General features: G+C 75.2%; 53 protein-coding genes and 1 pseudogene (1 of these 54 running past the window's edge). 34 read left to right on the top strand and 20 right to left on the bottom strand.

Annotated elements, in window-relative coordinates; all coding sequences use genetic code 11:
• The first annotated feature begins 90 nt into the window (after positions 1-90).
• Positions 91-642 carry a hypothetical protein gene (locus tag Ani05nite_RS36150; RefSeq protein ID WP_203775949.1) on the top strand — a complete coding sequence of 184 codons (552 nt, stop codon included), beginning with the start codon at positions 91-93 and terminating at the stop codon, positions 640-642.
• Here the strand turns inward: Ani05nite_RS36150 and Ani05nite_RS36145 are convergent.
• A complete protein-coding gene (locus Ani05nite_RS36145) occupies positions 599-1,297 on the bottom strand; it encodes a GntR family transcriptional regulator (RefSeq protein WP_203775947.1) in 699 nt (232 codons plus the stop codon). The two genes, Ani05nite_RS36150 and Ani05nite_RS36145, sit on opposite strands and share 44 nt — an antisense overlap.
• Before the next feature lie 16 nt (positions 1,298-1,313).
• Here Ani05nite_RS36145 and Ani05nite_RS36140 point away from each other — a divergent pair, with 16 nt between their 5' ends.
• A complete protein-coding gene (locus tag Ani05nite_RS36140; RefSeq protein WP_239130987.1) occupies positions 1,314-4,088 on the top strand; it encodes an FAD-binding and (Fe-S)-binding domain-containing protein in 2,775 nt (924 codons plus the stop codon).
• 10 nt (positions 4,089-4,098) lie between these two features.
• Here the strand turns inward: Ani05nite_RS36140 and Ani05nite_RS36135 are convergent, their stop codons facing one another.
• Complete coding sequence (locus Ani05nite_RS36135; RefSeq protein WP_203775943.1) at positions 4,099-4,893, bottom strand: SAM-dependent methyltransferase; 795 nt, start codon at positions 4,891-4,893, stop codon at positions 4,099-4,101.
• A 369-nt stretch (positions 4,894-5,262) separates the two neighbouring features.
• Between Ani05nite_RS36135 and Ani05nite_RS36130 the strand changes: the two genes are divergently transcribed.
• Positions 5,263-5,760 carry a hypothetical protein gene (locus Ani05nite_RS36130; protein WP_203775941.1) on the top strand — a complete coding sequence of 166 codons (498 nt, stop codon included), beginning with the start codon at positions 5,263-5,265 and terminating at the stop codon, positions 5,758-5,760.
• Positions 5,761-5,803: 43 nt separating this feature from the next.
• On the opposite strand, the gene Ani05nite_RS36125 is transcribed toward Ani05nite_RS36130, so the two are convergent.
• From Ani05nite_RS36125 to Ani05nite_RS41620, 4 genes and pseudogenes are all read right to left on the bottom strand, one after another.
• A complete protein-coding gene (locus tag Ani05nite_RS36125; RefSeq protein WP_239130985.1) occupies positions 5,804-7,921 on the bottom strand; it encodes a glycoside hydrolase family 15 protein in 2,118 nt (705 codons plus the stop codon).
• A 76-nt stretch (positions 7,922-7,997) separates the two neighbouring features.
• Positions 7,998-8,366, bottom strand: coding sequence for an Mth938-like domain-containing protein (locus Ani05nite_RS36120; protein ID WP_203775939.1), 369 nt, complete (start codon positions 8,364-8,366; stop codon positions 7,998-8,000).
• A 328-nt stretch (positions 8,367-8,694) separates the two neighbouring features.
• Positions 8,695-9,003, bottom strand: a pseudogene (locus Ani05nite_RS42305) (HEAT repeat domain-containing protein); the annotation flags it as partial.
• Positions 9,004-9,137: 134 nt separating this feature from the next.
• Positions 9,138-9,611: a DoxX family protein gene (locus tag Ani05nite_RS41620; protein WP_239130984.1), complete on the bottom strand. Its 474-nt coding sequence runs from the start codon at positions 9,609-9,611 to the stop codon at positions 9,138-9,140.
• 67 nt (positions 9,612-9,678) lie between these two features.
• Between Ani05nite_RS41620 and Ani05nite_RS36110 the strand changes: the two genes are divergently transcribed.
• Positions 9,679-10,326: a TetR/AcrR family transcriptional regulator gene (locus Ani05nite_RS36110; protein WP_203775937.1), complete on the top strand. Its 648-nt coding sequence runs from the start codon at positions 9,679-9,681 to the stop codon at positions 10,324-10,326.
• Positions 10,327-10,368: 42 nt separating this feature from the next.
• Here Ani05nite_RS36110 and Ani05nite_RS36105 read toward each other — a convergent pair whose 3' ends face one another.
• Entirely contained in the window at positions 10,369-10,560 is a 192-nt protein-coding gene (locus Ani05nite_RS36105; RefSeq protein WP_203775935.1) for a four-helix bundle copper-binding protein, read from the bottom strand.
• 67 nt (positions 10,561-10,627) lie between these two features.
• Here Ani05nite_RS36105 and Ani05nite_RS36100 point away from each other — a divergent pair, with 67 nt between their 5' ends.
• From Ani05nite_RS36100 to Ani05nite_RS36060, 10 genes are all read left to right on the top strand, one after another.
• On the top strand, positions 10,628-11,185 hold the full coding sequence (locus tag Ani05nite_RS36100) for a MarR family winged helix-turn-helix transcriptional regulator (protein ID WP_203775933.1): 558 nt from the start codon (positions 10,628-10,630) through the stop codon (positions 11,183-11,185).
• Positions 11,182-11,676, top strand: a complete 495-nt coding sequence (locus Ani05nite_RS36095) for a hypothetical protein (protein WP_203775931.1) — start codon at positions 11,182-11,184, stop codon at positions 11,674-11,676. The genes Ani05nite_RS36100 and Ani05nite_RS36095 overlap by 4 nt, the downstream gene beginning before the upstream one ends.
• On the top strand, positions 11,673-12,917 hold the full coding sequence (locus tag Ani05nite_RS36090; RefSeq protein ID WP_203775929.1) for an NRAMP family divalent metal transporter: 1,245 nt from the start codon (positions 11,673-11,675) through the stop codon (positions 12,915-12,917). The genes Ani05nite_RS36095 and Ani05nite_RS36090 overlap by 4 nt, the downstream gene beginning before the upstream one ends.
• A complete protein-coding gene (locus Ani05nite_RS36085; protein ID WP_203775927.1) occupies positions 12,914-13,309 on the top strand; it encodes a hypothetical protein in 396 nt (131 codons plus the stop codon). Before Ani05nite_RS36090 ends, Ani05nite_RS36085 begins: the two co-directional genes overlap by 4 nt.
• On the top strand, positions 13,296-13,640 hold the full coding sequence (locus Ani05nite_RS36080) for a hypothetical protein (RefSeq protein WP_203775925.1): 345 nt from the start codon (positions 13,296-13,298) through the stop codon (positions 13,638-13,640). The genes Ani05nite_RS36085 and Ani05nite_RS36080 overlap by 14 nt, the downstream gene beginning before the upstream one ends.
• The gene (locus Ani05nite_RS42030; protein ID WP_275410702.1) at positions 13,637-13,762 is read left to right on the top strand and encodes a hypothetical protein; all 126 of its coding nucleotides are present in this window, start codon (positions 13,637-13,639) and stop codon (positions 13,760-13,762) included. The genes Ani05nite_RS36080 and Ani05nite_RS42030 overlap by 4 nt, the downstream gene beginning before the upstream one ends.
• Positions 13,763-13,928: 166 nt before the next feature.
• Positions 13,929-14,657 (top strand): potassium channel family protein, encoded by a 729-nt coding sequence (locus Ani05nite_RS36075; RefSeq protein WP_203775923.1) that lies wholly within the window; start codon positions 13,929-13,931, stop codon positions 14,655-14,657.
• 149 nt (positions 14,658-14,806) lie between these two features.
• On the top strand, positions 14,807-15,544 hold the full coding sequence (locus tag Ani05nite_RS36070; protein ID WP_203775978.1) for an ABC transporter ATP-binding protein: 738 nt from the start codon (positions 14,807-14,809) through the stop codon (positions 15,542-15,544).
• Between the two features lie 2 nt (positions 15,545-15,546).
• A complete protein-coding gene (locus Ani05nite_RS36065; protein ID WP_203775921.1) occupies positions 15,547-16,284 on the top strand; it encodes an ABC transporter permease in 738 nt (245 codons plus the stop codon).
• A gap of 49 nt (positions 16,285-16,333) precedes the next feature.
• Positions 16,334-16,627 (top strand): hypothetical protein, encoded by a 294-nt coding sequence (locus Ani05nite_RS36060; RefSeq protein WP_203775919.1) that lies wholly within the window; start codon positions 16,334-16,336, stop codon positions 16,625-16,627.
• A gap of 52 nt (positions 16,628-16,679) precedes the next feature.
• Here Ani05nite_RS36060 and Ani05nite_RS36055 read toward each other — a convergent pair whose 3' ends face one another.
• Positions 16,680-17,879 carry a Gmad2 immunoglobulin-like domain-containing protein gene (locus tag Ani05nite_RS36055; protein ID WP_203775917.1) on the bottom strand — a complete coding sequence of 400 codons (1,200 nt, stop codon included), beginning with the start codon at positions 17,877-17,879 and terminating at the stop codon, positions 16,680-16,682.
• Positions 17,880-18,172: 293 nt separating this feature from the next.
• On the opposite strand from Ani05nite_RS36055, the gene Ani05nite_RS36050 reads away from it, so the two are divergent.
• Both Ani05nite_RS36050 and Ani05nite_RS36045 read left to right on the top strand, forming a co-directional pair.
• On the top strand, positions 18,173-19,093 hold the full coding sequence (locus Ani05nite_RS36050; protein WP_203775915.1) for an ABC transporter ATP-binding protein: 921 nt from the start codon (positions 18,173-18,175) through the stop codon (positions 19,091-19,093).
• Positions 19,090-20,667: an ABC transporter permease gene (locus Ani05nite_RS36045; RefSeq protein WP_203775913.1), complete on the top strand. Its 1,578-nt coding sequence runs from the start codon at positions 19,090-19,092 to the stop codon at positions 20,665-20,667. Before Ani05nite_RS36050 ends, Ani05nite_RS36045 begins: the two co-directional genes overlap by 4 nt.
• 82 nt (positions 20,668-20,749) lie before the next feature.
• On the opposite strand, the gene Ani05nite_RS36040 is transcribed toward Ani05nite_RS36045, so the two are convergent.
• Positions 20,750-21,730, bottom strand: a complete 981-nt coding sequence (locus Ani05nite_RS36040) for an RICIN domain-containing protein (RefSeq protein ID WP_203775911.1) — start codon at positions 21,728-21,730, stop codon at positions 20,750-20,752.
• A gap of 185 nt (positions 21,731-21,915) precedes the next feature.
• Between Ani05nite_RS36040 and Ani05nite_RS36035 the strand changes: the two genes are divergently transcribed.
• Positions 21,916-23,664, top strand: coding sequence for a multicopper oxidase family protein (locus Ani05nite_RS36035; RefSeq protein WP_203775909.1), 1,749 nt, complete (start codon positions 21,916-21,918; stop codon positions 23,662-23,664).
• A 99-nt stretch (positions 23,665-23,763) separates the two neighbouring features.
• Complete coding sequence (locus Ani05nite_RS36030; RefSeq protein WP_203775908.1) at positions 23,764-25,716, top strand: hypothetical protein; 1,953 nt, start codon at positions 23,764-23,766, stop codon at positions 25,714-25,716.
• A gap of 49 nt (positions 25,717-25,765) precedes the next feature.
• Here Ani05nite_RS36030 and Ani05nite_RS36025 read toward each other — a convergent pair whose 3' ends face one another.
• Positions 25,766-28,402, bottom strand: coding sequence for a CHAT domain-containing protein (locus Ani05nite_RS36025; RefSeq protein WP_203775906.1), 2,637 nt, complete (start codon positions 28,400-28,402; stop codon positions 25,766-25,768).
• Positions 28,403-28,569: 167 nt separating this feature from the next.
• Between Ani05nite_RS36025 and Ani05nite_RS36020 the strand changes: the two genes are divergently transcribed.
• The 5 genes from Ani05nite_RS36020 to Ani05nite_RS36000 all read left to right on the top strand — a co-directional run bounded on the left by Ani05nite_RS36020 (position 28,570) and on the right by Ani05nite_RS36000 (position 32,764).
• Positions 28,570-29,817, top strand: a complete 1,248-nt coding sequence (locus Ani05nite_RS36020) for a S8 family peptidase (protein WP_203775904.1) — start codon at positions 28,570-28,572, stop codon at positions 29,815-29,817.
• Positions 29,818-29,901: 84 nt separating this feature from the next.
• Positions 29,902-30,588 (top strand): RNA polymerase sigma factor, encoded by a 687-nt coding sequence (locus tag Ani05nite_RS36015; RefSeq protein ID WP_203775902.1) that lies wholly within the window; start codon positions 29,902-29,904, stop codon positions 30,586-30,588.
• On the top strand, positions 30,585-31,079 hold the full coding sequence (locus Ani05nite_RS36010; protein WP_203775900.1) for a carboxypeptidase-like regulatory domain-containing protein: 495 nt from the start codon (positions 30,585-30,587) through the stop codon (positions 31,077-31,079). The genes Ani05nite_RS36015 and Ani05nite_RS36010 overlap by 4 nt, the downstream gene beginning before the upstream one ends.
• Positions 31,080-31,292: 213 nt before the next feature.
• Entirely contained in the window at positions 31,293-31,955 is a 663-nt protein-coding gene (locus Ani05nite_RS36005; RefSeq protein ID WP_203775898.1) for an alpha/beta hydrolase, read from the top strand.
• Positions 31,956-31,966: 11 nt separating this feature from the next.
• Entirely contained in the window at positions 31,967-32,764 is a 798-nt protein-coding gene (locus Ani05nite_RS36000; protein WP_203775896.1) for a class I SAM-dependent methyltransferase, read from the top strand.
• On the opposite strand, the gene Ani05nite_RS35995 is transcribed toward Ani05nite_RS36000, so the two are convergent.
• The gene (locus tag Ani05nite_RS35995) at positions 32,754-32,933 is read right to left on the bottom strand and encodes a hypothetical protein (protein WP_203775894.1); all 180 of its coding nucleotides are present in this window, start codon (positions 32,931-32,933) and stop codon (positions 32,754-32,756) included. The two genes, Ani05nite_RS36000 and Ani05nite_RS35995, sit on opposite strands and share 11 nt — an antisense overlap.
• A 63-nt stretch (positions 32,934-32,996) precedes the next feature.
• Complete coding sequence (locus Ani05nite_RS35990; protein WP_203775892.1) at positions 32,997-34,106, bottom strand: globin domain-containing protein; 1,110 nt, start codon at positions 34,104-34,106, stop codon at positions 32,997-32,999.
• A gap of 210 nt (positions 34,107-34,316) precedes the next feature.
• On the opposite strand from Ani05nite_RS35990, the gene Ani05nite_RS35985 reads away from it, so the two are divergent.
• Genes Ani05nite_RS35985 through Ani05nite_RS35975 form a run of 3 tightly spaced genes read left to right on the top strand, consistent with a single transcriptional unit; the run spans position 34,317 to position 36,960 of the window.
• A complete protein-coding gene (locus Ani05nite_RS35985) occupies positions 34,317-35,741 on the top strand; it encodes a ferredoxin reductase family protein (RefSeq protein ID WP_203775890.1) in 1,425 nt (474 codons plus the stop codon).
• Between the two features lie 11 nt (positions 35,742-35,752).
• Complete coding sequence (locus Ani05nite_RS35980) at positions 35,753-36,178, top strand: FMN-binding protein (RefSeq protein ID WP_203775888.1); 426 nt, start codon at positions 35,753-35,755, stop codon at positions 36,176-36,178.
• A complete protein-coding gene (locus tag Ani05nite_RS35975; protein ID WP_203775885.1) occupies positions 36,175-36,960 on the top strand; it encodes an FAD:protein FMN transferase in 786 nt (261 codons plus the stop codon). Before Ani05nite_RS35980 ends, Ani05nite_RS35975 begins: the two co-directional genes overlap by 4 nt.
• A gap of 19 nt (positions 36,961-36,979) precedes the next feature.
• Here Ani05nite_RS35975 and Ani05nite_RS35970 read toward each other — a convergent pair whose 3' ends face one another.
• Entirely contained in the window at positions 36,980-37,543 is a 564-nt protein-coding gene (locus tag Ani05nite_RS35970; protein WP_203775883.1) for a DUF2231 domain-containing protein, read from the bottom strand.
• 159 nt (positions 37,544-37,702) lie between these two features.
• Here Ani05nite_RS35970 and Ani05nite_RS42025 point away from each other — a divergent pair, with 159 nt between their 5' ends.
• Genes Ani05nite_RS42025 through Ani05nite_RS35955 form a run of 3 tightly spaced genes read left to right on the top strand, consistent with a single transcriptional unit; the run spans position 37,703 to position 40,084 of the window.
• The gene (locus tag Ani05nite_RS42025; protein WP_203775881.1) at positions 37,703-38,380 is read left to right on the top strand and encodes a response regulator transcription factor; all 678 of its coding nucleotides are present in this window, start codon (positions 37,703-37,705) and stop codon (positions 38,378-38,380) included.
• A gap of 14 nt (positions 38,381-38,394) precedes the next feature.
• On the top strand, positions 38,395-39,654 hold the full coding sequence (locus Ani05nite_RS35960) for a sensor histidine kinase (RefSeq protein ID WP_239130983.1): 1,260 nt from the start codon (positions 38,395-38,397) through the stop codon (positions 39,652-39,654).
• A 19-nt stretch (positions 39,655-39,673) separates the two neighbouring features.
• Positions 39,674-40,084 (top strand): PPOX class F420-dependent oxidoreductase, encoded by a 411-nt coding sequence (locus Ani05nite_RS35955; protein WP_203775879.1) that lies wholly within the window; start codon positions 39,674-39,676, stop codon positions 40,082-40,084.
• Between the two features lie 29 nt (positions 40,085-40,113).
• On the opposite strand, the gene Ani05nite_RS35950 is transcribed toward Ani05nite_RS35955, so the two are convergent.
• Positions 40,114-40,716 carry a TetR/AcrR family transcriptional regulator gene (locus Ani05nite_RS35950; protein WP_203775877.1) on the bottom strand — a complete coding sequence of 201 codons (603 nt, stop codon included), beginning with the start codon at positions 40,714-40,716 and terminating at the stop codon, positions 40,114-40,116.
• Positions 40,717-40,768: 52 nt separating this feature from the next.
• Between Ani05nite_RS35950 and Ani05nite_RS35945 the strand changes: the two genes are divergently transcribed.
• Entirely contained in the window at positions 40,769-41,653 is an 885-nt protein-coding gene (locus tag Ani05nite_RS35945) for a class I SAM-dependent methyltransferase (protein WP_203775875.1), read from the top strand.
• A 10-nt stretch (positions 41,654-41,663) separates the two neighbouring features.
• The gene (locus Ani05nite_RS35940; protein WP_203775873.1) at positions 41,664-42,281 is read left to right on the top strand and encodes a VOC family protein; all 618 of its coding nucleotides are present in this window, start codon (positions 41,664-41,666) and stop codon (positions 42,279-42,281) included.
• A gap of 45 nt (positions 42,282-42,326) precedes the next feature.
• On the opposite strand, the gene Ani05nite_RS35935 is transcribed toward Ani05nite_RS35940, so the two are convergent.
• Together Ani05nite_RS35935 and Ani05nite_RS35930 are read right to left on the bottom strand one after the other, a co-directional pair.
• A complete protein-coding gene (locus Ani05nite_RS35935; RefSeq protein WP_203775871.1) occupies positions 42,327-45,626 on the bottom strand; it encodes a S8 family serine peptidase in 3,300 nt (1,099 codons plus the stop codon).
• Positions 45,627-45,721: 95 nt separating this feature from the next.
• Positions 45,722-48,508: an AfsR/SARP family transcriptional regulator gene (locus tag Ani05nite_RS35930; RefSeq protein WP_203775869.1), complete on the bottom strand. Its 2,787-nt coding sequence runs from the start codon at positions 48,506-48,508 to the stop codon at positions 45,722-45,724.
• Positions 48,509-48,668: 160 nt separating this feature from the next.
• On the opposite strand from Ani05nite_RS35930, the gene Ani05nite_RS35925 reads away from it, so the two are divergent.
• Entirely contained in the window at positions 48,669-50,291 is a 1,623-nt protein-coding gene (locus Ani05nite_RS35925) for an FG-GAP-like repeat-containing protein (protein ID WP_203775867.1), read from the top strand.
• A gap of 467 nt (positions 50,292-50,758) precedes the next feature.
• Here the strand turns inward: Ani05nite_RS35925 and Ani05nite_RS35920 are convergent, their stop codons facing one another.
• Positions 50,759-51,184, bottom strand: a complete 426-nt coding sequence (locus Ani05nite_RS35920; RefSeq protein ID WP_203775974.1) for an Hsp20/alpha crystallin family protein — start codon at positions 51,182-51,184, stop codon at positions 50,759-50,761.
• A gap of 149 nt (positions 51,185-51,333) precedes the next feature.
• On the bottom strand, positions 51,334-52,107 hold the full coding sequence (locus Ani05nite_RS35915; protein WP_239130981.1) for an enoyl-CoA hydratase/isomerase family protein: 774 nt from the start codon (positions 52,105-52,107) through the stop codon (positions 51,334-51,336).
• A 191-nt stretch (positions 52,108-52,298) separates the two neighbouring features.
• Between Ani05nite_RS35915 and Ani05nite_RS35910 the strand changes: the two genes are divergently transcribed.
• Positions 52,299-53,549 carry a PP2C family protein-serine/threonine phosphatase gene (locus tag Ani05nite_RS35910; protein WP_203775865.1) on the top strand — a complete coding sequence of 417 codons (1,251 nt, stop codon included), beginning with the start codon at positions 52,299-52,301 and terminating at the stop codon, positions 53,547-53,549.
• On the top strand, positions 53,546-53,908 hold the full coding sequence (locus tag Ani05nite_RS35905; protein ID WP_203775863.1) for an STAS domain-containing protein: 363 nt from the start codon (positions 53,546-53,548) through the stop codon (positions 53,906-53,908). Before Ani05nite_RS35910 ends, Ani05nite_RS35905 begins: the two co-directional genes overlap by 4 nt.
• Positions 53,909-53,917: 9 nt before the next feature.
• Here the strand turns inward: Ani05nite_RS35905 and Ani05nite_RS35900 are convergent, their stop codons facing one another.
• Together Ani05nite_RS35900 and Ani05nite_RS35895 are read right to left on the bottom strand one after the other, a co-directional pair.
• Positions 53,918-54,781, bottom strand: a complete 864-nt coding sequence (locus tag Ani05nite_RS35900; protein WP_203775861.1) for a PPK2 family polyphosphate kinase — start codon at positions 54,779-54,781, stop codon at positions 53,918-53,920.
• Between the two features lie 7 nt (positions 54,782-54,788).
• Positions 54,789-55,162: the 3' portion of an MFS transporter gene (locus Ani05nite_RS35895; RefSeq protein WP_203775859.1), read on the bottom strand. Its footprint extends 28 nt past the window's final position; the window shows 374 of its 402 coding nt (coding positions 29-402); its start codon lies beyond the right edge, outside the window; it ends in the stop codon at positions 54,789-54,791.

Raw genomic sequence — 55,162 nt, 5'->3', positions numbered from 1 at the left:
ACACAACCCGGGCCGGTGCTTGCTCGTTGATCGCGATGGGCACCCGCGGGCGCGGGCGCCGGCCGCCGCGGATGAACTCAGGAGTCGACCATGGATGCGCGCTTTTCCCGGCTTGTCGTCGCCGGCGCCGTTCTCGCCGCGGGCCTCGGAGGGGGCGCTCCGGCCTCCGCGGCGGTGACGTACGACCCCGAGGCGCACACCGGCTTCGTCGGCGCGGCGGACGTGCGCCGGGCCTTCGGCTGGACGCCCGCGACGCTGACCGCGCGGGCCGGCCGCCTCGCCTTCGACCACGACTTCTGGACCGACGACACGTACTCGGCGGTCTGCGGGGGTCGCACGTACCCGCTGGTGCACCACCGCGAGTTCGGGCGCTACGAGCTGACCGAGGCCGTGGTCCGCCGCGACCGGCCGCGCTCGTCCACCGGCTACGGCGACGGCGTCACCGGGTTCCGGCTCACCGGCGCGAGCTCCGGCATCTCGGGCACCTCCGTGGGGCCGGCGGTCGGCCGGCCGTGTCCCGCGGATCTCGGCGCGGCGCCGGGCTCGACGATCGTCAAGCTGCGCCTGGTGTCGTCGGCGACCGGCTGGGCGCTCGCGGTCAGCTCCGGCCAGGTCCGCCGCGAGCTGGTGACGAGCCGCTGACGAGGGTGGCCATCAGCAGCCGGCCGGTGGCCTCGAGGTGGGCGCGCATGGCCGCCTCGGCGGCGGCGCCGTCGCGGGCCAGCACGGCGCCGACCACCGGCTCGTGCTCGGCGTGGATCTCGCGCAGGGTGCGCCCGCTGGCCGTGGTGGGCGGGCCGAGCAGCGCGGTGGTGGTGCGCAGCTGCGCGACGATGCCGGCGGTACGCGTCCGGCCGGAGGCGCGCAGCAGCAGGTCGTGCAGGGCCCGGTCGGCCGGCCAGAAGGACGCGTCGTCGCCCCGGGCGGCCGCGGCCGCCATGGCGTCCAGGGCCGACCGGACGGCGCCGAGTTGCTCGTCGCTCGCCTGCTCGGCGGCCCGGCGGGCGGCGGGCGGCTCCAGGGCGAGGCGGATGCCGACGATCTCCTCGATGTCGTGCGCCCGCGGCGGCAGCACCCGGAAGCCGCGGTTGCGGATGATCTCCACCAGGCCGGCCTCGGCGAGCCGCAGCAGCCCCTCGCGGACCGGGCTGCGGGAGACCCCGAGCAGGTCCGCCAGCTGGTAGACGGAGTAGGTCTGCTCGGGCACGAGCTCGCCGGCGGCGACGCCGTCGCGGACCGACTGGGCGACCGCTTCGGCGAGCGAGGGCGCCTCCGCGGGGAGGGTCAGGGCGGGCACGAGTAACATGTTACGCATGACTGACGTGGTGGCGGCGCTGGACCGGGCCGGGCTCGAGGTGCGCGCCGACGCCGGCACGCTCGGCATGTACGCCTCCGACGCCTCGCTGTACCGGATCCCCCCGCTGGCCGTGGTGCGCCCCCGGCACGTCGACGAGGTGGCCGCCGCGCTGGCCGTCGCCCGGGCGACCGGGGTGCCGCTCACCTCCCGGGGCGCCGGCACGTCGGTGGCCGGCAACGCCGTCGGGCGCGGCATCGTGCTCGACTTCTCCCGGCACCTCAACCGGGTGCTGGAGATCGACCCGCAGGCCCGCACGGCGGTGGTGGAGCCCGGGACGGTGCACGCCGTCCTGCAGAAGGCGGTCATGCCGCACGGCGTCCGCTTCGGGCCGGACCCGTCGACCCATCCGCGCTGCACGATCGGCGGGATGATCGGCAACAACGCCTGCGGCTCCCGGTCGCTGGCCTACGGCCGGACGTCGGACAACGTGGCCGGCCTGGAGCTGCTGACCGCCGCGGGGGAGGCGCTGAGCACCGGGCCGGCGGGCGTGCACGGCGCCGCGCCCGTCCTCGACGAGCTGCGTACGGTCGTCGGCCGGCACCTGGCCACCGCCCGCACCGAGTTCGACCGGTTCGGCCGGCAGGTCTCCGGTTACGCCGTGCAGCACCTGCTGCCCGAGCGCTTCGACCTGACCCGGGCGCTGGTCGGCTCGGAGGGGACCCTGGCGGTCATCACCCGGGCCACCGTCAAGCTGGTCGTGGACGCGCCGGTCCGGGTGGTGGTCGTGCTCGGGTTCGCCGACATCGTCGCGGCCGGCGAGGCGGCGCCGGCCGTGGTGGCGCACGGCCCGACCTCCTGCGAGGGACTCGACTCCCGGCTGCTCGACGTGCTGCGGGCCCGGCGCGGCCCGGGCGCCGTCCCGCCACTGCCGCGCGGTGGCGCCTGGCTGTTCGTCGAGCTGGCCGGCGACGAGGCCGGCGAGGTGGCGGCCCGGGCGCGGCGGCTCGCGGCCGGCGGCATCGCCGACGACGCCCTGGTGGTGACCGACCCCGCGATCCAGGCCCGGCTGTGGCGCATCCGCGAGGACGGCGCCGGGCTGGCCGGCCGGGCCCCGTCGGACAAACCGGCCTGGCCCGGCTGGGAGGACGCCGCCGTCCCGCCGGAGAAGCTGGGCGCCTACCTGGCCCGCTTCGACGAGCTGGTGGCCTCGTACGACCTGACGTCCGCCCCGTTCGGCCACTTCGGCGACGGGTGCATGCACGTCCGGCTCGACCTGCCGCTCGACCAGCCCGGCGGCACCAAGATCATGCGGGAGTTCCTCACCGACGCGGCGAAGCTGGTCGGCGAGTTCGGCGGTTCGCTCTCCGGCGAGCACGGCGACGGCCGGGCCCGCTCCGAGCTGCTGCCGCACATGTACTCCCCGGACGCGATCGCCCTGTTCGCCGGCGTCAAACGCGCCTTCGACCCGGACAACCTGCTCAACCCCGGCGTGCTGGTCGACCCCGACCCGGTCGACGCCGACGTCCGGCCCGCGGGCCGCTTCCCGCTGCGGAACCTGGCCCTGGCCTACCCGCACGACGACGGCGAACTGGGCCAGGCCGTGCACCGCTGCACCGGCGTCGGCAAGTGCCGCGCCGACAACTCCGCGGCCGGCGGCGTCATGTGCCCCTCCTACCTGGCCACCCGCGAGGAGAAGGACTCCACCCGCGGGCGGGCCCGGGTGCTGCAGGAGGTGGTACGCGGCGAGCTCGCGTGGTCGCACCCGTCGGTGCACGACGCGATGGACCTGTGCCTGTCCTGCAAGGGCTGCGCGTCCGACTGCCCGACCGGTATCGACATGGCCAGCTACAAGTCCGAGGTGCTGCACCAGACCTACCGGCGCCGGCTGCGGCCCCGCTCGCACTACACGCTGGGCAAGCTGCCGCTCTGGGCGCGGCTGGCCGGCTGGACGCCGGGGCCGGCGAACCTGGCCATCCGGCTGCCGGTGCTCGGCCGGTTCCTGCTCTGGCTGGCCGGGGTGGACAAGCGGCGCTCCGTGCCCGCCTTCGCGCGGCGCCCGTTCCGGCGGACCTTCGCGGCGAAGGCCGCCGAGGGCCGCAAACCGGTCGTGCTCTTCGCCGACTCGTTCTCCGACGCCTTCTCACCCGAGGTGGCCGAGGCCACGGTACGGGTGCTGCGCGCCGCCGGGTACGAGCCGCGGCTGCCGTCCGGCTCGGTGTGCTGCGGCCTGACCTGGATCACCACGGGTCAGCTCGACGCGGCGAAGAAGATCCTCACCCGTACCGTGGCGGCGCTGGCCGACGCCGCCCGCGACGGCGTCCCGATCGTCGGCATCGAGCCCTCCTGCACGGCTGTCCTGCGCTCCGACGTCCACGAGCTGCTGCCCGGAGACCGGGACGCGGCGGCGGTCGCGAAGTCGGTGCGGACGCTCGCCGAGCTGCTCGCCGAGACCCCCGGCTGGACCGCTCCCGACCTGTCCGGCGTCGAGGTCATCGCCCAGCCGCACTGCCACCACCACGCCGTGCTGGGCTGGCAGGCCGACGCGGACCTGCTCGCCGCCACCGGGGCCCGGGTGCGGCGGCTGGCCGGCTGTTGCGGCCTGGCCGGCAACTTCGGCGTGGAGATCGGCCACTACGAGGTGTCGGTGGCCGTGGCCGGGCAGAACCTGCTGCCCGCCCTCGACGCCGCGCCCGGGGTCGTCGTGCTGGCCGACGGGTTCTCCTGCCGCACCCAGGTCGCCGACCTGCGGGACCGGCCCGCGGTGCACCTGGCCCAGCTGCTCGATCGCTGAGCCGCCGCGCTCAGGGCTTGCGGGCCACCGCGCCGTACGCGTCCAGCCACGGGGGCTCGCCGTCCGGGCGCCAGGCGGTGATCTGCACCAGGCCCGGCTCGACCAGCTCCAGCCCGTCGAACAGGCTGCCGATCTGCTCCGGGCTGCGCAGGATGTACGGCACGCCACCGCTCTGCGCCAGCCGGGCCGCGCCCTCGACCACGGCCGGGGTGGTGTTCGTGCCGTCCCACAGCACCAGGTGGCTGCCCGGCGCGGTCGCGTCCAGCACCCGGTGCACGATCGACGACACCACCGTCAGGTCCGGCTCGTAGCCCATGACGCCCATGAACATCACCGCGACCGGCCGGGAGAAGTCGAGCACCTCGGCCGCCTCGGCGAGGATGAGCTCCGGCTGGTGGTAGTCGGCGGCCACGTGCGTGGTGCGGCCCTTGCCGGGCGCCTGGGCCATGAGGGCCCGTGCGTGCACCAGCACCAGCGGGTCGTTGTCCACATAGACGGTCTGCGCCTCGGGCGCGACGACCTGAGCGACCTCGTGGGTGTTCTGCATGGTCGGCAGCCCGGTGCCGATGTCGAGGAACTGCCGGATGCCGGCCTCGGCGGCCAGGTACCGCACCACCCGGATGAGGAACCGGCGCGAGTGCTGCGCCATCAGCACGATCTCGGGGTAGACCTGGGCGACCGCGTCCCCCGCGGCCCGGTCGGCGACGAAGTTGTCCTTGCCGCCCATCCAGTAGTTCCAGATCCGGGCCGCGTGCGGGACGTCCGGCCGCAGCTGGGCCGAGATCTCGTCATCCGTGGGCGTCATGGGCCCGTTCTACGACAACCGCGCAGGATGCGCAAGCATCGATGGCCGGCGGCGCTGCCGGCCCGCTGAGCCGGCCGCCCCGTCCCGGGCAGACATCGATGATCGATCATCGCTACCGTGGCCCGCGCAATCGATCGGCCGGATCATCCTCCGGTCGCACGGGGAATCGATGTAAAGGACGACCCAGCGTGCGCACTCTCTTCCGCGCGGGCGCGATCGCGCTCGCGGCAGCCTCCGGGGTGCTCGGCGGCGCCGTCGCGGCCGACGCCGCACCCGCCGACGCCGCCGTGACGGTCAAGGTGAACAGGCTGATCCTGGAGCCTGCCGCGCCCGGCCACGCCGCAGGTCGGCAGCGTCGGGGCCGGCGGGGTGACCGCCGAGTTCCCGGCGCTGTTCCGGTCCACCTCCGGCTCGGTGCGCAACCCGCAGCCGTACGTGCCGGCCACCACCGGCGCCCTCGCGGTGACCGCCGCCGACGTGACACTCACGCGCCAGGCGGACGGCACCTTCGCGGGCCGGGTCCCGGTGACCGTCCGCAACGACGGTGACGTCGCGCATCGTGAGCTGTGGACCGAGGTCGCGGTTCCGGCCGGCCTCGACGGATGGCCGGCCGTCGAGCCGAGCGACGTCTGCGTCGGGGCGGGGCGGCTGCCCGTCCCGCCGGGCGGCGGCGGCGTCGGCTGCACGCTCTCCGGTGGCCAGCTCGCCGAGGGCGAGGAGCGCAGCTTCGAGTGGATCCTCACGGCGCCCGCCGGGACGGCGGCCGGCCCGCTCGGCACCGGCACGACGATGGTGGGCTTCGTCCCGGACGTCCCGCAGAGCGACGACGCCAACGTCGACACGTTCACCATCACGGTCGCCGGCTGACGAGCAGCCGGGCACCGGCCGCTCGGCCGGTGCCCGGCGTGACTCAACCGGAACGGCGGCCCAGGTAACGTTCGGCGACCGCGGCGGGCTGCTCGACGACCCGGCGCGCCGCCAGGTCGCGGGCCAGCCGCAGGTACTGCGCGTGCGTCCAGGCCAGCGGGGTCGCGGAGAAGGTGGGCGTGCCCGGCGCGAACCGGCCGCTCTGCCCGGCCGGGGGCGTGTGGTCCCAGACCTGCTCGGGCAGCATGCCGCCCGGGCCGGCGGCGTGGGTCATCGCGGCCAGCCGGGCGCTCGCCGCACGCAGGTCGCCCGCGGCGATCTCGTACTCGCCGCGTTCGCCGCCGAGCAGCGGCCACGCCCGGCCCCGGGAGACCAGGGAGCCGCCGGGCTCGTCGTACTCCCACTGGCTGCCGTCGAGCTGCTCGCCGAAGCCGTCGAAGGAGGCCCGGTGCCAGAAGAAGCCGCGCGGGGTGGCCACGCCGAGCTGCGCGTCGACGACGGCCAGGGTGTTGACCACGTCGGCGTCGGCGGGCGGCAGGACGCCCAGGCGGACCAGGTCCAGGAAGCTGGGGTCGACCACGCGGCGCTGGTCCACCCCCACCGGCCCGCTGTCGCCGATGTCGTAGGTGGTGCCGGCGTCCGGGTTGCCGTCCTTGGTCAGCCGCAGGAAGTACGGCCGGGCCGAGTACGGGCCGGTGGTCGTCACCGTCCAGGACTTCACCCGCGCCCGCCACGCGTCGGCCGTGGCGAGGTAGCGCCGCGCCGAGGCCGGGTCGTCGTGCGCGCGGGCCAACGAGGCGGCGCACACCAGGCCGGCGATGGCCGTGGCGATCGTGTTGGGGGAGTAGCCGGACTGGTTCTCCCAGCGCTCCTGCGGCGTGAACGGCGCCCCCGGGTACGCGACCAGGAAGTCGGCCGCCCGCTTGACGCCGGGCCACCGGTCGCCGCGGCCCAGCTGGTAGGCCAGCACGATGGGCAGCGCCACCTCGTCCAGCTGCAGGCCGCCCCACACCGGTGTGCCGTCGACCCGGGAGTTCTGCGGGAACGAGCCGTCGGGCTTCTGCTGCACGCCGAACAGGAAGTCGAGCGCGCGTCCGGCCCCGGCGCGGTCACCGGCGGCGATCAGGCCGGTGGCGATCTGGTAGAGGTCCCGCGACCACACCAGGTGGTACGGGCCTGACGGGTCGTCCGTGCCGAACGCCCACGGCGCGGCCGGCGCCGCCACGTACGCCCCGGGGTGGGTCTTGTCCTCCGAGGCCGCGAGGACCATCGCGGAGGTGCGGTAGAGCTGCCGCTGCGCGGCGGTGCGCAGCACCCGGGGCGGGTCGTCCAGCCCGGACAGATAACGCTGCCAGCCGTACGCGTACGAGCGCGCGACGCCCGGGAAGCCGGCCCGCAGCGAGGCCCGGGCGGCGGTCAGCGCGTCGGCGGCCGTGCCGGCGAAGCTCAGCGCCACGGTGGTGTGCCGCCCGCGCAGCGCCGCCGTCTGCACCAGGTTGCCGGCCGTGGCCGAGGAGTACCGCCAGTCCATCCGCCCGTCGCGCAGGTCGGTGCGGCCGTCGCTGACCCCGGCGAACCCGCTCGACGTGGCGGCGAAGGAGCCGGCCAGCGCGCTCGACACCCCGCCGTCCGTGGCGAGCAGGGCCCCGCCGGCGGTACGCCCGGAGTCGCCCGCGCGGGAGTTGCCCAGCGCCGGGTCGTAGATCGCGTACAGGTCGTGGCCCCGCGGCGCCGCGAGCGCAAGGTCCACCAGCACGGTGGACCGGGCCGGGTCGGTGGCGTAGTCGGCGGTGAGCCGCCACCCGGCGCCGGTGAACGTCTGCCGGAAGCGCAGGCCGTCGAGCTGCTCGGTGCGGACCCGGGCCGGAACGACGCCGCCGTGGGCGGTCACGACGAAGCTGAGGGCCCGGGCGCTCGGCCCGCCGATCGTCGGATAGAAGATCTCCCCGAGGCCGCCCTCGCGCTGCACGGTGGCCCAGACCCGGCTCTGCCGGGTGCGCGAGGTGAGCAGCCCCGACTTGTCGGCCGGCAGATACTGCTGGTCGACGCCGGGCGCGCCGGGCGCGGACCCGGTCGCGGGGGCGGCGGTCGCGCCGGCGCCGGGCGCGACTGCCAGGGTGGCCACGAGCAGCAGGGGCAGGGCGGGCAGGATCGCAGTCACATCGGCCTCCTCGACGACAGACCTCCCCGGTCTACCGCGCCCCCGCCTTGATCGCACGCGCTGGCCGCGCGCCCGGTCAGCAGGTCGAGTGGAACAGCCCGCCGACCGCCTCGGCGCCGGCCAGCTCGTTGTAGCGGGCCACGGCCTCCGGGGTGGCCGCCACGTGCGTCGTGACACCGCGTTCGTCGAGCAGGCGCAGCGTCTCGGGGCGGACCCGCAGCCGTTCCAGCAGTCCCACCCCGAACACGATCACCCGCGCGCCGTGGTCCAGCAGCTCCTGGACGTCGGCGGGCTGGATGCCGGGGTAGTGCGCGGTGCCGGTCTCGGCCCAGTCCCAGGCGCGGGCGCCGCCGGGGTACACCTTGACGTCCTTGCTCCGGCCCAGTCCTTCGACGTGCATCTCGCCCCAGAGCACCCGCAGGATCTTCGGGGAATGGTCGGTCATGCCTGCCTCGGTGAGGTCCGGGCGCCCGTCCGGGCGACCCTGCGCCGGTCTGTCGTCCACGATGTCCCGTCCAGCGTAGCGTCGCCCGGCCGGGCCCGGCGGGGGGCCGGGCGCCCGGCGCGGGGGCGGCCGCCTGGTGTTCGGCCGCCATCGCCCGGACCTGCTCGTCGGGGTCGTCCAGGAGCCCGGCGGTCAGGCGGGTCACCGTGGCCGGGTCGATCCCCGCGACCTCCCGGGTCACCGCGTGCAGGGCGTACCAGCGGATGTCGGCGTCGTCGTCCTGGCAGAGCCGGAGCAGGGCGGCGGCGGCCTCCGCCGGCACGCCGGCGGGGTCGGCCAGGGCGGGCACGGCGGCCGCGACGTGGAACCGTACCCGCGCGTCCGAATGCCCGGCGAGGGCCAGCACCTCCGGCAGCGCCTCCCGGACCCCGTGGTAGCCGAGCGCGGAGACGACCCAGCGCAGGACGGCGGGGTCCGGTTCGGCGCGCAGCCGGGCCCGCAGGAGCGGGATCGTCGCGGCCCGGAACGGCCGGTGCCCGTCGGGTCGCTCCGCGCCGAGTTCCCGCAGGATGCGCAGCCCGAGCGCCCGCCGGGCCGGATCGCCGTCGCCGGCCAGCGCGGCCGCGGCGTCGAACACCGCCCGGACCGGCCGCCGGTGCAGGGCGACCAGGTACGGCGCCGGCGCGTCCTCGTCGTCCTCGGCCTCGCGCAGGGCCAGCCGCAGCAGCAGCCCGGTCGGCAGGTCGCCCGGTTCGGGCGGCGGTACGTCGGTCACCCGGCCGAGTCTGCCCGCCCCGGGCCGAGGCCCGGGGCGTTTCGGCCCGGCTCCCGCCCGCGACCGACGGCGGCGCCCGGCGGGTGCGCGTCGAGGCGGCGGGACGCGGGACGCCCGTGCCACGAGAGCAGAGCCAGCCCCGCGAACGCCGCCGGCGCGATGACGGCCGCCGGCGAGTCCCGGGTGGCCACGTGGCTGGCCACGGCGCCGATCAGGGTGATCAGGATGCCCGCGTAGGCCCACTCCTTGAGCCGGGGCAGCGCCGGCGCCAGGACGATCACGGCGGCGACGAGCTTGGCGGCGCCCATGATGGTGGCGAGGTAGGGCGGGTAGCCCAGCGCGATCATGGCCGGGTAGAAGGGCGGGGCGCGCAGGAGGTCGGCGAGGCCGCCGCCCAGGCTCTCGGCGGCCACCAGCGCCGTCGTCGTCCAGTAGAAGGTCGTCGTCCGGGTCAGGCCGGTGGTCCGCATCGGAACCTCCGATCGAAACGAATCCGTTTCTCTATCGGTACGGTACCGTGCCGATCGGAGGTGGGCAATGCCGGACGGGGAAGACGGGACGCGGCTCGGCGGCGGGGACCGGTCCGGCGGGCCGGAGCGGCGGCCGGATCCGGGGCGCGGGCCGATCAGCCGGGGCGCGGGGGCCCGGCGCCGGGTGCTCGAGGCCGCCCTGGCCGTGCTGGACGCCGACGGGCTGGGCGGCTTCACCATGGAGGCGGTGGCCCGCCGGGCCGGCGCGAGCAAGGCGACTCTCTACCGGCACTGGCCCAGCACCGGGGCGCTGCTGGTCGACGCGATGGACGCCACGTACCGGCCGTTCCCGGCGCCGGCCACCGGGCGGCTGGAGTCCGATGTGGCCGAGCTGCTCGGCGCGTTCGTGGCGCTGCTGCGCGACACGCCGTTCCCGCGGCTGCTCGGGTCCTTCATCGCCGCGGCCGAGCGGGAGCCGGCGTTGGCCGCTCGGCACGCCGACCTCACCCGCCGCCGTCGCGAGCCGCTCGTGGAGATCCTGCGCCGCGCCCGCGAGCGCGGCGAGCTCCCGGCCGCCCTCGACCTGGAGCTGACCACCGACCTGCTGACGGCCCCGTTCTTCTACCGCCGCCTGGTCGCCCACCACCCGATCCCGCCGACGCTGGTGGGCGAGGTCATCGAGCAGGTCCTCGGCCCCCACCGGCAGCGGCGATAGCCCGCACGACCCGGCCGGCGCCGCCGGGATGTCGGGCGGCGCTCAGGCGATGGTGCTCAGCAAGTCGCGACAGGCCTTCTCGCAGGCGCGGCAGGCGTCGGCGCAGATCCGGCAGTGCTCGTGCATGTCGGCGTGGCCGGAGCATTCGTCACCGCAGGACCGGCAGGCGGCGGCGCAGGCCTCGAGCAGGCTGCGGGTGATGGTGGCGTCGTAGCCGGTGTGCCGGGAAAGCACCCTGGCCTTTCTCCTTCTCCTCGTCCCCCGAGGGGATACCCGTGCATAGGACACCTATGCCCGGGGCATGAATCCTGCCGTGACGCCGTCCCGCGCCCAGTCCCACCAGGTCGACGCCCACCTGGTGGAGGCGTTCCTCAGCGCCAGCCGGGCGCTCGTGGCCGTGGCCGCGCGGTCCCTGGCCTCCGGCGACGCCGAGATCACCCTGCCGCAGCACCGTGCCCTGGTGGTGCTGGCCTCCCGGGGGCCGCAGCGGATGACCGACCTCGCCGACCTGCTGGCGGTGAACAGTTCCACCGCCACCCGCCACTGCGACCGGCTGCAACGCCGGGGTCTGGTGCAGCGTGTCCGGGCCACCGATGACCGGCGCGCGGTGCGGGTCTCCCTGACGGCCGCCGGCCGGCGGTTGGTGGAGCAGATCACCGAGGCGCGGCGTCGGGAGATCAGTCGCATCCTGCGGACCATGCCCGCCCGGTCCCGTGAGCCCCTGCTGACGGCGTTGCGCAGCTTCGCCGACGCCGCCGGAGAGGTTCCGGAGCAGAGCTGGTCCCTCGGCTGGAGCACGACTGCGCCGCTCGCCGACGAGGTGCCCGCCGGGGCCAGCACAGGGAGGATGGAGAGTTGACTACGACACATATGGGCGCCGGCACCGGCGTGCGATGGGTGGCGGTGTCGGCCGCCGTGTTCGCGGTGGTCATGGCGTCGCTGTGGTTCGGCCACGCCCCGCCCCGGTCCGCCGCGGCCTACGCCCGGCAGGGCGCCGAGACGGTCGGCTACCTGCGGTCCCAGACCCGGACCGCACGCCTGTGGGTCGATGCGGTGGCGAGCGGGTCCGCGACTCATCAGGCCGCCTCGGTCGCCTTGCGGGAGGCCGAGGACGACGCGAGCGCCACCGCGGCCAGGTTCGCCGGCTGGGATCCGCCGGCCGGATCGGATGCGGTGCGCGCCACCGTCACCGCCCTGGGCGACGAGGTCACCCGGCGGCTGGCGGAGCTGCGCATCGCCGCGAACCGCGGCCGGTGGGCCGACCTGCCGGGGGTGGCGCGCCCCCTGCCCGACCTGGCCGAGCGGCTGGGCGCCGTGGCGGACGAACTCACCGCGGCGAGCCGTTCATGAGGATCAAACCGTCCATGCTGCTCGGGTTCACCCTGGGCACGCTGTCGGCCATCGGCGGGTTCATCGACATCGGCGATCTGGTGGCCGACGCCCTGGTCGGCGCCCGGTTCGGACTGCGCCTGGCCTGGGTGACCGGGTTCGCCGTCATCGGCATCATGTGTTACGCGGAGATGTCCGCCCGGATCGCCCTGAAGACCCGACGGCCGGCGTTCGACCTGGCCCGTTCGCGGCTGGGCCCGGGCTACGCGCTCGGCGGCCTGATCGGCTCGTTCCTGGTCACCGCCCTGCTGGTGATGGCCGAGCTGTCCGGCATCGCCCTGGCGCTGCAACTGGCCAGCGGTGTCCACTATCTGCTGTGGGTCCCGATCGCCGCGGTCGTCGTGTTCATCGTCATCTGGCGGCTGCCGTTCGAGGCCACCGAACGCATCTACGGCCTGCTCGGCCTGGCGATGCTCGTGTTCGTCGTCGCGGTCTGGCATTTGCAGCCCGACTGGTCGCGCCTGTGGGCCTCGGCCACCACGGTGGCGCCCACGTCGGGGGAGAGCTGGCCGGCGTACCTGTTCTTCGCCGTCACCCTCGTCGGCGCCCAGATGACCCCGTACGAGATGTTCTTCTTCTCCTCGGGCGCGGTCGAGAGCCGGTGGCGGCCCAAGGACCTCGTCGAGATGCGGGTCAACGTCATCATCGGCTTCCCGCTCGGCGGGCTGCTCGCCGTCGCCATCCAGGCGGTGGCCTTCCTGGTGTTCTTCGACCCCGGCATCCGGGTGGAGCACATCTCGCAGACGGTCCTGCCCGTCGCGCTGGCGCTCGGCCGGGTCGGTCTGGCGATTGCCCTGGTCGGGGTGTTCGCGGCGACCTTCGGCGCCACCCTGGAGACGCTGTTCGCCACCGGGTACGACCTCGCCCAGTACTTCGGGTGGGCCTACGGCGAGGTCCAGCCGCCGGCCCGGGCCACCAGGTTCACCACCACCGTCGCGGCGCTGCTGCTGCTGTCGACGGCGCTGGCCCTCACCACCCTGAACCCGATCACGGTCACGATCTACGCCGTCGTGTTCAGCTCCGTGCTGCTGCCCTTCGCGTTCCTGCCCGTGCTGCTGGTCGGCAACGACAAGCGGGTCATGGGGGAGCTGGCCAACGGACGGCTGTCCAACACCGTCGGCACCATCACCCTGCTGATCAGCATCGTCGTGTCCGTCGCGGCCGTGCCGCTGCTGATCCTGACGAAAGCCGGTGCGTCGTGAACGATCACGAGAGCCTGCGGTTCACCCTGCTCGACCAGCAACTCGTCGATGCCGAGGACCGGCCGGTCGGCCGGGTCGACGACGTCCTGCTCGACCTGCCCGCGGACGGCGGGCCACCGGTGGTGGTCGCGGTGCTGACCGGCGCGCAGGCGCTGGGTGAACGGATGGGCGGGCCGGCCGGAAAGCTCATGGCCGCCGTCGCCTCCCGGCTGCGCTCCGGCGAGCACCGCGCCGAACCGGTGGCCATCCCGGCATCGGCGATCGGCGACCACGCCGACCTGGTGCAGCTGACCGTGCCGCTCGGCGACCTGCCGCACGTGGCGGGCCTGGAACGTTGGCTGGCCCACCACCTCGTCGAGGGACTCCCCGGAGCCGGCGATGCGCGCGACTGAGCTGCTCTCCCGCCCCGTCGTCGACGAGCACGGCCGGCCCCTGGGCCGGGTGCACGACCTGCGGATCGCCCGCCGGCCGGAGCAGCACGGGCCGGCCCGCGGCTGGGCCGTCGCCGGCCTCGCGGTCGGCGGCGGCCGCCTCGTGCACGCCTGGGGCTTCGCCGAGCGCCGGGCGGCGGGCCCCTGGCTGCTGCGGAAGATCACCGCGAGGGCCGGCCGCGTGGCCCGGTACGTGCCCGCCGAGCGCGTCCTGGCGTGGGGGCCGGAGGTCGTCCGCGTGCGGACCGGCGGCGCCGAGCTCCCGCCGCTGCTGGAGGTGGTGCGGCCGTGACCGCCACCGAGGCGCTGCTGGCCGGCTGGACGGTGTTCGGGTTCGTCATCGCCGCGGCCGCCGGCCTGGTGATCTCCCGCCCCGGCCGGCCGCGGCGGAGATCGGGTCCGCCGGAGGACTGAGGGCGGCGGTGTAGGGTCGGCGCTCGCCGCCGCACAACGAGGCGGTGGACCGCGGAGCGGCCGCCCGGTGGCCGACTACCGGAAAGGTGGGGCCGCGACAGTGCTGGAGGCCGGGTCCGAGCGGCGGCTGCGACGGTGGGAGCGGACGACCGCCTACCCGTTGACCATGCTGTCGGTTCTGTTCATAGCCGTGTACGCCGTGCCGATCCTGGACCCCGGCCTGGATCCGCGGTGGCGGCGCGGTTGCGAAGCGGCGAACCTCGTCATCTGGGCGTTGTTCGGGCTGGAGTACCTCGCGCGGCTGTCGCTGGCCCGCAACCGGCGGTGGTTCCTGCGCTCGCACTGGTTCGACCTGCTGGTCCTGCTGCTGCCCATCCTCCGCCCGCTGCGGGCGCTCCGGCTGATCACCGCCCTGAGCGTGCTCAACCGCCGCGCCGAGGCGTGGACCCGGGGCCGGCTGGCGATCTATGTCGGGGTCACCACCACGCTGCTCGTGCTGATCGCCGCGCTGGCCGTGCTGGAGGCCGAACGGGGGCACCCCGACAGCACCATCCAGACCTACCCGCAGGCGCTGTGGTGGGGACTGGTCACCATCACCACGGTCGGGTACGGCGACTTCTACCCGACCACGCTCGAGGGCCGCCTGGTGGCTCTGGCGATGATGCTGGCCGGGATCGGCCTGATCGGGTTCGTGACCGGGTCCCTGGCCAGCTGGATCGTCGAACGCATCGAGACCGCCGAGAAGTCCGCCGACGAGTCCGCCGACAGCGCCCTGCTGCTGCGCGAGATCCGGGAGCTCCGCCGAGAGGTGGCCGGGCTGCGCCTCGAGGTGGGGAGCCGGCCCGGCGCCGGGCCGCCGGCCGAGCCCGGCCCGCCGGAGTCCCGGCCGCGGTGACGGCCGGGCTCCCCGCCGCCGGGTAACCGCCGCGGGTCGGGACCTTCGACCCTGCGCAGGCGCGGTGCGGCGGGGCAGGGTCGGTGGTGGTGGCCGCCGCGACGGCGGCGGTCACCGTCAGCGGCGCCGCCGGCTCGACGGGAGGGGCGATGGACACCGCGATCGAGGTGCACGGGCTCGTGGTCGACCGCGGCGGCCGGCCGGTGCTGCACGGCCTGGACTTCGCCGTACGCCGGGGCAGCGTCACGGGTCTGCTCGGCCCCAACGGCAGCGGCAAGACGACGTTGATGCGCTGCGTCGTGGGGGTGCAGAAGGTACGCGCCGGCACGGTGACCGTGCTCGGCGAACCGGCCGGCGCGCCCGCGTTGCGGCAGCGGGTCGGCTACGTGACGCAGGCGCCCAGCGTCTACGCCGATCTGACCGTCCGCGAGAACGCGCGCTACTTCGCCGCCCTGTACCGCCTGCCCCGCTCGGCCGGGGACGAGGCGGTGCGCGACGTGGGGCTGTCGGACGTGGCGGGCCAGCTGGTCACCGCGTTGTCCGGCGGGGAACGGGCGCGGGCCTCGCTGGCCTGCGCGCTGCTGAGCCGCCCCGAGCTGCTGGTGCTGGACGAGCCCACGGTCGGGCAGGACCCGGTGGTGCGTCAGGACCTCTGGCGGCGCTTCCACGCGCTGGCCGAGAGCGGCACCACGCTGCTGGTGTCCAGTCACGTGCTCGACGAGGCGGGCCGGTGCGACCGGCTGTTGCTGATCCGGGACGGCCGGCTGGTCGCCGACGACACCCCGGATGCCGTACGCCGCGCGGCCGGCGCCAGCGACCTGGAGACGGCGTTCCTGCGCATCGTGCAGGGCGAGCCGCGCGGCCCGCAGACCCGAGAGGCGGTCTGACCGTGTCCGTCCAGGTCACCTTGGCCACCGCGGCCCGCATCCTGCGCCAGCTGCGGCACGACCGGCGCACCGTCGCGCTGATCCTGGTGGTGCCGACGCTGCTGCTGACCCTGCTGCGGTTCATGTTCGACGCGCAGCCCGCCACCTTCGACCGGATCGCCCTGGTGATGCTGGGCGTCTTCCCGTTCACCATGATGTTCCTGTTGACCAGCGTCGCGATGCTGCGGGAGCGGACCAGCGGGACCCTGGAGCGGCTGCTGACCACGCCGATCGGCAAGCTCGACATCCTGCTCGGCTACGGCCTGGCGTTCGCCGTGGCCGCCGCGCTGCAGGCGGCGGTGGCCTCGGCGCTGGCCTTCTGGCTGCTCGGCCTGGACACGACGGGCAACCCGTGGCTGGTCGGCGTCATCGTGGTCGGCAACGCGGTGCTGGGGATGGCCCTGGGGCTGTTCGTCAGCGCCTTCGCGCGCAGCGAGTTCCAGGCGGTGCAGTTCATGCCGGCGGTGGTGCTGCCGCAGGTGCTGTTGTGCGGGCTGTTCGTGCCGCGCGAGCAGATGGTGGGCTGGCTGCAGGCGATCAGCGACGTCCTGCCGATGTCGTACGCGGTCGAGGCCCTGACCGAGGTCGGCGCGAACGCCGCGGCCACCTCGCTGATGTGGCGCGATCTGGCGATCATCGTCGCCGCCGCGGTGATCGCGCTGATGCTGGGCGCGGCGACCCTGCGGCGGCGCTCGCCCTGATGGCCAGGCAGCCGGCGGATGTCCGCCGGGCACGAGGAAGGGGAGTGCGATGACGACCGATCAGTCCACTCAGTGGCAGGAGCTGGCGGACCGGGTGGAGGCCCTGGCGCTCAAGCTGAAGCTGCACGTCGAGCAGGCCGGCGACAACCGGGAGGTCCGGGACGCGATGGGCCGGCTGCGGGCCGATGTCGAGGAGGCGTTCCAGGCGGCCGGCAACGCGGTGCAGGACAACGCCGTCCGGGCGGACGTCCGCGAGGTCGGCCGGCTGCTCACCGACGCGCTCGACACCGCGTTCACCCGGGTCGGGGCCCAGGTGCGGGAGCTGTTCGAGCGGCGTTCCTGATCGCGACACCGATGTGCCGGGCGCCCGTCGGGCGCCCGGCACGTTCGTGCCGTCACGCGTGCAGATGGGTGAAGGCCACCCGGACGGCCGTCACCTTGACGACCGAGCCGTCGTACGCGGACAGCTCCGACGCCAGCACCCAGCCGGTGTCGGTGCTCGGCGCGGCGAAGGCGATCCGGCCGGTGAACGGCCGCAGCACGTCGCCCCCGCCGGTGACGTGTCCGCTGCCGAGCTGCCGCACGACGCCGTCGCGGACCTGCACCACGCGGACGTTGACCCCGCCCTCGAAGGCGAGCGCCCGGCCGCTGACGGTCAGCGGCGAGGTGACGACCGCGAGGCGGCTGGGCGTGATGGCGTCCGGCGGCCGGTCGACCACGATGGTGCCGGTGGTGACGCCGAGCACGCTGAACGACGTCGCCGACCGGCCCAGGACCACCCGGCTGAGCGGGCCGGCCACCGAGCCGTTCTCGCCGGTGCGGGACCGCACGTCCACCGTGGCGATGAAGTCGCTGCGCCACCGCGAGCCCTCGACGCTGACGGCCCGCATCCCGGCCACGTCGGCGAGCCACGCGCGCGCGACCCGCCGGGCCTCGGCCAGCGGCGGCATGGTGGTCTCCGGCGGCGACAACTGCAGCCACTCGTAGAACGCCGCGACGTCACCGTCGAGGGAGTACACCGTGCGGCGCACGGTGCCGAACTGCTTGAACGTGGCGTCCAGCTCGGCGAGGAATGCCGCCGTGCCGGCGCTGGAGCCGGCGGTCGGCAGGACCGGGCGCAGGTCGCGGAAGTCGGCGTAGCCGACCGCGTTGTCGATGCGGACGCCGCGCAGCCTGCCCGCGCTCGCCGGGGTGAAGACCGACCAGTAGCCCGCGTCGCGTTCCGCGCGGGTGGGCCCGGCCAGCAGCTGGGTCAGCGCCGCCGTGGCCACCTTCGGGCTGCGCGGCACCCGGCGGGGCACCGCGACCACCCGGGTGGGATCGTCGGCGGACCCGCGGTGGAAGTAGACCTTGACCGTCATCGTGGCCGGGGCCGTGCCGGGCGCCGTGCCCGGTGTCGTGCCCGGTGTCGTTCCCGGTACCCCGTCGGGGGACCCGCCCGGCGCCGGGTTCGCCGGTTCGCCGGCGGCCGGCGGCGCCGTGCCGTGGTCCCCGTCGTCGCGGACCACCAGCCAGATGCCGCCCAGCACCAGCACGACGGCGGCGAACACGCCGAGCACGGCTGCCGCCCACCGGGGTCTCATCGGAAGATTCATGGTGGCCTCCTGCGGCGCCCCCCACGATGCGACCCTACGACCTCGGCGGCCGCCTGATCAGGGCTCGGCGACCTGTTCTCCGGAGCCGATCGACCCGACTTCCGGCCACCGCCGCGACACGGGCCGCCACCGGTGGAAACGGTGTCGTACGATGCTGCGCGGAGTGCCGGGAAGCCTGGTCGGCGAGTCGCTGACCCGTGGAGGCGTCATGATCGCCCGCCCGCCCCGTCCCACCGTCTTCCCCGCCCTGCCGCGACGCGCACTCCCATCCGTTCCGCCGCAGAGGAGCTGACATGGCCACGTCGACCGAGGCGATCTCCGTCGCCGCCTTGAGCAAGTCGTTCGGCAGCGCGAAGGCGCTGGACGGGCTCGATCTGAGCGTCGCCACCGGCGAGGTGCACGGCTTCCTGGGGCCCAACGGCAGCGGGAAGACCACCACCATCCGGGTGCTGCTCGGCCTGCTGCGTCCCGACGCGGGACGGGTACGGATGCTGGACGGCGACCCCTGGCGGGACGCGGTCGCGCTGCACCGCCGCCTGGCCTACGTGCCCGGCGACGTCACGCTGTGGCCGGGCATCACCGGTGGCGAGGTCATCGACCTGCTCGGCCGGATGCGCGGCGGGCTGGACCAGCGCCGCCGCGACGAGCTGCTGGAACGCTTCGACCTGGATCCGCGCAAGAAGGCCCGGGCGTACTCCAAGGGCAACCGGCAGAAGGTCGCGCTGATCGCCGCGCTGGCCTCCGACGCCGAGCTGCTGCTGCTGGACGAGCCCACCTCCGGGCTCGACCCGCTGATGGAGTCGGTCTTCCAGGAGTGCATCCAGCAGGTTAAGCGGCAGGGCCGCACGGTGCTGCTGTCCAGCCACATCCTCGCCGAGGTCGAGGCGCTGTGCGACCGGGTGAGCATCATCCGGCTCGGCCGCACCGTGGAGTCCGGCACGCTGACCGAGCTGCGGCACCTGACGCGGACCTCGATCTCGGTGGAGACCGCCCGGCCGCTGGCCGGCATCGAGGCGCTGACCGGGGTGCACGACATGGTGCTGGCCGACCACCACGCCCGCTTCGACGTCGACAGCGCCGAGCTGGACACCGTGGTGCGCCGGCTCGCCCCGCTGGGGGTGCGCAGCCTGACCAGCACCCCGCCCACGTTGGAGGAGATGTTCCTGCGCCACTACGGCGACGACCGGGCGGCGGGGGAGAAGGTGGCGTCATGACCGGCACGGGCGGGCTGCTGCGGTTCCTGCTGCGCCGCGAGCGCGCCGGTCTGCCCTGGTGGCTGCTGGGCGCGACGCTGCTCGTGCTGGTCCAGTCCCTGCAGAGCCAGAAGCTGTACGGCAGCCCCGAGGCCCTCGAACGGCTGCGCCACACGATCGGCGGCAACACCGCGGTGATCGCGATGAGCGGGCCGACCCGGCTGCTCGGCGCGATCGGCGGGGAGGTCGTCTTCGAGATCTTCGCGTTCGCGGCGATCGTCGTCGCGCTGATGAACATGTTCCTCGTCGGCCGGCACACCCGGGCCGAGGAGGAGACCGGGCGGGCCGAGCTGATCCGCTCGGCCCGGGTGGGCCGGCCGGCCCCGCTCACGGCGGCGCTGACCCTGGCCGCGGTGGCCAACGTCGCGGTGGGCGCGCTGATCGTGGCGGTCGCGGTCGGCACCGGCCTGCCGGCGGCCGGCTCGGTGCTGTTCGGCGCCGCGATGACCGCCGTGGGCCTCGTGTTCGCCGCGCTCACCGCGGTCGCGGCCCAGGTCTTCGAGAACGTCCGGGCGGTGTACGGCGCCGTCGCGCTGATCCTGGGCGCCGCGTACGTCCTGCGGGCCGCCGGGGACGTCGGCGGGGGCGCCCTGTCCTGGCTCTCGCCCATCGGCTGGGGCCAGCGCACGTTCCCCTACACCGGCGACCGGTGGTGGCCGCTGCTGCTGCCGCTGGGCCTGTCCGTGCTGCTGGTGGCGGCGGCGTCGGCCCTGTTGCGGCGGCGCGACTTCGGCGCCGGCCTGGTGGCGGCCCGGCCCGGCCGGGCGCGGGCCGCCCGGTCGCTGCGCAACGCGTACGCATTGTCGTGGCGCCTGCAGCGGGCGAGCCTGCTGGGCTGGGCCGTGGGGCTGGGCCTGCTCGGCGTCGCGTACGGGTCCATCGCGGACAGCATCGAGCAGTACATCCGCGACAACCCGGAGGTGGCCCAGTTCCTGCCGGGCGGCGCCGCCGACGTCGTCGACGCGTACCTGGCGCTGACCGTGGGCCTGTCCGCGCTCATCGCGGCGGCGTACGGCGTGACCAGCGCCCTGCGGATCCGCGCCGAGGAGACCTCGGGCCGGGCCGAGCCGCTGCTGGCCACCGCGACCAGCCGGCTGACCTGGCTGGCCGGCCAGCTCAGCGTGGCCCTCACCGGCAGCGCCCTGGCCCTGCTCACCTTCGGCCTCGGCGAGGGCGCGGCCTACGGGCTGATCATCTCCGACGCCGGCCAGGTGCCCCGGATGGCCGCCGTCGCGCTGGCCTACCTGCCCGCGGTGTGGCTGGTCGTCGCCGTGGTGGTCCTGGTCCTGGGCTGGCTGCCCCGGCCGAGCGCCGCGCTGGCCTGGACGGGCGTGGGGTACTGCGCGGTCGTCGCCCTCTTCGCCGACTCGTTCGACCTGCCGGGCTGGTCCCAGCGGGCCTCGCCGTTCGCCCACACGCCCCGGGTGCCGCTGGCGGACCCGGCGCTCACCCCGCTGCTCGTGATCCTCGCGCTGACCGTCGCCTGCCTGGCCGGGGGGTACGCGGGACTGCGCCGCCGCGACATCGGCTACTGACCTACGACATGTCCGCTGTGGACGAGCGCCGGGTAACGGGCGGGGGCCCCGCCCGTCACCTGACAGGTGGGGCCCCCGCGTTTCACACCAGGGTGGTTCGCCACAGCCGGGACGGGTCGGCGTCGCAGTAGTAGAGGACGACGGCCGCGTTGACGCCCGTGCTGCCGCCCGCGGGGGACAGGCACAGCCCGCTCTTGACGTTCAGGATCTTGACGTAGCCGTCGCGGTCCGGGATCGGCCGCCACACGCGGGCCGGGTCGCCGTCGCAGTAGTACTGGACGACCACGGTGTTCGGCGTGGTGGCGCCGCCCGCCGGGGAGAGGCACAGGCCGCTGTTGACGTTCTGGAGGACCCGCTCGCTCCGGGGATAGTCGATGTACTTGAGGTCCCACAGCCGTGACGCGAGACGGTCGCAGTAGTACGTGACGGCGGTGGTGTTGCGGACCGTGCCGCCCCCGGCGACGGTCAGGCACCGGCCGCCGTCGTTGGCGCTCGAGATCTGGTACGCGCCGAACTCGGTCCACCGCCGGGCCGGGTCACCGTCGCAGGTGTACTGCACGATCGCGGTGTTCAGCCCGGAGTCGCCGCCCGCCGGCGACAGGCAGAGCCGGCTCTTGACGTTCCGGAGCCCGAAGCCGCGCTCGAGCTGGACGAACTCCCAGTAGCGCGACGAGTCCTCGTCGCAGGTGTACTGCACGACGATCACGTTCAGGCCCGTGCTGCCGCCGGCCGGGGACAGGCACAGCCTGTTGGACAGGTTCTTGAAGTAGTAGAGGCCCTGGCCGCCCGGGCTGTCGAGGATCTCCCAGGACCGCGGCGTGAAGCCGTCGCAGGAGAACTGGACGATCGTGACGTTGAGAGCGCCGCTGCCGCCCGCGGGGGACAGGCAGAGGCGACTGGCCTCGTTCTGGATGCGGAGCTTGGGCGCCGGGCCCGCCGCCTGCGCGGGCGCGGCCGGCAGGAAGGCGCCCAGCAGGGCGAGGGCGGCCAGCATGAGCACGGTGCGGCGCAGGCGGCGGAACGTGGACGGGACGGGGCGGAGGCGGGTGCGGACTTCGGTCACGGACGGTCCCCTTTCGTGGTCTCCGACGCTACGGACCGTGCCGGGCTGGGTGCTCCCGGTTTAGTGCCAGCCGCGTACGCGGGCCGCTGCCCGAACTGTCCGGATGTCGTCAGCCTGGCCATCTCCCGGAATCCGGGCATCGGCTGCGCCCACAATGTGGGGCAAAGCAGACGGAGGGCTGAGACATGACCATGACTGTCACCACCACCGAGACGACCGCCGCGCCCGGCGCCACCCTGACGCCGTTCGTCGACGAGTTACCCGTGCCACCGGTGCTGCGTCCGATGTACGACTCCCACGGCAGCGGCGTGCTGCGGGTGCGGGCGCGAAACACCACCGTGAGCCTGCATCGGGCACTGCCGAGGACCCCCGTGTGGGCGTACGAGGGTCACCTGCCCGGGCCCACGATCGAGGTCCGGCGCGACGCGCCCGTGCGCATCCACTGGATCAACAAGCTGACCGGCCCGCTGCCGTTCGCGTCCGTCGCCGGCCCGCCCGGCAGCCAGAACGAGCCCGGCCGCTCCGGCGCCGTCCCCCGCGACCTGGCCGGCGTGCCGGCCTGGACCGCCGTGCACGTCCACGGGGCGGCGGTGGCCGCCGCCAGCGACGGCTGGCCGGAGAACGGCGTCCTGACCGGCGACCGGTCCGTCTCCACCTATCCGAACCAGCAGCGGGCCACCGCGCTCTGGTACCACGACCATGCCATGAATCTGACCGCCTACCAGGTGTACGCGGGGCTGGCCGGCACGTACCTGATCCGCGACGACGAGGAGGAGGCGCTGGACCTGCCGTCCGGGCGGCGGGAGCTGCCGCTGGTGCTCAAGGACGTCAACCTCGACCTGGACGAGCAGGGGCGGTTCACCGGGCGGCTGCTGCACAAGACCGAGCAGGGCGCCAACGAGTTCTTCGGCCCGTACACCACGGTCAACGGGCGGATCTGGCCGTACGGGCGGTTCCGCCCGGCGCTGCACCGGCTGCGGATGCTCAATGCATCCAACGCCCGCACGTACCGGCTGGTGCTGCTGGACGCCGCCGGCGCACCGGTGACCGGCACGATGTGGCTGATCGGCACCGACGGCGGACTGCTGGGCGCGCCGGTCGCCGTACCCCCCGACGGCCTGGTCCTGGCGCCCGCCGAGCGGGCCGACGTGCTGGTGGACCTGCGCGGTCAGGCCGGGCAGACCCTCACGCTGGTGAACACGGCGGCGGCGCCCTTCCGGGGCGCGCCGGCCACGGCGGCGCCGGGGACCGGCGACCCGGCCAACCGGCTGCCCTTCCCGAACGTGATGCAACTGCGGGTCGAGGCGGGCCCGGCGGCGCCCGCGACGCCCGTGCCCGCCACGCTCTCGCCCACCTTCCGCCGGCTGACCCACGACGACCTGCCGGACGACCACGGGCACCGGCTGGTGATGCTGGTCAAGTCCAGCAAGCCGCTGCGCGAGATGGAACCGGCCCCGGACGGGCCGGGGACGGTACGGCTCAAGGCCGCCGACGGGACCACCGCGGGCTTCCGGATGGTGGCCGGCACGTGGGCCGACGCGGCCACCTTCCACGTCACCCAGGACGGGTGGGAGATCTGGCGGGTGCTCAACCTCAGCGGGCAGATGCACCCGATCCACCTGCACCTGGTGCAGTTCCAGATCCTGCGGCGCGAGGCCTACGACGCGAGCGGCTTCGACCCGGCCACCGGCGAGGCGGAGCCGCCGATCGCGCACGTGGCGACCCTGCCGGTGCCGCCCGAGGAGGCCGGCTGGAAGGACACGGTGCGGGTCAACCCGAACGAGATGGCCGTGGTGGCCGCCCGCTTCACCGGACACAGTGGACGGTACGTGTACCACTGTCACCTGTTGGAGCACGAGGACGCCGGGATGATGCGCCCGTTCGTCGTGCTCCCGGCGGGCATCCCCGGCATGCCCGGCGGGCACAGCCATTGACGGCGCCGCCGGCTGTATTTCCCGGCCGGTTCGCCGCTCGGTCCTGCGTCAGCGGCAACCAGCCGGCACCGCGCCGGCCACCCGACGGAGGACAGCACCATGGCACAGTCGTTCACCACCACCATCAACCGCGGCAGCGACGCCCCGCGCACCGTCGGCCGCACGGCGCTGGCCGGGGCGATCCGCGTCCCGGACGGCGCCGTCCGGTGGGTGGTCCTGGCCCACGCGCGGGACCTGCTGCGCCAGGCCCGCGCCCGCTGGATCCTCGAGACCGTATCGGTCGACGGCGACTACCGGCAGCTGCGCGGCACCGAACCGGCCGAGGCGCTGACGCTCGACGAGAGCTACGCGGAGCTGACCGCCGAGTGCGGGCGGCTGGCCGAGGACTTCCCCGACCGGTGCGGCCCGGCCGCCGGCGCGGTCCGGCGCCTCGCGGTGGTGCTGGCGCCGGCCGCGACCGTCGCGGAGGTGTGGGCGGCGCACACCGAGCTGCTCGGTGTCCTCGAGCCGGGCGGCGGCGACACCGGCGACTGCACGGTCACCCCGCTGGACGGCGCCCTGGAGATCCGCCTCGGCGGCGCCGGGCGGGGCCCCGCGGCCGAGCTCGACACGGCCGCGTTCCTGGCCCGGGTGCGGCGGCTGGCCGGCGCGGCCCGCCGGGAGGGCCGTCGGCCGTCGGCCGCCCAGCTGGTGGCCGAGCGCTTCGCGTTCGACGCGCTGAGCCGCGGCGCCGGGTCGGTCCGGCACTGGGGCACGTCGGGCTTCCGCGACCACCAGACCTACATGTCGGTCACCGATCCCGGCGAGGGCCACCTCGACGGCACGGTCCGGTCGCTGGCCAACCTCGACGGCGTCATCGTCCACATCGAACACCTGGAGCGCGGCGGCCACCAGGACCGCCGGCAGGTCGAGCCGTACCGCATCCCGGACCCGCAGACCGTACGCCAGGTGCGGCTGCTGGTCGGCGACGACGCGCCCGTCTCCTCGTACGTCGGGCGGCCGGTCTTCGAGGGGGCGGTGGAGCCGTCGATGCTCAAGACGGCCCGTACCGTCGCCGCGGCGTGCTCGGAGCTCTTCGCCCAGGGCCTCGCCGAGTGCAAGATCGCCATCGAGGGGATGACCGCCCGCGGCGCCGTGAAGTTCATGCGGGCGGTGCGGGCCGGGGTGGCCCGGGACCGCTTCACCCAGGTGCTGTCGGCCGCGTTCAACCTCAACACCCCGCTGCTGGACGACCGGGCCGGTCAGCTGCACGACGCCCGGCTGGTCACCGGGCGGCTGGACATCGGCCTGCTCGGCGTGGAGCTGGCCCGGGCCGGCGGCTTCGACAAGGTCACCTGGGACGGGACCGCGGACACGTACCCGAGCCGGTGCGTGCTGGAGCAGCTCTCGTACGCCGAGGCGGTGACCCTGGTGCACCGGGCGCACGAGCGTGGGCTGCTGACGTACTTCTCGGCCGGTTTCCGCCGGCACCACCTGGCCCAGGCGGTGCTGACCGGGGTGGACGGCATCGGGGTCGGCGGGGCGCAGATCCTGCGGTACATGGACGCCGACACCGGCTTCCACGGCCCGTTCCTGGACCGGCACATCCCGGCCATCCTGGCCGAGCGCGACCTGGCCGAGACCTCCGTGCTGGGGCAGGCGGCGCGGACGCTGAGCCGGCTGGACCGGATGGCCTACGAGGGCACGCTCACCGCGTGGGACGACGTGCACCGGCGGGACCTGTTCGCGGCGCTCACCGCGGGCCGGCCCGACCTCGGCGAGCTGCGCCGGCTGCTCGGCGCCGTGGCGCACGTGACCGCGCTGCCCGACGACACCGAGCACCCGCTGGTCGGCTGGGCGGGCCGGCTGCTCGCCGGCGGTCACCACACGCTGGCGGCCACCTCGACCCGGTTGCGCTCGGACTGGCAGGCCCACCTGGACCGGGTCGCCGAGGCCCGGGACCACGACGACCTGGACCGGCTGGAGCTGCTGCTGGCGGCCGGGGGCGGCTTCGCGGCGGCGAGCCCGCGGTCGCGGCGGGAACCCGCGGCCGGCCAGGCGCTCGCCGCCTGACCCGGTGCCCCGCACCGCGCCGGAGCGGACTCCGGCGCGGTGCGGACGGTCAGGGGCGCAGGCCTGCGCCGAGGCAGACGAAGCCGGCGGCGGCCACGCGCTCCGCCGGCCCGCCGTGGCGGACCAGGTCGCGGCGGGCGGTGGCGAGCGCCGCGGCCGGCGCCGCCCCGGCCGCCAGCTCGCGGTGCACCGTCGTCATCAGCTCCGCGGCGGGTACGTCCGGCACCGGCAGCAGGGCCGCGATCAGCGCGCGGGCGCCCATGGTCAGCAGGGCCGCGGAGAAGCCGAGCAGTTCGTCGCCCGGGCACACCAGGGACAGGCCGCTGTCGCAGGCGGCGAGGATCACCAGGTCCGGTACGCCGGGCAGGGTCTGCAGGTCGTGGACGGTGAGCGGGCCGTCGGCCAGCCGCAGGCAGGAGAAGAGCGGGTTGTCGCGCCGGAACGTGCCGTGCGCGGCCAGGTGGGCGATCCCGGCGTGCGGCAGGGCGGCCAGCACGGCGGCCGTGGTGGCCGCCGCCCCCGTCAGCACCCGGGCGGCGGGGTGCAGGCGGCGCAGCGCGGCGATCTCGGCGACCGCGCCGGGCAGATCCGGGCCGGCGACGGCCAGCGGGGCCCCGCCGCGGGGCGCGCGCCGGGCGGCCTGGTGCCAGAGGGTCAGCGAGGGCGAGACGGTCACCGGGCGCTCGGCGCAGGACGGCAGCAGGGCCCACGGCAGGGACTGCAGCGCCCCGGTCGGGACGATCACCAGCGGGCGGTCGCCGAGCTCGGCCCGTACCGGCCGGATCAGCAGGTCGTCGAGGCGGCGGCCGAGGCTGGTGAGCAGCCGGCCGGCCGCCTCGGCGGTGTGCGGGTCCCGGGCGGCGGCGCGGCGCATGGCGAACGGCAGGTGCTCCAGCGGGCCGGTGAACTCCGCGGCCCGGCCCAGCGGGCGCATGCGGACCCGGCCGCCGGCGACGAGCAGGACGTACAGCAGGCCGGCGCTCTCCACGTACTCGAGCACCGCCGCGCCGTCCAGCGCCTCGGTGAGCTGAGCGACCGAGGCCGGCGCGGCCGCCCCGGTGTAGTCGCCGTGGCGGCGCCGCAGGCGGTCGCGGACCCGGTTCTCCAGCACCGCCTGCCGCCGTTCCAGCGCGGCCACCGGCGCGCCGGACCGGCGCGCGTCGGTCAGCTCCGCGACGACCGCCCGGACCTGGGTCAGCTCCGCGGCGAGCACCGGGTCGCGCGGCGGCTGGGCCCGGGCCAGCAGCAGGTGGCTGGCCCGGCCGCGCTCGGCCCAGCACAGCACCCGGCGCGCCGACCGGGCCTCGACGGCCATCCGCAGCCCCAGCTCGACCAGCTCGGTGCGGTGCCCCGAGACGTGCGCGAGCAGGTCGGCGGCGCCGAGCGTGGCCCGGTACTGCTCGGCGATGCGCAGGCCGGCCGAGATGGCGGAGCTGGCCGCCCGCCGCCGCCCGTCGACCAGGTGGCCCAGGGCGGTCGCCTGCCAGGCGCGGATGCGCAGCTCGGCCGGCCCGGCCCGGCGGGCGGCGCCGGCCGCGGCCAGCAGCGCGCGGGCCTCGCCGCGGCGGCCGCGCTCGAGCGCGAGCCGGGCCGCGGTGATCCGGGCGTCGAGGGCGGGCAGCCGCCAGCCGGCCGCGTCCAGGGCCTCGGCGGCCCGCACGAGCTGCGGCACGGCGACGTGCAGGCCCTGCCCGAGCCGGCAGCGCAGCGCGATCAGCCGGGCCACCGCGCTCCAGTCGTCGCGGTGCTGGCGGGCGAACGCGGCGGCGGCCTGCCGGGCCGCGGGCAGGGCGGCGCCGCAGTCGCCCGCGAGCAGGGCGGCGGTGGCGACCATCAGATGACCCTCGGGGAGCTTGAAGCCGCCGCGGGAGCGGGTCAGCTCGGCCACCACCTGCTCGGCCGCCTCCCGCGCCTCCCGGGCGAGCCGCACGGACAGCAGCAGCTCGGAGCGGTCGAGCAGCAGCGAGCTGACCCCGACCCCGAGCGCGCGGTACTGCTGTTCGGCCTCGGCGAAGTGCCGCAGCGCCTCCGGCACGGCGCCCCGCCGGCTGTGCGCGAAGCCCAGGTTCTCCTGCACGTTGGCGGCGAGCAGGCCCAGCCCCTCGCGCCGGCTGAGCCGCTCGGCCGCACGCAGGTCGGCGAGCGCCTCGGCGAAGTGGTAGCGGAACACCTGGAGCACGCCGCGGTTGTTGAGCACCCGCCAGGTCCACACCCAGTCGCGCGCCGTGCGCAGCCGGGGCAGCACCTCCCGGTACGTCTCCAGCGCCTCCCCGAGCCGGCCGAGCTGCTGCAGGATGGCGCCGCGCTGGGCGGTGGCCCGGGACCGCTGGACCCCGGTCAGGTCGGCCCGGGCCCGGTCGATGACGCCGAGCGCGCGCCCGGGCTGGCCCCGGCAGCTCAGCACGTACGCCAGGCTCATCCGGGCCTCGGCGGCGAGGGTCGGGTTGCCGGCCCGCCGGGCCAGCCGGACCGCGCCGCGCTCGCAGCGCAGCGCGGTGTCGAGGTCCGCCAGGTGCAGGGCGGCCAGGCCCCGGGCCCGCTCGGCGACCGCCGCCGACGCCGGGTCGTGGGCCCGCCGGGCCAGCTCGAGGGCCTGGGCGGCGCGGCTCCAGGCGCGTCGCGGCTGCGCGTCGACCAGGCGCAGGGCCTCGTTCCCGAGGGCGCCGGCCGTGGTGTCCCGGACCATGGTGCCTCCCGAGCGATTTCTCGTGCCCCCGCCGCGCCGGCGACTTTCTCCAGGGACATTTGTATCAAACAGGGCACCCGCCGGTCCGCATCGGTGAACCCGGAACACCACATCGAGCAGGGGGAACGATGACTGACAAGGCCGCGACACGGGAAGCTTTCCACCGCGTGGACGAACTGGTGGTGGCGCTGCCGCACCTGAACGTGGTCCGGGCGGGGCTCAACGAGCTCGAGGTGGACCTGAGCGTTCGCGACGAGAACCGGGCCCTCGGCCTCGCCCTGGTGAGCCTGCACGGGCGCGAGCTCGCCGGCACCGCGCGGGACAAGCACTCCCGGCTCGACGATCTCCTCGAACAGCTGCGCACCCACTTCCGCGACACCTTCGACGGCTGGGTGCCGGAGTTCGGCAAGAACCGCGAGGTCGAGACCGTCGGCGGCGCCCACGTGATCAGCGGCGGCGGCAGCGACCTGCCCACCGTCGCGGAGGGCGAGGCCGAGGCGCTGGCCGGCGGCTGGGGGGACCGGTCACTGGCCGACGACGCCTACGTGCTGCCCGCGCCGGAAACGGACGACGACGCCGCCCGGGGCGGCCCGCGCAGCCTGGCCGGCGGGCTGCCCCGCGATCGCGGCATGTACGGCCAGGGCGCCACCGTCGCCGTCTGCGACACCCGGCTGTGGGACGGCGGCGCGCTCACCGGCGGCTACCTCGCCGCCCCGGACGCCCTGCTGCCGCGGGAGAAAGAGGTCACCCTGCCGTTCACCGCCGGGCACGCCACCTTCGTCACCGGCACCGTCCTGCGGAGCGCGCCGGGCGCGGCGGTCACCGTCCACCCCACGCTGGGCGACGACGCGAAGGGCACCTCGTGGCAGCTCGCCGTCGACCTGGCCGAGCTGGCCGGGCGCGGCATCGACGTCATCAACATCTCCGCCGGCTTCTTCACCGGCGACAACCAGCCGGCCCTGGCCCTCACCGCCGCGCTGCGGCTGCTCGGCCCGCAGACCGTCGTGGTGGCCGCGGCCGGCAACCACGGCATGGCCGCGGAGGGGTCCCGCCGTCCGCTGTGGCCGGCGGCGTACGACGAGGTGGTGGCGGTCGGCGCCCTGACGGCCAAGGGCACCCGGGCCGCGTTCAGCCCGGACGCGGACTGGGTGCAGCTGATGGCGCCCGGCGTGAACGTGGTGAGCAACTACTTCGGCGGCGAGGTGCGGGTGACCGGCTCGGAAGCGGGCCGGGAGAGGCACTACGGCGGGGTGGCGGCGTGGAGCGGCACGTCGTTCGCCGCGGCGTGGGTCTCCGGCCTGATCGCCGGGCGCGTCCGGCGCGGTGAGGTCGGCGGGCGCGACGCACTGCACCGGCTGACCCGCGCCGCCGCGGCCGGAGCCAGCGCGGCCCGCCTGCCGAAAGACTGCATTTAGCCGTTATCCGGGGCATAGGTGGCTATCGCGGCTATTGTCCGCGCTGGCGGGGACCAGCCCGTACCACTCGACGAGGAGTCAGCAATGATCGACGGCGATCCCGCCGGCCGCACGGCCGGCCGCGACCCGAACGCGGTCCCGGCCGGTATCCCGGGCGGCGTACCACCCGACGAGGACTTCGCCGCGAGCGACGGCGGGCTCACCGCCCTGCTCACCTCGGCGGCGGCCGGCGACGCGCGGGCGTGGAACGCCCTGGTGGAACGGTACGCTCCGCTGGTGTACGCGACCTGCCGGCGCTGGCGGCTGGACGCGGCGGACACCGCCGACGTGAGCCAGACCGTGTGGCTGCGGCTGGTGGAGAACCTCGGCCGGCTGCGCGAGCCGCAGGCCCTGCCGGGCTGGCTGCGGACCACCACGGTCCGCGAATGCACCCGGCTGTACCACGCGCAACGCCGGGAGCGACCCGACGATCTCGTCGCCCACCTGGCCCGGTCCCCGGACGACGGAGCCGGCCCGGTCGACGGGCGCCTGATCGCCGACGAGCGCGCCGCCGCGCTCCGGGCCGCGCTCGCGGAGCTGCCGGACCGCTGCCGGCGGCTGCTCGGCCTGCTGATGAGTGACCCACCCACCTCGTACGCCGACATCAGCGCGCGGCTCGGCATGCCGTGCGGCGCGATCGGCCCGAACCGGGCCCGCTGCCTGGACCGGCTGCGCGGCAGCCCCACCCTGCGGGCCCTGCTGACCGATGCCGACCCGCAGGACAGGCCGTGACCACGCCGGCGCCGAAGAAGGAGACGACCATGATGGGCAACGACTGGCAGGAGAACGACAACCTCCTGCGGGCGCTCGACGAGGCCGTGCGCACCCCCGACCCCACCCCGCCGGCGGTGCTGGAGGCGGCCCGCGCGGTCTACACCTGGCGCACCGTCGACGCCGAACTGGCCGAGCTCGTCCACGACTCCCGCGCCGAGACGGCGGCCCTGGCCGGCCTGCGGGCCGAGGAGGCCGAGCTGCGGACGCTGAGCTTCGCCGCCCCCGGTCTCACCGTGGAACTGGGCGTGTCACCCTCCGCGCTGCTCGGGCTGCTGGTGCCGCCCGGCCCGGCCGAGGTGACCCTCCGGCTCGACGGCGGGCAGACCAGCACCGTCCCGGTCGACGAGGACGGCTGCTTCCGCATCGCCCCGCCGCCGGTCGGCCTGTTCAGCGTGGCCTGCGAACTCCCCGGCGGGCGGCAGGTCGTGACCAGCACCTTCCGGCTGTAGGCGCCGCGCCCGGCTCACCGGGCCCGGGCGGACGCCCGGCCCGCGCCTTGGGGCGTTCGACGGTGGCCGCCCGGGCGTCGGTGAGGCCGCCGGCCACCACGGCGAGCACGTCGATGTCGCTGCGCCCCGCGCGGGAGCCGCCGGCGGGCCCCCGACGGCGCCGGAAAGTGTCGGTGCCGTGGCTTAGCCTCGCCGCAGCGGAAGGAGACGGCCATGGCGACCTTCGTCCTGATCCACGGCGCCGGTGACGTCGGCTGGTACTGGCACCTCGTGGCGGCCGAGCTGCGGGCCCGCGGCCATGAGGTCGTGGCCCCCGACCTGCCCTGCGACGACGACACGGCGGGCCTGCCCGAGTACGCCGACGCGGTGGCCGCCGCCGTCGGTGACCGGCGTGACCTCGTCGTCGTGGCGCAGTCGGCCGGCGGCTTCACCGCCCCGCTCGTCTGCGACCGGGTGCCGGTCGGTCTGCTCGTCCTGGTCGCCCCGCTGATTCCCGCCCCGGGCGAGGCGCCGGCCGACTACTGGGCCCACACGCGGTACGGGGAGGAGGCCGGCGACTCCTTCGACGACGAGATCGCCCTGTTCTATCAGGACGTTCCGCCGGCGCTGGCGGCCGAGGCGCTGAGCCGGGGCCGGCGCCAGTCCGAGGCCAGGATGGCCGAGCCGTCGCCGCTCACCGCCTGGCCCGACGTCCCCACGCGGGTCCTGCTCTGCCGCGACGACCGCCTCCTGCCGCTCGGCTACGTGCGCCGCGTCGCCCGGGAGAGGCTGGGCGTCGTCCCCGACGAGATCGACGGCGGGCACACCCCGGCCCTGAGCCGCCCGCGCGAGCTGGCCGGCCGGCTGGTGGCGTACGCCGCCGCGGCCGGGTTCTGAGCCGGGTCGCGATGGCCCCCGTCGACTACGACGCCGAACTGTGGCGCCACCACGAGGTGCTGGTCCGCGCGACCCGGGTCCGGCCCGCCGACCGTGTCCTCGACATCGGCTGCGGCACCGGGCAGACCACCCGCCAGGCGGCGCGGACGGCCACCGCCGGCGAGGCCCTCGGGGTCGACGTCTCGGCGGCCGCGATCGCGCGCGCCCGCGAGCTGGCCCGGGCCGAGGGGCTCGGCAACGTCACCTTCGAGCAGGGCGACGCGCAGGTCCACCGCCTCCCGCCGGCGCACTTCGACCTGGCCATGAGCAGGTTCGGCACGATGTTCTTCGCCGATCCCGTCGCCGCGTTCGCCACCGTCGGGCGGGCGCTGCGCCCCGGTGGCCGGCTGGTGATGATGGTGTGGCAGGCCCGGGAGCACAACGAGTGGGACGTGGTGATCCGCCGGTCCCTCGGGGCGGCCGCGCCCGCCGGGCCGGATCCGTTCTCGCTGGCCGACCCGGCGACGGTGACGGCGATCCTGCGCGCCGCCGGATTCGACGGCGTCGCCTTCACCGACGTCCGTGAGCCGGTCCACTACGGCCCGGACGTCGCGACGGCCCTCGCCTGGATCCGCGGTTTCACCTGCACCAGCGAGGTCCTGCGGCGCCTTGAGCCCGCCGCCGCGGCGCAGACGGTCGAGCGGCTGCGCCGGGCGCTCGCCGAGCACCGGCGCGACGACGGTGTCTGGTTCGATGCGCGGGCCTGGATCGTCACCGCCCGTCGCGGGCGGGAGGGGACGCCGGCGGCCGGTGCGACGGTCAGGTGGTGAGGGCCTGCTCGAGCGGTGATCTCTCCACCCCGTCGGCGCAGGTGCCGTCGCCCGCGTCGACGATCCACGGCAGGGCGGCGCGGCACTTGGCGCACACCGGCGTGCCGGACGCCGTCGGTGCTATCCGGTTGCGCCGCCCGCAGCCCGGGCAGGCCACGATGTCGGCCATCGCGCTCCTCGCCCCGCCCGCCGGCCGCGGGCCGGCGATGCCTCGACCGCCCAGGCTACCCAGTCACGCGTCGGTGAACGCGTCGTACTTGATGCGGGTCGACGGGATGCACATCTCGGTCAGCCGGCGCAGGGTGGCGTTGACCATGGCCGCGGATCCGGCGACGTAGAAGTCGTGGTCGCGCCACGGCCCGTGCCGGGAGACGACGTCCGGGATGGCGCCCCGCTCCCCGGGGTAGCCCTGTTCGTCGCTGACCGCGCGGACGATGGTGAGCCACGGGAAGCTCTCGGCGATCCGGTCGAGGTGCTCGTGGTCGTAGAAGTCGTCGCGCTGCCGTTCGCCCCGGAACAGGTGGATCCACCGGGTGCGGTTGTAGCGGGTCAGCTCGTCCAGCAGCGCCTTGACCGGGGCCAGGCCGGTGCCGCCGGTGATGAAGACGATGTCGCGGCGCGACTGCGGGTCGAGGGTCATCGACCCCATCGGCGCGGCCAGGCGCAGCATGTCCCCGGCCCGGAGCCGGCGGACCAGGGCGCCGGAGACCCAGCCCCCGCCGGCCGCCCGGACGTGGAAGTCCAGGGTGCCGTCCGCGCGTGGGGCGTTCGCGATGGAGTAGGTGCGCCACAGCCGCGGCTGGTAGCCGCATTCGATGCTGACGTACTGGCCGGCGCGGAACGCCAGCGGCTGCAGGGGCCGGCAGGTGAAGACCGCGACGTCGGCGCCGCGGCGTTCGTGGTGGACGACCTCGGCGTGCCAGTACGGCGGGTTGGTGTCCCCGGCCGCACCGGCGGTCATCGTGGCGGCGATGTGGTCGTAGACGTCGTTCCAGGCCTGCTCGTACACGGAGGTCCACTGCTCGCCGGCGTGGCTGCGGATCGCGTCGATCAGCGCGACCTTGACCTGGGCGTAGTGCTCCGGCGTGACGTGGAACTTGCGGTGGTCCCGGCCCAGGGAGCGCAGGTAGCCGTCGATCCCCTCGGGGTTGTCGAAGTTCTGCACGGCGGAGACGATGGCGCCGAGCAGCCGCGCCCGTTGGGTGTCCATCTGGACCGGGAACAGCTCCCGCAGCTGCGGGTGGGACAGGAACAGCCGGGCGTAGAAGTGCGCCGCGACCCGGTCCTTGCGGTCCTCGACCAGGCCCCAGCTCTCCTTGAGGATGGTCGACAGGCTGGTCATCGATGCCCCTCCGAGGTGGCGGTCCGGCCGGGGCCGGCGGCCGGCGGCGCCGGCCCGTGCGATCAGGGTCGCCGAGCCCGGCGGCGGGCGTCGCACCCGTGGTGCGACGACGGCGCGCGGGGAGCACCCGTCCGTCGTTCATAGCGACCTCATAGCTGACGCATAGCTGCCGGCTCGGTCTTTCTCAGGTGCGCGACCGATGGTGCAGTCATGACCGCGACAACGCATCGGAGCACCGCCTCGCCGCGCCCGGCCCCGCCGGGCCCGGTCCGCCCGCGGCCCCTCGTGACCCCGCGCTGGTGGGGCGACCTGGGCGGCGTCGGCGCCGGGGTCAGCCTGCTGATCGTCACGGCGCTGTGGGTGGCCCACGGCGGCGTGCGCGAACTCGCCGGCGGGGGCGCCGGCGCGGTGTCGGCGCTCGGCCGCCTCACCGGCCTCTGGGCCTCGGACCTGCTGCTGGTGCAGGTGCTGCTGATGGCCCGGATCCCGCTGGTGGAACGGGCCTTCGGGCAGGACCGGCTGGCCCGCTGGCACCGGTGGACCGGCTTCGCCTCGTTCTGGCTGATGATCGGCCACATCGTGCTGATCACCCTCGGCTATGCCGGCGCCGCCCACGCCGACGCGTTCGCCGAGCTGTGGGACATGATCCGCACCTATCCCGGCATGCTGCTGGCCACCGCCGGCACCCTGGCCCTGGTCCTGGTGGTGGTGACCTCGATCCGGGCGGCGCGCCGCCGGCTGCGCTACGAGTCCTGGCACCTGCTGCACCTGTACGCCTACCTCGGCGTCGGGCTCGCGCTGCCGCACCAGCTGTGGACCGGCACGGACTTCATCGGCTCGCCGGCGTCGACGGCGTACTGGTGGAGCCTGTACGCCGTGTCCGCCGGCGCGGTCCTCACCTACCGGCTGGGCCTGCCCGCGTGGCGGTCCTGGCGGCACCGCCTGGTCGTCTCGCACGTGACGCCGGAGGGTCCCGGGCTGACCTCGGTCTACCTGACCGGCCGGCGGCTCGGTGAGCTGCCGGTGCGGGCGGGACAGTTCTTCCAGTGGCGGTTCCTGGACGGTCCGAGCTGGTCGCGGTCGCACCCGTACTCGCTGTCGGCCACCCCGAACGGGCAGCTGCTGCGTATCACCGTCAAGGATCTCGGTGACGGCAGCGCCCGCGTCGCGTCGCTGCGGCCCGGGACGCGGGCGCTGATCGAGGGCCCGTACGGCAAGCTGACCGGCGAGACCTACCCCGGCGGGCCGGTGGTGCTGCTGGCCTGCGGGATCGGGGTCACGCCGCTGCTGTCGCTGCTCGGGGAGCTGCCGTACGGCCCGGGCGAGGCGACCCTGGTCTACCGGGCGCGCAGCGCGGCCGAGGTGGCGTTCCGCGGCGAGCTGGACTGGTTCGCCACCCAGCGGGGGGTGCGCGTGGTCCGCCTGCTCGGCCCCCGGGCGGCCCGGCCGTCGTGGCTGCCGGGGCAGTTCGCCGGCCACGGCGACGCCGAGGCCCTGCGCGGGATCGTTCCCGACATCGCCCGGTCCCACGTCTTCGTGTGCGGACCGGACTCGTGGACCGAGGCGGCCCGGGCCGCCGCGCGGGGCGCCGGGGTTCCGGCCGGGCGCCTGCACACCGAACTGTTCTCCTGGTAAGAGAGGCGACGATGAGACGGATCACCCTGTGGCTGTTCTCCACCGTGGCAGCCCTGGTGCTGCTGTTCAGCTACCGCACCAGCACCGGCAGCCCCGCACCGGCCGGCGCCGCACAGACGACCACCGCCACCGGGCCGGCGGCCACGGCGGCCGGCGGCGGCAAGACCTACACCGGCTCGGTGGCCGCCACCCGGTGGGGCGACGTGCAGGTCGCCATCACCGTCACCGACGGCAGGATCACCGACGTGGCGGTACCGGTGTACCCGTCCGGGAACGGCAAGGACCAGGAGATCAACGCGTACGCCCTGCCGGTGCTGCGGCAGGAGACCCTGGCGGCGCAGAACGCGGACATCGACACCGTCTCCGGCGCCACGGTCACCAGCGACGGCTACCGCGAGTCGCTGCAGGCCGCCCTCGACGCCGCCCACCTCGGATGAGCACCACCGCCGTACCGCAGCGGGCGTGGGTCGAGCAGGTCATGGGCCTGCCGGTCAGCATCCACCTGCGCGGCGACCGGCTCACCGGGGCCGAGGCCGGTGACCGGGTGGCCGCCGTGTACGCCGAGTTGCGGCAGGTCGACGCCGTGCTCAGCCCGTACCGGGACGACAGTGATCTGTCCGCGTGGGAGCGCGGCGCGCTCCGCCCGGCCGACGCCGATCCGATGCTCGCGCTGGTCCTCGCGCTCGGCGACGAGGCCCGGCGGCGCACCGAGGGCTGGTTCGACCCGCGCGCGCTGCCCGGCCCGCGCCCCGGCGGGCCCCGCTACGACCCGTCCGGCCTGGTGAAGGGGTGGGCGGTCGAACGCGCCGCCCGGCATCTGGCCGGCCTGGACGGCTACGGCTGGTGCCTCAACGCCGGGGGCGACGTCCTGGTGCACGCGCCGGACGGTCAGCCGGCCTGGCGCGTCGGCCTGGAGCACCCGCGGGACCCGGCCCGGATCATGCGGGTGCTCGCCTGCCGCTCCGGGGCGGTCGCCACCTCCGGCAGCGCCCATCGCGGCGCGCACATCATCGACCCGCACACCCGGCGGCCCGCCACCGCGACCCGGGCCGTGACGGTCACCGGCCCCACCCTGCTGTGGGCCGACGTCCACGCCACCGCGGCCGCGGCCCGCGGCCCGGCCGCGCTGCCCTGGCTCGAGGGCCTCGACGGGTACGAGGCCCTGCTGGTGACGCGGTCGGGCCTGGTGCGGTCCACCACCGGCTGGCCGGCGCCCTGACGGCGGCCGGCCGGTGCGCTCAGTCGCCGTCAGGCCCCTCGCCGGTGGGCGTGGGGCTGAAGTTGCCGGTCCAGGCCGCCTTGGCGCCGGAGTCGCCGATCCGGTAGGTGTCGTAGCCGGCCGACCCGGCGACGACGACGGCGAGCACGATGATGACCCGGGTGACCGTGCGGGAGAGCGGCGCGAGATAGGCGCGCTGCCGGACCGCTGTCGTCCCGGCCGACCCGCCGGCCGACCCGTCGGCCGACCCGCCGGCCGCGCCGGCCTCCCGGTGCCGCCACCAGATCACCAGCGCCAGCAGCGCCACCGGAATCGCGACCCAGATCGCGGTGTCGCCCAGCTCCGCGTGCTCCTCCAGCAGCGGCGTGCCGGGGAGCCGGTGCTCCAGCCACTCGCCGGCGCTCGTCGTGACCGGCACGAGGGCGAGGACGACCAGCGACAGCAAGGCGTTGGGCCCGGCGAAGCGCCGGCGGGCCGCGGGCCAGACCGCGCACAGTACGAGCAGCAGGGCGGCGAGCGGCAGCAGAACCACGATGGCGTGCACCAGCAGGATGTGCGCCGGCAGCCCGTTGACAGAGCCCATGGATGTCCTTCCGGAACGGCGATGGAGGCGATCCGGGCCGCCGATGTCGCCTTCGGCCCGAAATCTCAGCAAAGGCTAGGACGGCGAATCTTGGAGTTCTCCCATTTCCACCGGGAAGGCTGCCGGGGTGACGGCGTGTCCGCCTGGGAGAGTGACGCCATGACAGACGCTGCCCGACCCGCGGCGAAGGTGCTGGTGGTGGAGGACGACCGCGAGCTCGGCCCGCTGCTGCTGCGCCTGTTCCGCGGGGCCGGGTACGCTGGCGACCTGGCCCCGGACGGCCAGGCCGGGCTGCACCTGGCGCTGACCCGCGCCTACGACCTGATGATCCTCGACCGGGGCCTGCCGGCCATCGAGGGCCTCGATCTGCTCGGCCGGCTGCGCCGGTCCGGCGTCACCGTGCCGGCGCTCGTGCTCACCGCGCTCGGCACGGTGGCCGACCGGGTGGCCGGCCTGGACGGCGGCGCCGAGGACTACCTGGTCAAGCCGTTCGAGGTCGAGGAGCTCCTGGCCCGGGCCCGGGTGCTGCTGCGCCGGCGCGACGCCTCGGCGCAGCGGCTGGCGGTCGGCGGCGCGGCGTTCGACCTGATCTCCCGGACGGTGGCGTACCCGGACGGATCACTCGTGGCGTTGTCGGGTCGCGAGAGCGACCTGTTGCGGCTGCTCGCCCAGCACCCGGCGCGGGCGTTCACCCGCGAGGAGATCCTGGCCCGGGTCTTTCCCGACGCCTCCGGGGTCGCCCTGGTCGACACCTACGTGCACTACCTGCGGCGCAAGCTCGGGGCCGAGGCGGTCGCCACCGTACGCGGGGTGGGCTACCGCCTCGGGCCCGGATGAGGCGCGCGCGGCTGGTGAGCGCCGACCCGGACCAGATCCTGCTGACCCGGGCCCGGCGTGTCATCGCCGTGCAGACCGCCGCCGCGATCACCGTGAGCCTGCTGGTCCTGGGCGCGCTGGCCCTGTTCGTGGTGAGCCGCAGCCAGAACGCCGCCGCCACGGCGCTGCTGCGCCAGACGGCGGCGAGCGCGGACGATGTGGCCGATCCGCCGCCCGACGTGTGGATCTTCATCGCGGACGCCGGTGGCCCGGTCGCGGCCACCGAGGGCGCACCCCCGGGGTTCCCCGACCGCGCCGCCCTCGCCCGGGTCCGCGCCGGGGGCGCGAGCGAGACGGCCCGGGCCGGCGGCCGCGAGGGTGGCTACCTGGTGCTGACCCGGCCACGGGGAACCGGCGTGGTGCAGGTCGTGCTGAGCCGGCACGAGCAGCACGACGAACGCGAACGGCTGCTCGGCGCGCTGGCCGTCGGCGAGGTGGTCGGCCTGCTCATAGCGGCGCTGTCGGCCGCGCTGCTCGCCCGGCGCGCGACGGCCCCGCTGGCCGACGCCCTGGCCCGGCAACGGCGGTTCGTCGCGGACGCGAGCCACGAGCTGCGCACCCCGCTGACGCAGCTGCACACCCGGGCCCAGCTGCTGCAGCTGGACCTGCGGGCCGGCGCCGGCGTGGCGGACGTCGGCGCCGACGTCGACCAGCTCGTGCTCGGCACCCGGCACCTCGGCGAGGTGGTCGACGACCTGCTGCTGTCCACCCAGCTCAGTCGGCGCGAGGCCGACCGCGCCCCGGTCGATCTCGGCGCGGTCGCCGCGGAGGTCGTCGCCGAACAGGCCAACCGGGCCCGCGACCAGGACGTGCGGCTGACCCTGACCGCGGCCGCCGGCGGGCCGGCGGTGGTGCCCGGGCACCGGGCCGCCCTGCGGCGGGTGCTCACCGCGCTGGTCGACAACGCGCTGAGCCACACCCCGGCCGGCGGGCACGTGAGCGTCACCCTCGGCCGGCGGGACGACCAGGTCACCGTCGTCGTCCGCGACGACGGCTCCGGCTTCGACCCGGCGGACGCCGAGCGGCTGTTCGCCCGCTTCGCCCGCGGCGGCCACGGCGATCACCGCCGGTTCGGGCTCGGCCTGGCCCTGGCCCGGGAGGTCATCACCGGGCACGGGGGCACCATCGAGGCGTGGGGACAGCCGGGGCGGGGCGCCGCGTTCACCATCCACCTGCCCGGTGCCGGGCGGGGCGGCGACCACGGCGCCACGGACGCCGCGGGCGTCCCCGGATGAGCACCACTAGGCTCTCCGCATGCCTACTCCGCCCCTGCCGCAGCCCGTCCTCGACCTCCTGAAGCAGCCGAACCCCGCGGTCATGGCCACCGTCGCCGCCGACGGTCGTCCGGTGACCGTGGCCACCTGGTACCTGCTCGAGGACGACGGGCGGGTGCTGCTGGGGCTCGACGCCGAACGGGCCCGGCTCAAGCACCTGGCGGCCGACCCGCGGGTCTCGCTGACCGTGCTGGACGGCGACAACTGGTACACCCACGTGAGCCTGCAGGGCCGGGTCGTGTCGATCGCCGACGACGAGGGCCTGCGGGACATCGACCGGCTGGCGCGGCACTACACCGGCAACGCGTACCCGAATCGGGAGCGGGCCCGGGTGAGCGCGCAGGTGGAGATCGAGCGCTGGCACGTGTGGGGCAAGCTGCGGGAGCAGTGAGGCGAGCGGCCCGGTCGGGCCGCGGAGCCTCAGGACTGCCGGCGGGGCACCACGTCGGCCAGCACCGTTGTCACGAACCGGCGCACGGCGGCCGGGTCCGGCGGGCCGCCGTCGCGGTCCGCGAACAGCAGGTGCCCGCCGCCGACCAGCGACAGGGTGAGCGAGTCGAGGTCGGCGCCGGCGGCGATGCGGCCCCGGGCCTGCTCGTCGGCCAGGTACGCCGAGACCGCGGCGGTGACCTGGCCCAGGATCGCGATGCCGCCGCCGGGCCGGGCCCTGCGCAGCCGCGCGCGCAGCTCGTCGCGGAAGGTGATGAGCGGGATGATCGCCAGCGGCACCGGCCCGAACAGGGTGGTCAGCGCCGCGGTGAGGTTGCCGGCCGGCGTGCCCGCTCCGGCGGCGTCGCGCAGCGCGCCGGCCTGCGTCTCGAGCTGCGCGGCCCGGTCGAGCACGAGCCCGGCGAGGAAGTCGTCGAAGTCGGCGAAGTGCCGGTGCAGGACGCCCTTGGCGCAGCCCGCCTCGTCGGTGACGGCCCGGCTGGTCAGCCCGGAGGGGCCGGCGCGCAGCAGCACGCGTTCGGCGGCGTCGAAGAGCTGCTGGCGCGCGTCGCGCAGATGGACCCCGGTCGGCACGCGGCATCCCCTCGGCGTTGCATAGTGGGCAGGCGCCCATTAGCGTGGGCACATGCCCACTCTACCGCCCGAGCCGCACCGGGCGCGGCAGCTGGCCGAGTCGTTCGGCACGGACGCGCCCCGCTACGACCGGGCCCGCCCCGGCTACCCCGAGGCCCTGGTGGCGCGCGTCGTGGCGGGCAGCCCCGGCCCCGACGTGCTCGACGTGGGCTGCGGCACCGGCATCGCCGCGCGGCAGTTCCAGGCCGCCGGCTGCACGGTGCTCGGCGTCGAGCCCGACGCCCGGATGGCCGCCTTCGCCCGGAATCGCGGCCTGCCGGTCGAGGTGGCGGCCTTCGAGGACTGGGAGCCGGCCGGCCGGACGTTCGACACGGTGATCGCCGCCCAGTCGTGGCACTGGATCGACCCGGCCGCCGGCGCGGCCCAGGCGGCCCGGGTGCTGCGGCCGTCCGGGCGGCTGGCCGTCTTCGGGCACGTGTTCGAGCCGCCGCCCGAGGTGGCCGAGCCGTTCGCCGCGGCGTACCGGCGGGTGGCGCCGGACTCGCCGTTCGCCGCCGCACCCACCCGGCGGCCGCTGGAGACCTACCAGGACGGCTACGCGCAGGTCGCCGCCCGGCTCCGCGAGACCGGCCGGTTCGCCGAGCCCGAGCAGTGGCGCTTCGACACCGACCGGACCTACCGGCGCGACGACTGGCTGGCCCTGCTGCCCACCACCGGCGGCCTGACCCGGCTGCCGGCGGACCGCACGGCCGAGATCCTCCGCGCGGTCGGCGCCGCCATCGACGCGGTGGGCGGCCGCTTCACGATGCGGCTCACGACCCTGGCGGTCACCGCCGTACGGACCGGCCGGGGACGTTGTCACGATGCGCCCATTCCCCCGGCCCGAGGCACTGGCCGGGGGATGCGGGGCGGTGACACGGTGGTCCCCGAGACCTGAGGAGGCCGCGATGGCTACATCGGACAACCGTGACGGCGCCGACCGGAAGCTGGAGGTGGTCACCCTGCCGGTCGCGGACCTGGACCGGGCGAAGGCCTTCTACGCCGGCCTCGGGTGGCGGCTCGACGCCGACTTCGTCCTGGGCGGCAGCCGGGCCATCCAGTTCACCCCGCCGGGCTCGCCCTGCTCCATCCACTTCGCCCCGGGCACGGCGGCGGCCCCACCGGGTTCCGCGCAGGGGCTGTTCCTGATCGTCGCCGACATCGCGGCCGCCCGGGACGACCTGGTCCGGCGCGGCGTCCGGGCCGGCGAGATCTTCCACCGCACGCCGGAGGGCCGCGGCGACGGGCCCGCGCCCGACCGGGCCAGCTACAACTCGCTCGTCGCGTTCAGCGACCCGGACGGCAACGGCTGGTTGCTCCAGGAGGTCACCAGCCGGCTGCCCGGGCGCGTCGACCCCGGGGTGACGACCTACGCGTCGGCGCAGGACCTCGCCGGCGCGCTGCGGCGCGCCGCGGCCGCGCACGGCGAGCACGAACAGCGCACCGGCGAGGCGGACGCGAACTGGCCCGACTGGTACGCGGAGTATCTGGTCAGCGAGCAGACGGGCACCGAGCCACCCAAGTGAGTCCGGGGCGGCCGGCCTGGGCCCGCCGCCCCGTCGCCCACGGGGCTACCCGACGGCGTACGCCCGCAGCACCGTCACCACGGCGGTGTTGCCCGCGGCGTCCCGGGCGTGCGCCCGCAGCGACACGTAGCCGCCCCCGGCCGGGCCGGGCACCCGTACCGTCCGGTGATCGCCCGCGCCCCGCACCCGGACCGGCCGCCAGGTCCGGCCGTCATCGGTGGAGAACTCGACCGTCAGTCCGCGGTCGGGCCTGGCCGCCGACCTGGTCGGCCGCTCCACGGTGACCCCGATGGTGACCGTGGCGCCGGCCGGCGCCCCGTTGCCGGCGTCGACCGGCGGGCTGAAACGCACGGTGGACAGCGGCAGGCGGACCGGCGTGGCGCCGGCCGTCGCCGAGCGGAACGTCCACGCCGCGCTGACCGAGGTGGACAGCCGGAACGGCGCGCCGCGGGTGACCGATTGTTCCAGCCGGTACGGCCGCGCGCCCGGCGGCACCTCGAACTCGGCGTAGCCGGACGGGACCTCCCCGATCAGCGTGCCCCCGGAGTACAGCGCGATGCGCGCGGTGTCGGTGCGTGCGTCGCCCCAGTGCCCGCTGCCGTCGCCGAACATCGGCACGCCGGCCACGATCAGGTCCTTCACCCGCATCGCCGCGTCGATGTCGCCGGCCACCGAGGGTGCGAACACCGCCCGGTTCCAGTCCTCGCGGTAGGTCCGTCCCGCCCGGTACCGCTGGGTGGGCGAGGCCGCGATGGTCAGCAGCTCGGGGAAGCTGTCCGGGTCGCCCGGCGCCTCCTGATCGAACTCGCCGGACCAGGTGGTCGCGCCCTCGGTGCTGAGCCACTCGGTGCGCCGCGACGGCAGCCCGAACGGCAGGCCCACGGCCCAGCCGCCGATGTTCACGCCGTGGTCGGCCCAGTCGAGCTTGACGCCGGTGACGCCGTCGGCCTCGCGGGCGAAGCGGGACTTCACCGTGGCCAGCTCGCCGGCCCGCACGTGCTTGGTGAACCCGGTGTAGAACGCCCCCTTCCGCAGGTACGCGAGGTTGTACGTGAACGGCGTGTCCCGGAACGTCTCCGCCGCCGGGTCGAACTTGGCGAAGGTCGCGCTGACCGAGCCGTAGAAGCCGGCCTGCCGGGCACGCGGGCCGGCCTGGCCGACGAACAGGTCGTCCCCGCCCGCGGACAGGGCGGAGGCGCCCACCCCGGAGTCCTCGGTGACCCAGTCGGCGTTGACCGCGATCAGGGCCGGCGTCGCGTCCCGGCGCGGCACGGTGATCGTCACCGGCCGGCCGGTGCGGGCGTCCAGCATGACCGTCCGGGGGCCGTCCACCACGAGCTTCGGCTGGGCCAGCATGGTCACGTCGTCCGCGCCGTAGATCCAGGTGAACAGGCCGTACTCGCCCTTGGGCAGCCGGAGCGTGTCGGTCGCCGCGCTGCCGGACAGCTCGTGGATCGAGAAGTCGCCCAGCCGGTTCAGCGACGTGAAGTGCTCGGCCGCCTGCCCGTCCCGGCCGACGTGGCGGAACGTGACGTCGTAGCTCTCCACCTCGCGGTTGACCGCCACCGGCGTCTGCACCCGGACGTCGCCGGGGCCGGTCGCGACCAGGCGGCCGGTCTTGAAGCCGTCGGCGCCCGGTCCGCGCGTGTCCGCCGTGACCGTGGTCGTGGCGGTGCCGCCGGCCGGCACGGTGAGGTGGGAAGCGGCCAGCGAGAACGTGTCCGAGTCGGCGGTCAGCGTCAGCGCCAGGGTGATCGGCGCGGCGCCGCCGTTGCGGTACGTGACGGTCCGGGTGACCGGGACGTCGTCGCCGTGCGGCCACAACTGCCGGCCGAAGCTGACGCTGCCCTCGTCCACCGACACCGCCTGGCGCACCACCCGGGCCACGTCGACGCGGCCCGCGCCCTGGCCGAAGACGTCCGCGCCCGCGGCCGGCTGGGCGGCGCCCATCAGCAGGGTCTTGCGCTGCCGCGGAGACCAGCCGGGATGCTGCTGGGTGAGGATCGCCGCCGCGCCGGCCACGTGCGGGGTGGCCATCGAGGTGCCGGACAGGCTCACGTAGCCCGCTGCCGCGGGCGTGCCGATCTGGCCGTGGGCGGCGCCGGCCGCGACGATGTCCACGCCGGGCGCGGTGATGTCCGGCTTGATGGCGTCGTCGCCGACCCGGGGGCCGCGGCTGGAGAAGTCGGCCAGCTGGTCCTGGTCGTCCACCGCGCCGACGGTGAGGGCCGCGTCGGCGCTGCCGGGGGAGCCGACCGTCGCGGTGCCGCCGGCGTTGCCGGCCGCGACCACGAACAGGGCCCCGTGCGCGGCGGTGAGCTCGTCGACGGCCTGCTCCAGCGGGTCGAGCCCCGGCGCGTCGTCCCCGCCCAGGCTGATGTTGACGACCGGGGCGGTCCGGGCCGCCCACTGCATGCCGGCCAGGATCGCCGACTCCTCGCAGAACTCGGTCTCGCACACCTTGCCGATCGCCAGCTTCGCGCCCGGCGCCACACCCCGGTACTTTCCGCCGGACTTCGCGCCGCTGCCGGCGATGATCGAGGCGACGTGCGTGCCGTGGCCCACCACGTCGTCGGCGTTCGGGTCGGTGGTGAAGTTCTCACTCGCGACGATCTTCCCGGCGAAGTCCGGGTGGGTGGCGTCGATGCCGGAGTCCAGGACCGCCACGGTCACGCCGGTGCCGTCCAGCCCCGCCCGCCACGCCTGCGGCGCGCCGATCTGCGGCACGCTGACGTCCAGGTCGAGCTTGCGCTTGCCGTCGAGGTAGATCCGCTCGATGCCCGAGCTCAGGGCCCGGGCCGTGGCCGGGCCGGTGGTCAGCGAGGTCCACAGCTCGGCGCGCGCCGGGCGCGAGGCCCGCACCGCGAGCGCGCCCACTTCGGACAGATCGCGGGCCACGCGGGCCGTTCCGCCGGTCGCCGAACGCGCGCCGGCCGGTCCCTTGCGGTTGCCGGTCCGGGGGTACGCGAGCAGCAACGGCAGCTCGGCCTCGCCGGTGTACCCGAAGTCGCGCAGCGCGCTGACGTCGAACAGCCGCTGATCCACCCGCCCGCTGCGGACCAGCGGCAGCGCGTCCACCGGGATGACGTACTGGTGCCGCCCGGCCCGGTGGCTGACGAACCGCATGCCGGAGCGGCCGGGCCCGCGGTCGATGCCGGTGCGGCCGCCCGGCGCGACGGTCACCCGGTCACCGGTGATCAGCGTGATGCTGGTCGATGTGCCGGCCGCCGTCCCGGGTGTCCCCGCCGGAACGGGTGCCGCGGACGCCGCGGCGGGCGCGGCCGCGCCGAGCGCGGCAGCCGTCCCCACGGCGAGCAGAGCAGCGGGCCATTTTCGCAGACGCATGCCGGGCCTCCCGTCAGCCGGGCCCTCATGGCCCGGCGCCCATAGATGGCCGTGACTGTTCCACAGCAGCGCAACCTGCCGGCCGCCGTCGCCGCTCAGAAGCGCGCCCGAAGGCCGTCGGGCCGCCGGTCGGCCACTATGGAGAGTCGGCGCCGGATCAGGCCGGCGTCGGCGTGGCCGAGCTCGTCGAGCAGGGCGAGCGCCGTGCGGTACGCGTCGCGGGCATCCGCCGCCCGGCCCGCGGCCTGCAGGGTCTCGGCGAGATGAACCAGGCCGACCGACTCGTAGTAGCGGTCGTCGAGCTCGCGGTACAGCGCGATCGCCCGCCGGTAGCCGGCGGCGGCCGCATCGTGGTCGCCCAGATGGTGGCGGGCGTACCCGAGGGTGTCCCACGAGTTGGCCTGCCCGGCCCGGTCCCCGAGCTCGCGGGTCACCGCGATCGCCTCCCGGCAGTGGGCGATCGCCTCGTGGTGGCCGCCCAGGCGGATCTGGTGCCAGCCGACCGCGTTCAGCGCGTGTCCCAGCCCGAAGCGCAGGCCGCCGGCCCGGCAGATCGCGACCGCCTGCTCGCCGTGGTCGACGGCCTCCCGGTACCGGCCCTGTTGTTCCCGGAGGGCGCCGAGGTAGTGGTGGGCCCGCGCCTGGCCGTCCGCCTCGCCGAGCCGCACGAACAGCTCCAGGGCCGCGCGCAGGTGGGTCTCGGCCTCGTCGTCGCGGCGCAGCCGCAGGTACGACCGGGCCAGGTGGATGTGGGCGCCACCCTCCGCGGCGCCGGCCGCGCAGCGCTGCGCGGCACGCAGCGCCAGGCCCTGGACCGTCAGCTGGTCGTGTCCCATGCCGCGCCGGTACAGGAAGGCGGCCAGGGCCTCGGCCAGCTGCCAGACGTACGGGCCGGGGGCGGCCCGCGCCACCTGCTCGAGGAGGGCGAGCAGCACGTGCTGCTCGGCGATGAACCAGCGCATGGCCTGCTCGTGGCCGGCGGGCGCGTCGACCGTGACGCCGGCGCGGGGAGCATCGACGGGCGCCGGCACCCGGGCCGGTTCGAGCAGCCGGTCGGCGGCGCGGGCCGAGTGCAGATAGTGCTCCCGCATCCGGGCGGTCGCTTCGGCGCTGCCGGCGTCGGGCGCCAGCCGGCTGCTGTACTCGTGCAGCAGGTCGTGCATCGCGTACCGGCCCGGGGTGGGCTCGGCGGCCAGCTGGGCCCGGACCAGCTCGGCGAGCAGCGGGCGCACCTGCGGCACGGGTACGCCCGCGAGGCTCGCCGCGGCACTCTCGGAGAAGGCGGGCGCCGGGTGCAGTCCCAGCCGGCCGAACAGCCGTGCCGCCGGCGGGCTGAGGGCCTCGTACGACCAGCGGAAGACCGACCGCACGTCCGCCCCGACGTCCCCGGTCGAGAGGGCGTCGAGCCGCTCCCCGTCGCGGAGTTCGCCGGCGAGCGCCGCCAGCGGCAGGTCGGGTCGCGCCGCGGCGCGGGCCGCGGCGATGGCCAGGGCGAGGGGGAGCCGGGCACACCGCCCGATGATGGTGTCGACGGCGCCGGCCTGGGCGGCCGTGCGCTCGGCCCCCAGGCGCGCGGTCAGCAGATCGCGGGCCTCGCCGGTGTCGAGCATTCCCAGCGGCACGGCGTGCGCGGCCTCGGCGGCGAGCAGGCCGGTCAGCCCGTGCCGGCTGGTGATCAGGACGAGGCAGCCGGGCCCGGCCGGCAGCAGCGGGCGGATCTGGTCGGCGGCCCGGGCGTTGTCCAGCACCACCAGCATGCGTTTGTCGGCCAGCAGCGTGCGGTACAGGCCGCTCCGCGCGGCCGGCTCCGCGGGCTGCCGCTCCGGTGGCGAACCGAGCGCCTCCAGGAAGCCGCGGATCGCCTCGGCCGGCGTCATCGGCACGCCGCCGGGATCGAAGCCCCGCAGGTCGACGTACAGCTGGCCGTCGGGGAAGCGGTGCGCGACCCGGTGGGCCCAGTGCACGGCCAGCGCGGTCTTGCCGACGCCGGCGGTGCCCGACACGGTGACGATGACGGCCGTCCCGCCGTCCGTGCCGCCGGCGGTGACGCCGTCGGCGAGCCGGTCGAGCCGGGCGAGGGCGCCGGCCCGGCCCACGAACCCCCTGACGTCAACCGGCAACTGCCGGGGCGGGGGCGCCGGGGCCGGCGGCAGTCCCGGCGCCGGGTCGTCGGCCGGCCGCAGACGCAGGATGTCCCGGTTGAGCGCGCACAGCTCGGCGCCGGGGTCCGCGCCGAGCTCTGCCGCCAGCCGGGCCCGCACCACCGAGAAGTGCTGCAGCGCCTCGGCACTGCGCCCGGTCTGGTGCAGGGCCCGCATGTACTCCGCGGCGAGCGGCTCGACCAGGGGATACTCCGCCACGAGGCTGCTGAGCGGGCCGACCAGCGACCGCGCCTCGGCCGGCTCGCGGTGCGCTCTTGACCAGGCCACTGCCGCCTCGACGCGTTTGCGGTGCCACAGCACCCGTACGGAGTCGGCCCAGTCCCCGCCCACTCCGGTCAGCGGCTGGCCGCGCCACAGCGCGAGCGCCTGGCCGAGCGACTCCCGGCGCCGCTGCGCCTGGCAGCCGCCGGCACGGGTCAGCGCGTCGAACTGGTGGAGGTCGACGGCTTCCGGCTCGATGACCAGACGGTATCCGCCGGCCTCACGGCGGATCTCCACCGGCAGCGACCGCCGCAACTGGGACAGGTAGACGTGCAGCGCGTGCCGGACCCGGGCGGGCTGGGCCTCGCCCCAGACGCGTCCGATGAGGACGGTGGGCGGCACCGGCCGTCCGCCGTCGACCAGGAGCGCGGCCAGCAGCGCCCGTTGCCGGGCCGGACCCAGCTCGACCTCCTCCGCGCCGACGGCCGCGACCACCGGCCCGAGCAACCGGAACTCCACCGAATCAGCCCCCCGGACCGTCCACTGAGCTGGCCATTGACTTTCCGCTGAGTCTGGCATGAGCGCCCCGGCCGACGCTGTCCCGCGACAGCTTCGGGCCGCCCGGGGCGGCCGAGGGGCGAAGGGCCCCGGCGCTCCGGGCACCCACCACGGAGGGATGATGTCCATGCGCGCAAGGTCCATGCCCGACCGGCCACCACCGGCCACGACCGGTCGCCGAAGTCCGCTGACCAGGAACGCGGCGCGCCTCGTCGCGCTCGTCCTCGCGATGCTCGGCGGCGTCGCGGTGACCCCGCTGGCCTCGCCGGCCCCGGCCCACGCCGCCGCCGGTGTCGGCCAGCCGATCACCCGCTCGGAGGTCATCGAGCGGGCCCGGCGCTGGATCGGCAACAGGGCGATCGGGTACAGCCAGGATCAGAGCCGGGCCTATCCCGACGGTGACGGCCACAACTACCGGCCCGACTGCTCGGGATTCGTCTCGATGGCGCTGCACCTGCCCAAACTGGCCAGCGGTTGGGACTACAACACCGCCACGCTGCCCCAGGTCGGCGTCCTGATCGGCCGCAACGACCTCCGGCCGGGCGACATGCTGGTGCTCGGCGAGGGCTCCTCCAGCGACCACGCGATCCTGTTCGTCGGCTGGGTCGACGCGAGCCACACCAAGTTCACCGTCTTCGAGCAGGGGTCGATGTCCATCCGGGAGAGCGGGCCGAACGAGTCCTACCCGCATGCCTCGGTCTACGACTACACCCGGGTGACCAACCGCGGCTTCAAGGCGTACCGCTACCGCAACATCGTCGAGGACCAGCCGGCCGCCCCGCCCGTCAGCCCGGGTGTGCTGGGGGATTTCGATGGTGATGGTCGTCAGGATGTGGCGGGTCTGGCGGGTTCGGATCTGTGGATTCATCGGAATACGAGTGTGTCGGGTCAGGTGTCGACGCATGGGGAGTTCGTGTCGTCGGGGTGGGCGACGGTGTCGCGGGTGATGGCGGCGGACATGGATGGTGACGGGCGGTCGGATCTGGTCGGTTTCAACGGCGGGGACCAGTTGATGGTGTGGTTGTCGACCAGTACGTCGTCGGTGATGTCGTTCGCGGCCTATCAGTATCTGGGTTCGGGGTGGTCGATTTTCGATCGGTTGTTGCCGCTGGCGGATTATGACGGTGATGGTAAGCCGGACATCGCGGGTGTGGCGGGTTCGGATCTGTGGGTGCATCGGAATACGAGTGTGCCGGGTCGGGTGTCGACGCATGGTGAGTTCGTGTCGACGGGTTGGCGTACGGTGTCGAAGTTCCTGGGTGGTGATTTCGATCATGACGGTAAGGCCGATGTGGTCGGTTTCAACGGCGGGGATCAGTTGATGGTGTGGTTGTCGACGAGTACGTCGTCGGTGATGTCGTTCGGTGCGTATCAGTATCTGGGTTCGGGGTGGTCGATTTTCGATCGGTTGTTGCCGTTGGCGGATTATGACGGTGATGGTCGGGTGGATGTCGCGGGTGTGGCGGGTCCGGATCTGTGGGTGCATCGGAATACGAGTGTGCCGGGTCAGGTGTCGACGCATGGGGAGTTCGTGTCGTCGGGTTGGGCGACGGTGTCGAAGTTCTTGGGTGCTGATTTCGATCATGACGGTAAGGCCGATGTGGTCGGTTTCAACGGTGGGGACCAGTTGATGGTGTGGCGTTCGACCAGTGGGGCCTCGACGATGTCGTTCGCGGCGTATCAGTACCTGGGCACGGGCTGGTCCATCTTCAACAAGCTCGTCACCAGCGCCCCCTCCAACTGACGAGCCCTGAACCACCGCGTCGGGATCCTCCGCCAGGTGCTGGGCGCGGGCCGATCGGAAGAAGCGCTGGCCGACCCGAACACGTCGGGCCCGACATCCATGCGCACCGCGTCGATCAGGCCCGCGGCCGGCACCTGGCCACCGACGTCGCCGGCGGCGACCTCGATCGTCCGGTCACCCGCGAGCTCCCGCGCCGGCGGCCCCGACGCCGTCGACGACACCGTCAGCTCGCCGCTGGCGTCCAGCGGGACGTGGCGGGGGTGTTCGCGCAGGAACCGCGGCTGGGCCAGGTGCTTGCTGCTGACGCCGGCGGCCCCTCCCCGAAGATCCTCCAGAGAGGACCTTCGGGGAGGGGCCGTCTGATGGAGTAACCCGGCCACTGGTCGACGTCGGCGGGGCGCGGCCCGGCGCTTGGCGGCCGGGGCACCGGGCCGCGGCGGAGGTGACCAGGAGCGAAGCCGGACTGCTCAGCCCTTGATCTGGGTGCTCCCGCTGCTGCCGGCGCCGATGCTGATCTTGCGGGGCTTGGCCCGCTCGGAGACCGGGATGCGCAGCGTCAGCACGCCGTTCTCATAGCTGGCCTGCAGGTTGTCGGTGTCGAGGGTGTCGCCGAGGAACAGCTGGCGGCTGAACACCCCCATCGGCCGTTCGGAGATCACGCCCTCGACGCCCTCCTTGCCCGCGCGCTGCCGCTGGGCCCTGACCTGCAGCACGTTGCGCTCGACGGTCAGGTCGATCGAGTCCGGGTCGACGCCGGGCAGGTCGAAGTAGACGTTGAACCACTCGCCGTCACGCTCGGCGTCCACAGGCATCACCGCCGGGCGGCCGGCGGTGCCGGCGAGCTGCTCGAACAGGCGGTCGAACTCGCGGAACGGGTCGGTACGCATCAACATGGTCATCTCCTCCTCGATGCCCTTCAGCTGGGAGGACGTCCCAGGAAGGTCCGGAATTGAGTCCATGGGGCTCAACTTCTTGCTTAGCACTCTCCACCCTTGAGTGCCAGACTTGAGCGTGTGACCTGGGCCACAAGGACCCGGCCGCCTCACTCGCCGCGGAACACCGGCGTCCGCCGTTGCAGGCTCGCGGCGATGCCCTCCTCGCTGTCGCGCGTCTGCCACAGGATGATCTGCTCGGCCAGCTCGTGCTCCAGGGCCCGGCGGACCCGCTCCGGCAGGTCGCCGCGCAGGGTCGCGCGCATCGACCGTACGGCCAGCGGCGCCGCCGCCGCGATCGAGCGCGCCCAGGTCAGCGCCGTCTCCCGCAGCCGGCCCGGCTCGGCCAGCCGATCGGCCAGCCCGATGGCAACCGCCTCCTGGCCGCCCACCCGGCGGCCGGTCAGCAGCAGATCGGTGGCCACCTGGCGGCCCACCAGCTCGGGCAGGGTGACGCTGAGGCCGAACCCCTGGTGGAAGCCCAGCAGGGCGAAGTTGGCCACGAACCGGGTCGACGGCTCCGCCACCCGGAAGTCGGCGGCACAGGCCAGCCCGAGCCCGCCGCCCACCGCCGTGCCCTGCACCGCGGCGATCATCGGGGTCCGGACGTCGAACAGCTGCGCCCCCCGCCGGTACAGGCGCCCGGCGGCGGCGACCTTGTCGTCGGCGAAGCCGCCCGAGCCGAAGTCCGCGCCCGCGCAGAAGTGCCGGCCCTCGGAGGCCAGCACGATGACCCGGCAGCCTCGGTCGTCGTCCAGCGCGGCGGCGGCGTCGACGAGCCGGCCGATCAGGTGCTCGTCGAAGTGGTTGTTCGGCGGCCGCCGCAGCTCCAGCAGCCCGATGCCGTCCGCGACGGACACCGCAAGATCATCGCTTGTCTCCACCAGGCCAGGATGCCGGATCCGGGGACCGGCCCCGGCACGCGGGTCCGCGGCGCCGACCCGCCCGTCACGCCGAGGGCGTCCGCCGGCCCGTCGCCCGTGGCTGATGCCCCGGCTGGCCCTGCCCCGCCGTCCCCGGCCCCGCGGGCTGAACCGCTCCTGCTCCCGAGCCCGGTTGACCTACGCTGGCGCCCATGGACGAGGCGCAGCGGTTGCGGTGGCTCGACGCGCTGCGCGAGGTGCTGGGCGGTTCCTCCTTCTGGACGCCGGAGGACCTGGCGCCCGGCGTGAACGCCGCCGTGGCCCGACTGGGCCTGCGTACCCGGATCTGGCTGGTCGACCACGAGCAGATCGCGTTGCGCGCGCTGAGCGAGCCGGGCCGGCCGCCGGCGGAGCCGCTGCCGGTCGACGGCTCGCTGCCCGGGCGGGTCTTCGCCCGGGTGGAGTCGGCTCCCGCCGGAAGCGAGGGCCGGCGCCGCTGGTGGGTGCCCATGGTCGACAGCACCGACCGGATCGGGGTCCTGGAGTACGGGGCGGCCGCGGGCGTGGACATCGGCGATCCGGAGTTCGTCCGGCAGTGCGAGCTGCTCGCCGGGCTCGTCGGGCACCTCGTGGCCAGCCTCGGCGAGCGCGGCGACGGCATCGACCGCGCGCGCCGGACCCGGCCGATGTCGCCGGCGTCGGAGCTGCTGTGGCGCCTGCTGCCGCCGCTGACGTCCAGCACCCGGCGGGTGGCCATCAGCGCCATCCTGCAACCCTGCTACGAGGTGGGCGGCGACGGCTTCGACTACGCCCTCGACGGCGCCACCGCGAGCCTGCTGATCCTCGACGCGGTGGGCCGCGGGCTGCGGGCCGGGCTGGCGTGCGCGGTCGCGCTGGCCGCGATCCGGGCCGTCCGGCACGCCGGCGGCGACGTCCACCACCAGGCCCGCGCGGCCGACGCCGCCCTGGTCGAGCAGTTCACCGACACCCGCTTCGCCACCGCGGTCCTCGCCGAGCTCGACCTGGAGACCGGCCGGTTGCGGTACGTCAACGCCGGCCACCCCGCGCCGCTGCTGCTGCGGCACGGCAAGCTGGTGCGCGAGCTCGGCGCGGGCCGGCGGATGCCGCTGGGCATCGAGGACCCCGCCGTCGAGGTGGCCGAGGAGGTGCTGGAGCCGGAGGACCGTCTGCTGCTCTACACGGACGGCGTCACCGAGGCGCGGACCGCCGGCGGCGACCGGTTCGGTGTGGCCCGCCTCGTCGACCTGACCGAGCAGCACGAGGGCGCCGGACTGCCGGCGCCGGAGACCCTGCGCCGGCTGGCGCACGCGGTGGTGGACCATCAGGCGGGGCCGCCCGTGGACGACGCCACGCTGATGCTGGTGCAATGGTCCACCCCCGCGGCGCTGAAGACCGTGCCTCACGCGGGGCCGAACGGCGGAGAGGACCACCCGGCGTCATGACGCAGCAGATGCTCACGGTCACCACCCGGCACGTGGCGGCGCGGGTGGCGGTGTTGGCCGCCGCCGGCGAGCTGGACCACGACAGCCGCGCGGTGCTCGCCGACGCCGCCGAGGCGGCGCTCCACGGCGGCCACGACCGGCTGGTCATCGACCTCACCGAGCTCGGCTTCTGCGACTCCGGCGGCCTGGCGCTGTTCGTGGACCTGCACCGGCGGACCACCGCGGGCACCGGGCAGGTCCACCTGGCCGGCCTCCAGCCGCCGGTCGCCGTCGTGCTGCACGCCGCCAACCTCGATCGCATCCTGCCGCTGCACCCCACGGTGGAGGAGGCCGTCCGGGCGGCCACGCCCACCGGCTGAGGGCCGGCCTCAACCGGCGGCCAGCAGCTTGGCGCGCTCGGCGGCCACGTCGAAGTCCGGCTCCGGGTACTGCGGGTCGAGGTCGGCGAAGGTGTCCCGCAGCAGGGTGGCGACCGCCCAGTTGCGGTACCACTTGCGGTCCGCGGGGACCACGTACCAGGGCGCGGCGTCCGTGCTGCACCGGTTCAGGGCGTCCTCGTAGGCCTGCTGGTAGTCGTCCCAGCGGGCCCGTTCGGCGAGGTCGCCGGGGTTGTACTTCCAGTGCTTGCCGGGGTCGTCGAGCCGGGCCAGGAGCCGCTTCTTCTGCTCGTCGCGGGAGATGTGCAGCATGACCTTGACCATGGTCAGGCCGTCGGCCGCCTGCTCGGCCTCGAAGGCGTTGATCTGCTCGTAGCGCCCCGACCAGACGTCCTCGCTGACGAGGTTGTGGACGCGCGCGACCAGGACGTCCTCGTAGTGCGAGCGGTTGAAGACGCCCACGTAGCCGGGCGCGGGCAGCGCCCGGGCGATGCGCCACAGGAAGTCGTGGCGGCGTTCCTCCGCCGTCGGCGGGCCGAAGCCGACGGCCTTCATCCCCGCCGGGCTCATGCCCTGGGTGACGTTGCGGACGGTGCCGTCCTTGCCCCCGCAGTCCATGGCCTGCAGCACCAGCAGCACCCGCTGCCGGGTGGCGCCCTCCTTGGCCGAGGCGAACAACCGTTCCTGGTACCCGCCGAGCGCCTCGGAGGCGGCGGCGACCTCGGTCGCGGACCACCCTTTCCGGTCGTCGCCGACCACCCGCCGGCCGGGCAGTCCGGGCGTGCTCCGGGGGTCGATGTCGGCGAGCCGGGTGCCGCCGGGCTCGGCGCGCAACAGCTTCCGCAGATCAGACATGGCATCCTCACAGGGGCCGGGGGTTCGTCGGCTCGATGTACCCCCGCGGCGGGCCATCCACGCCGTGGGTCACGCGGGCACCGGCGCCGGCGCGGCGGCCGTAGCCGCCAGCAGGACCCGCGTGCGCTCGTCGGCCCGCCGGGACCAGGCCCAGGGCGGCCTTGATCGCGATGATCGCGGTGTGCGGCTGCGCCGCGCCCGGGCCCGGGGTGCTGACGTAGCCGCCGGCGGCCAGCGCGTACGCGTCCCACAGCCGGACGACCAGGAACATGGTGCCGACCGTCGCCGCCGGCAGGCCGACCACGTCGGTGCAGTAGAGCAGCAGGAAGGTCGTGCCGAGCGTGAAGGCCAGGTTGTTGGCGGCGTCGCCGGCGCCGTAGC

The organism is Actinoplanes nipponensis (assembly GCF_016862275.1).
GTDB lineage: Bacteria > Actinomycetota > Actinomycetes > Mycobacteriales > Micromonosporaceae > Actinoplanes > Actinoplanes nipponensis.
This window is presented reverse-complemented; position numbering and strand designations above follow the sequence as displayed.

Excerpts from the sequence above, each read along its gene's own strand:
- Ani05nite_RS35905 (WP_203775863.1), top strand. The coding sequence starts at position 53,546 with ATGACGCAGCAGATGCTCACGGTCACCACCCGGCACGTGGCGGCGCGG.
- Ani05nite_RS42025 (WP_203775881.1), top strand. The coding sequence starts at position 37,703 with ATGACAGACGCTGCCCGACCCGCGGCGAAGGTGCTGGTGGTGGAGGAC.
- Ani05nite_RS41620 (WP_239130984.1), bottom strand. The coding sequence starts at position 9,611 with ATGCGGACCACCGGCCTGACCCGGACGACGACCTTCTACTGGACGACG.
- Ani05nite_RS36015 (WP_203775902.1), top strand. The coding sequence starts at position 29,902 with ATGATCGACGGCGATCCCGCCGGCCGCACGGCCGGCCGCGACCCGAAC.
- Ani05nite_RS35925 (WP_203775867.1), top strand. The coding sequence starts at position 48,669 with ATGTCCATGCGCGCAAGGTCCATGCCCGACCGGCCACCACCGGCCACG.
- Ani05nite_RS35985 (WP_203775890.1), top strand. The coding sequence starts at position 34,317 with ATGACCGCGACAACGCATCGGAGCACCGCCTCGCCGCGCCCGGCCCCG.
- Ani05nite_RS36045 (WP_203775913.1), top strand. The coding sequence starts at position 19,090 with ATGACCGGCACGGGCGGGCTGCTGCGGTTCCTGCTGCGCCGCGAGCGC.
- Ani05nite_RS35995 (WP_203775894.1), bottom strand. The coding sequence starts at position 32,933 with ATGGCCGACATCGTGGCCTGCCCGGGCTGCGGGCGGCGCAACCGGATA.
- Ani05nite_RS36070 (WP_203775978.1), top strand. The coding sequence starts at position 14,807 with ATGGACACCGCGATCGAGGTGCACGGGCTCGTGGTCGACCGCGGCGGC.
- Ani05nite_RS36120 (WP_203775939.1), bottom strand. The coding sequence starts at position 8,366 with ATGACCGACCATTCCCCGAAGATCCTGCGGGTGCTCTGGGGCGAGATG.
- Ani05nite_RS35980 (WP_203775888.1), top strand. The coding sequence starts at position 35,753 with ATGAGACGGATCACCCTGTGGCTGTTCTCCACCGTGGCAGCCCTGGTG.
- Ani05nite_RS35990 (WP_203775892.1), bottom strand. The coding sequence starts at position 34,106 with ATGACCAGCCTGTCGACCATCCTCAAGGAGAGCTGGGGCCTGGTCGAG.
- Ani05nite_RS35900 (WP_203775861.1), bottom strand. The coding sequence starts at position 54,781 with ATGTCTGATCTGCGGAAGCTGTTGCGCGCCGAGCCCGGCGGCACCCGG.
- Ani05nite_RS36150 (WP_203775949.1), top strand. The coding sequence starts at position 91 with ATGGATGCGCGCTTTTCCCGGCTTGTCGTCGCCGGCGCCGTTCTCGCC.
- Ani05nite_RS36090 (WP_203775929.1), top strand. The coding sequence starts at position 11,673 with ATGAGGATCAAACCGTCCATGCTGCTCGGGTTCACCCTGGGCACGCTG.
- Ani05nite_RS36055 (WP_203775917.1), bottom strand. The coding sequence starts at position 17,879 with ATGAATCTTCCGATGAGACCCCGGTGGGCGGCAGCCGTGCTCGGCGTG.
- Ani05nite_RS36005 (WP_203775898.1), top strand. The coding sequence starts at position 31,293 with ATGGCGACCTTCGTCCTGATCCACGGCGCCGGTGACGTCGGCTGGTAC.
- Ani05nite_RS35945 (WP_203775875.1), top strand. The coding sequence starts at position 40,769 with ATGCCCACTCTACCGCCCGAGCCGCACCGGGCGCGGCAGCTGGCCGAG.
- Ani05nite_RS36135 (WP_203775943.1), bottom strand. The coding sequence starts at position 4,893 with ATGACGCCCACGGATGACGAGATCTCGGCCCAGCTGCGGCCGGACGTC.
- Ani05nite_RS35935 (WP_203775871.1), bottom strand. The coding sequence starts at position 45,626 with ATGCGTCTGCGAAAATGGCCCGCTGCTCTGCTCGCCGTGGGGACGGCT.
- Ani05nite_RS36000 (WP_203775896.1), top strand. The coding sequence starts at position 31,967 with ATGGCCCCCGTCGACTACGACGCCGAACTGTGGCGCCACCACGAGGTG.
- Ani05nite_RS36025 (WP_203775906.1), bottom strand. The coding sequence starts at position 28,402 with ATGGTCCGGGACACCACGGCCGGCGCCCTCGGGAACGAGGCCCTGCGC.
- Ani05nite_RS35970 (WP_203775883.1), bottom strand. The coding sequence starts at position 37,543 with ATGGGCTCTGTCAACGGGCTGCCGGCGCACATCCTGCTGGTGCACGCC.
- Ani05nite_RS36050 (WP_203775915.1), top strand. The coding sequence starts at position 18,173 with ATGGCCACGTCGACCGAGGCGATCTCCGTCGCCGCCTTGAGCAAGTCG.
- Ani05nite_RS36080 (WP_203775925.1), top strand. The coding sequence starts at position 13,296 with ATGCGCGCGACTGAGCTGCTCTCCCGCCCCGTCGTCGACGAGCACGGC.
- Ani05nite_RS35910 (WP_203775865.1), top strand. The coding sequence starts at position 52,299 with ATGGACGAGGCGCAGCGGTTGCGGTGGCTCGACGCGCTGCGCGAGGTG.
- Ani05nite_RS35975 (WP_203775885.1), top strand. The coding sequence starts at position 36,175 with ATGAGCACCACCGCCGTACCGCAGCGGGCGTGGGTCGAGCAGGTCATG.
- Ani05nite_RS36100 (WP_203775933.1), top strand. The coding sequence starts at position 10,628 with ATGAATCCTGCCGTGACGCCGTCCCGCGCCCAGTCCCACCAGGTCGAC.
- Ani05nite_RS36110 (WP_203775937.1), top strand. The coding sequence starts at position 9,679 with ATGCCGGACGGGGAAGACGGGACGCGGCTCGGCGGCGGGGACCGGTCC.
- Ani05nite_RS36035 (WP_203775909.1), top strand. The coding sequence starts at position 21,916 with ATGACCATGACTGTCACCACCACCGAGACGACCGCCGCGCCCGGCGCC.
- Ani05nite_RS35955 (WP_203775879.1), top strand. The coding sequence starts at position 39,674 with ATGCCTACTCCGCCCCTGCCGCAGCCCGTCCTCGACCTCCTGAAGCAG.
- Ani05nite_RS36030 (WP_203775908.1), top strand. The coding sequence starts at position 23,764 with ATGGCACAGTCGTTCACCACCACCATCAACCGCGGCAGCGACGCCCCG.
- Ani05nite_RS35940 (WP_203775873.1), top strand. The coding sequence starts at position 41,664 with ATGGCTACATCGGACAACCGTGACGGCGCCGACCGGAAGCTGGAGGTG.
- Ani05nite_RS36075 (WP_203775923.1), top strand. The coding sequence starts at position 13,929 with ATGCTGTCGGTTCTGTTCATAGCCGTGTACGCCGTGCCGATCCTGGAC.
- Ani05nite_RS35920 (WP_203775974.1), bottom strand. The coding sequence starts at position 51,184 with ATGTTGATGCGTACCGACCCGTTCCGCGAGTTCGACCGCCTGTTCGAG.
- Ani05nite_RS36140 (WP_239130987.1), top strand. The coding sequence starts at position 1,314 with ATGACTGACGTGGTGGCGGCGCTGGACCGGGCCGGGCTCGAGGTGCGC.
- Ani05nite_RS36060 (WP_203775919.1), top strand. The coding sequence starts at position 16,334 with ATGACGACCGATCAGTCCACTCAGTGGCAGGAGCTGGCGGACCGGGTG.